The organism is Paraburkholderia podalyriae (assembly GCF_014397785.1).
GTDB classification, from domain to species: domain Bacteria; phylum Pseudomonadota; class Gammaproteobacteria; order Burkholderiales; family Burkholderiaceae; genus Paraburkholderia; species Paraburkholderia podalyriae.
The window spans coordinates 1-46,344 of the sequence record NZ_VZQQ01000049.1 but is presented as its reverse complement, the minus strand read 5'-3'; the positions used below and the strand labels follow the sequence as shown (position 1 = coordinate 46,344).

Annotated in this window: 41 protein-coding genes and 10 pseudogenes; 33 read left to right on the top strand and 18 right to left on the bottom strand. The window is 61.3% G+C overall.

All coding sequences use genetic code 11. The features are described 5' to 3' along the window. Window positions 1–689: 689 nt before the first annotated feature. Window positions 690–1,470 (bottom strand): annotated as a pseudogene (locus tag F6X42_RS32950) (class I SAM-dependent methyltransferase); the annotation flags it as partial. A 275-nt stretch (window positions 1,471–1,745) separates the two neighbouring features. Between F6X42_RS32950 and F6X42_RS44480 the strand changes: the two are divergent. Further along, on the top strand, window positions 1,746–1,889 hold the full coding sequence (locus F6X42_RS44480; RefSeq protein WP_246530332.1) for a hypothetical protein: 144 nt from the start codon (window positions 1,746–1,748) through the stop codon (window positions 1,887–1,889). A gap of 149 nt (window positions 1,890–2,038) precedes the next feature. Here the strand turns inward: F6X42_RS44480 and F6X42_RS32940 are convergent. After that, window positions 2,039–3,214, bottom strand: a pseudogene (locus F6X42_RS32940) (tyrosine-type recombinase/integrase). 85 nt (window positions 3,215–3,299) lie between these two features. Between F6X42_RS32940 and F6X42_RS32935 the strand changes: the two are divergent. From F6X42_RS32935 to F6X42_RS32910, 6 genes are all read left to right on the top strand, one after another. Further along, a complete protein-coding gene (locus F6X42_RS32935) occupies window positions 3,300–3,746 on the top strand; it encodes a hypothetical protein (protein WP_376776483.1) in 447 nt (148 codons plus the stop codon). 5 nt (window positions 3,747–3,751) lie between these two features. After that, a complete protein-coding gene (locus F6X42_RS32930) occupies window positions 3,752–3,964 on the top strand; it encodes a hypothetical protein (protein ID WP_187638187.1) in 213 nt (70 codons plus the stop codon). Between the two features lie 17 nt (window positions 3,965–3,981). Then, window positions 3,982–4,884 carry a hypothetical protein gene (locus F6X42_RS32925; RefSeq protein WP_246530331.1) on the top strand — a complete coding sequence of 301 codons (903 nt, stop codon included), beginning with the start codon at window positions 3,982–3,984 and terminating at the stop codon, window positions 4,882–4,884. 76 nt (window positions 4,885–4,960) lie between these two features. Then, the gene (locus F6X42_RS32920) at window positions 4,961–5,350 is read left to right on the top strand and encodes a M14 family metallopeptidase (RefSeq protein WP_187638178.1); all 390 of its coding nucleotides are present in this window, start codon (window positions 4,961–4,963) and stop codon (window positions 5,348–5,350) included. Between the two features lie 150 nt (window positions 5,351–5,500). Further along, window positions 5,501–5,953 (top strand): type II toxin-antitoxin system ParD family antitoxin, encoded by a 453-nt coding sequence (locus F6X42_RS45670; protein ID WP_312892962.1) that lies wholly within the window; start codon window positions 5,501–5,503, stop codon window positions 5,951–5,953. Further along, window positions 5,950–6,252, top strand: coding sequence for a type II toxin-antitoxin system RelE/ParE family toxin (locus tag F6X42_RS32910; protein WP_187638177.1), 303 nt, complete (start codon window positions 5,950–5,952; stop codon window positions 6,250–6,252). The genes F6X42_RS45670 and F6X42_RS32910 overlap by 4 nt, the downstream gene beginning before the upstream one ends. A gap of 397 nt (window positions 6,253–6,649) precedes the next feature. Here the strand turns inward: F6X42_RS32910 and F6X42_RS32905 are convergent, their stop codons facing one another. Next, the gene (locus tag F6X42_RS32905; RefSeq protein ID WP_187638176.1) at window positions 6,650–7,033 is read right to left on the bottom strand and encodes a TraR/DksA family transcriptional regulator; all 384 of its coding nucleotides are present in this window, start codon (window positions 7,031–7,033) and stop codon (window positions 6,650–6,652) included. Window positions 7,034–7,225: 192 nt separating this feature from the next. Here F6X42_RS32905 and F6X42_RS46045 point away from each other — a divergent pair, with 192 nt between their 5' ends. From F6X42_RS46045 to F6X42_RS32880, 5 genes and pseudogenes are all read left to right on the top strand, one after another. Next, window positions 7,226–7,684 carry a PDDEXK nuclease domain-containing protein gene (locus F6X42_RS46045; protein WP_376776482.1) on the top strand — a complete coding sequence of 153 codons (459 nt, stop codon included), beginning with the start codon at window positions 7,226–7,228 and terminating at the stop codon, window positions 7,682–7,684. A gap of 670 nt (window positions 7,685–8,354) precedes the next feature. Continuing rightward, window positions 8,355–8,633, top strand: coding sequence for an HU family DNA-binding protein (locus F6X42_RS32895; protein WP_187638175.1), 279 nt, complete (start codon window positions 8,355–8,357; stop codon window positions 8,631–8,633). 11 nt (window positions 8,634–8,644) lie between these two features. Then, complete coding sequence (locus F6X42_RS32890; RefSeq protein WP_222945806.1) at window positions 8,645–8,896, top strand: DUF1016 N-terminal domain-containing protein; 252 nt, start codon at window positions 8,645–8,647, stop codon at window positions 8,894–8,896. A gap of 4 nt (window positions 8,897–8,900) precedes the next feature. Continuing rightward, on the top strand, window positions 8,901–10,052 hold the full coding sequence (locus F6X42_RS32885; protein ID WP_187638173.1) for a PDDEXK nuclease domain-containing protein: 1,152 nt from the start codon (window positions 8,901–8,903) through the stop codon (window positions 10,050–10,052). A gap of 281 nt (window positions 10,053–10,333) precedes the next feature. Further along, window positions 10,334–10,891: pseudogene (locus F6X42_RS32880) on the top strand (IS6 family transposase); the annotation flags it as partial. A gap of 60 nt (window positions 10,892–10,951) precedes the next feature. Here F6X42_RS32880 and F6X42_RS44475 read toward each other — a convergent pair. From F6X42_RS44475 to F6X42_RS32855, 6 genes and pseudogenes are all read right to left on the bottom strand, one after another. Next, window positions 10,952–11,074 (bottom strand): annotated as a pseudogene (locus F6X42_RS44475) (DUF1488 family protein); the annotation flags it as partial. A 152-nt stretch (window positions 11,075–11,226) separates the two neighbouring features. Beyond that, on the bottom strand, window positions 11,227–11,742 hold the full coding sequence (locus F6X42_RS32875; protein WP_312892960.1) for a site-specific integrase: 516 nt from the start codon (window positions 11,740–11,742) through the stop codon (window positions 11,227–11,229). Between the two features lie 512 nt (window positions 11,743–12,254). After that, on the bottom strand, window positions 12,255–13,499 hold the full coding sequence (locus F6X42_RS32870; protein ID WP_187638172.1) for a citrate synthase: 1,245 nt from the start codon (window positions 13,497–13,499) through the stop codon (window positions 12,255–12,257). Window positions 13,500–13,604: 105 nt separating this feature from the next. After that, window positions 13,605–13,997, bottom strand: a complete 393-nt coding sequence (locus F6X42_RS32865) for a VOC family protein (RefSeq protein ID WP_187638171.1) — start codon at window positions 13,995–13,997, stop codon at window positions 13,605–13,607. A 37-nt stretch (window positions 13,998–14,034) separates the two neighbouring features. Then, window positions 14,035–15,351 carry an MFS transporter gene (locus F6X42_RS32860; RefSeq protein WP_187638170.1) on the bottom strand — a complete coding sequence of 439 codons (1,317 nt, stop codon included), beginning with the start codon at window positions 15,349–15,351 and terminating at the stop codon, window positions 14,035–14,037. Window positions 15,352–15,401: 50 nt separating this feature from the next. Then, a pseudogene (locus F6X42_RS32855) lies at window positions 15,402–16,162 on the bottom strand (SDR family oxidoreductase). 313 nt (window positions 16,163–16,475) lie between these two features. Here F6X42_RS32855 and F6X42_RS32850 point away from each other — a divergent pair. Together F6X42_RS32850 and F6X42_RS32845 are read left to right on the top strand one after the other, a co-directional pair. Then, window positions 16,476–17,438: a 2-hydroxyacid dehydrogenase gene (locus F6X42_RS32850; RefSeq protein WP_187638169.1), complete on the top strand. Its 963-nt coding sequence runs from the start codon at window positions 16,476–16,478 to the stop codon at window positions 17,436–17,438. A gap of 116 nt (window positions 17,439–17,554) precedes the next feature. Next, the gene (locus F6X42_RS32845) at window positions 17,555–18,253 is read left to right on the top strand and encodes an IS6 family transposase (RefSeq protein ID WP_187638168.1); all 699 of its coding nucleotides are present in this window, start codon (window positions 17,555–17,557) and stop codon (window positions 18,251–18,253) included. A 166-nt stretch (window positions 18,254–18,419) separates the two neighbouring features. On the opposite strand, the pseudogene F6X42_RS46450 reads toward F6X42_RS32845, so the two are convergent. From F6X42_RS46450 to F6X42_RS32825, 5 genes and pseudogenes are all read right to left on the bottom strand, one after another. Then, a pseudogene (locus tag F6X42_RS46450) lies at window positions 18,420–18,500 on the bottom strand (IS6 family transposase); the annotation flags it as partial. 128 nt (window positions 18,501–18,628) lie between these two features. After that, a complete protein-coding gene (locus F6X42_RS32840; RefSeq protein WP_187638167.1) occupies window positions 18,629–19,060 on the bottom strand; it encodes a PAS domain-containing protein in 432 nt (143 codons plus the stop codon). A gap of 102 nt (window positions 19,061–19,162) precedes the next feature. Next, window positions 19,163–19,318 (bottom strand): annotated as a pseudogene (locus F6X42_RS32835) (formyl-CoA transferase); the annotation flags it as partial. A 161-nt stretch (window positions 19,319–19,479) separates the two neighbouring features. After that, window positions 19,480–19,740, bottom strand: a complete 261-nt coding sequence (locus tag F6X42_RS32830) for a transposase (protein WP_187638166.1) — start codon at window positions 19,738–19,740, stop codon at window positions 19,480–19,482. Between the two features lie 158 nt (window positions 19,741–19,898). Further along, a complete protein-coding gene (locus F6X42_RS32825) occupies window positions 19,899–20,837 on the bottom strand; it encodes a LysR substrate-binding domain-containing protein (protein WP_187638184.1) in 939 nt (312 codons plus the stop codon). Window positions 20,838–20,932: 95 nt separating this feature from the next. On the opposite strand from F6X42_RS32825, the gene dsdA reads away from it, so the two are divergent. The 3 genes from dsdA (at window position 20,933) to F6X42_RS32810 (ending at window position 25,235) form a co-directional block, all read left to right on the top strand. Then, on the top strand, window positions 20,933–22,270 hold the full coding sequence (gene dsdA, locus F6X42_RS32820; protein WP_376776481.1) for a D-serine ammonia-lyase: 1,338 nt from the start codon (window positions 20,933–20,935) through the stop codon (window positions 22,268–22,270). A gap of 83 nt (window positions 22,271–22,353) precedes the next feature. Then, window positions 22,354–23,676: an MFS transporter gene (locus F6X42_RS32815; RefSeq protein ID WP_222945804.1), complete on the top strand. Its 1,323-nt coding sequence runs from the start codon at window positions 22,354–22,356 to the stop codon at window positions 23,674–23,676. Window positions 23,677–23,711: 35 nt separating this feature from the next. After that, window positions 23,712–25,235 (top strand): M81 family metallopeptidase, encoded by a 1,524-nt coding sequence (locus F6X42_RS32810; RefSeq protein ID WP_187638165.1) that lies wholly within the window; start codon window positions 23,712–23,714, stop codon window positions 25,233–25,235. 22 nt (window positions 25,236–25,257) lie between these two features. On the opposite strand, the pseudogene F6X42_RS45665 reads toward F6X42_RS32810, so the two are convergent. Next, window positions 25,258–25,526, bottom strand: a pseudogene (locus F6X42_RS45665) (hypothetical protein); the annotation flags it as partial. 146 nt (window positions 25,527–25,672) lie between these two features. On the opposite strand from F6X42_RS45665, the pseudogene F6X42_RS44470 reads away from it, so the two are divergent. Further along, window positions 25,673–25,804, top strand: a pseudogene (locus F6X42_RS44470) (IS6 family transposase); the annotation flags it as partial. A gap of 43 nt (window positions 25,805–25,847) precedes the next feature. Continuing rightward, window positions 25,848–26,033 carry a hypothetical protein gene (locus tag F6X42_RS32805; protein ID WP_187638164.1) on the top strand — a complete coding sequence of 62 codons (186 nt, stop codon included), beginning with the start codon at window positions 25,848–25,850 and terminating at the stop codon, window positions 26,031–26,033. Window positions 26,034–26,113: 80 nt separating this feature from the next. Here the strand turns inward: F6X42_RS32805 and F6X42_RS32800 are convergent, their stop codons facing one another. Further along, on the bottom strand, window positions 26,114–27,121 hold the full coding sequence (locus tag F6X42_RS32800) for an asparaginase (protein ID WP_187638163.1): 1,008 nt from the start codon (window positions 27,119–27,121) through the stop codon (window positions 26,114–26,116). Between the two features lie 546 nt (window positions 27,122–27,667). Between F6X42_RS32800 and F6X42_RS32795 the strand changes: the two genes are divergently transcribed. The 10 genes and pseudogenes from F6X42_RS32795 to F6X42_RS32750 form a co-directional block, all read left to right on the top strand. Then, window positions 27,668–29,248 carry an ABC transporter substrate-binding protein gene (locus F6X42_RS32795; protein WP_187638162.1) on the top strand — a complete coding sequence of 527 codons (1,581 nt, stop codon included), beginning with the start codon at window positions 27,668–27,670 and terminating at the stop codon, window positions 29,246–29,248. Between the two features lie 96 nt (window positions 29,249–29,344). Further along, on the top strand, window positions 29,345–30,286 hold the full coding sequence (locus tag F6X42_RS32790; protein ID WP_187638161.1) for an ABC transporter permease: 942 nt from the start codon (window positions 29,345–29,347) through the stop codon (window positions 30,284–30,286). An 18-nt stretch (window positions 30,287–30,304) separates the two neighbouring features. Beyond that, a complete protein-coding gene (locus tag F6X42_RS32785; RefSeq protein WP_246530330.1) occupies window positions 30,305–31,267 on the top strand; it encodes an ABC transporter permease in 963 nt (320 codons plus the stop codon). A 4-nt stretch (window positions 31,268–31,271) separates the two neighbouring features. Next, complete coding sequence (locus tag F6X42_RS32780; RefSeq protein WP_187638160.1) at window positions 31,272–32,930, top strand: dipeptide ABC transporter ATP-binding protein; 1,659 nt, start codon at window positions 31,272–31,274, stop codon at window positions 32,928–32,930. A gap of 241 nt (window positions 32,931–33,171) precedes the next feature. Beyond that, complete coding sequence (locus F6X42_RS32775) at window positions 33,172–34,185, top strand: alpha/beta fold hydrolase (RefSeq protein WP_187638159.1); 1,014 nt, start codon at window positions 33,172–33,174, stop codon at window positions 34,183–34,185. Window positions 34,186–35,034: 849 nt separating this feature from the next. Beyond that, window positions 35,035–36,321, top strand: a complete 1,287-nt coding sequence (gene oxlT / locus F6X42_RS32770; RefSeq protein ID WP_187638158.1) for an oxalate/formate MFS antiporter — start codon at window positions 35,035–35,037, stop codon at window positions 36,319–36,321. Between the two features lie 126 nt (window positions 36,322–36,447). After that, window positions 36,448–37,599, top strand: coding sequence for a M20 aminoacylase family protein (locus F6X42_RS32765; protein ID WP_187638157.1), 1,152 nt, complete (start codon window positions 36,448–36,450; stop codon window positions 37,597–37,599). 9 nt (window positions 37,600–37,608) lie between these two features. Then, on the top strand, window positions 37,609–38,670 hold the full coding sequence (locus F6X42_RS32760; protein ID WP_187638156.1) for a serine hydrolase domain-containing protein: 1,062 nt from the start codon (window positions 37,609–37,611) through the stop codon (window positions 38,668–38,670). A gap of 205 nt (window positions 38,671–38,875) precedes the next feature. Then, the gene (locus F6X42_RS32755; protein WP_187638155.1) at window positions 38,876–39,361 is read left to right on the top strand and encodes a MarR family winged helix-turn-helix transcriptional regulator; all 486 of its coding nucleotides are present in this window, start codon (window positions 38,876–38,878) and stop codon (window positions 39,359–39,361) included. 512 nt (window positions 39,362–39,873) lie between these two features. Continuing rightward, window positions 39,874–40,707: pseudogene (locus tag F6X42_RS32750) on the top strand (ISNCY family transposase); the annotation flags it as partial. A gap of 536 nt (window positions 40,708–41,243) precedes the next feature. On the opposite strand, the gene F6X42_RS32745 reads toward F6X42_RS32750, so the two are convergent. Further along, window positions 41,244–42,572 (bottom strand): competence protein CoiA family protein, encoded by a 1,329-nt coding sequence (locus F6X42_RS32745; protein WP_187638153.1) that lies wholly within the window; start codon window positions 42,570–42,572, stop codon window positions 41,244–41,246. A 114-nt stretch (window positions 42,573–42,686) separates the two neighbouring features. After that, the gene (locus F6X42_RS46445; RefSeq protein ID WP_246530329.1) at window positions 42,687–43,082 is read right to left on the bottom strand and encodes a hypothetical protein; all 396 of its coding nucleotides are present in this window, start codon (window positions 43,080–43,082) and stop codon (window positions 42,687–42,689) included. On the opposite strand from F6X42_RS46445, the gene F6X42_RS44460 reads away from it, so the two are divergent. From F6X42_RS44460 to F6X42_RS44445, 4 genes are all read left to right on the top strand, one after another. After that, window positions 43,057–43,812, top strand: a complete 756-nt coding sequence (locus F6X42_RS44460) for a hypothetical protein (RefSeq protein WP_246530328.1) — start codon at window positions 43,057–43,059, stop codon at window positions 43,810–43,812. The two genes, F6X42_RS46445 and F6X42_RS44460, sit on opposite strands and share 26 nt — an antisense overlap. Beyond that, window positions 43,812–44,156 (top strand): hypothetical protein, encoded by a 345-nt coding sequence (locus F6X42_RS32730; RefSeq protein WP_187638152.1) that lies wholly within the window; start codon window positions 43,812–43,814, stop codon window positions 44,154–44,156. Before F6X42_RS44460 ends, F6X42_RS32730 begins: the two co-directional genes overlap by 1 nt. A 350-nt stretch (window positions 44,157–44,506) precedes the next feature. Further along, complete coding sequence (locus tag F6X42_RS44455; protein WP_312892958.1) at window positions 44,507–44,929, top strand: Fic/DOC family N-terminal domain-containing protein; 423 nt, start codon at window positions 44,507–44,509, stop codon at window positions 44,927–44,929. Further along, window positions 44,881–45,588: a Fic family protein gene (locus F6X42_RS44445; protein WP_312892963.1), complete on the top strand. Its 708-nt coding sequence runs from the start codon at window positions 44,881–44,883 to the stop codon at window positions 45,586–45,588. The genes F6X42_RS44455 and F6X42_RS44445 overlap by 49 nt, the downstream gene beginning before the upstream one ends. Window positions 45,589–46,344: the final 756 nt, after the last annotated feature.

Genomic DNA, 46,344 nt, shown 5'->3' with positions numbered 1-46,344 from the left:
GTCGGCCAGCTTGACGAGCTCAGGATCGGGTTTCACTCGTTTGCTGCGTTTCGCTACGGTCATCGTCGCTCCTGTTACTGGCAGTCTCCTGCCAAATGACCGTTTACACAAAGCTATTTACACCCTCCAAGTTCATCTACAAAAACATCGACTACGCGCACGGGATTGGTGTCCGTGACGTAGTCGTCAAGTGCTTCGGGGAGGAGAAAGCTTTGTGTACGATTGTCGCCTTGAACGAACCGCTTCATCTCGCTCATCCTCCGCTATCGGATGAGCCATTTTAACGCGTCAAAATGGTGTTTTGACACAGTCTGGGCCACAAAGAGCCGTTCGAAGCTTGTAGGCAAAAGCCCGCTCACAATCGTTCAACGGACGTTCAATCACGGATGGCAAAAGTCCTCGCGGATCGAGCATCACCTATATGCCGACGGGCATTGCCTCAGGAGCACCGTAGCCGCACGCGCGAATCCGGCGCTCAATCCGAGAGACTGTTCATTGCGGGTCACACCTAATGCTGCACGCGTGGGGTCGCCGTGGCGTGCAATCTTGCCATCCAGCGCCGCTATCTCCGCCTGATGTTCGGCGCTCAGTCTGGCGCGCATCTCTTCGACACATTGACGATTGTCGCCTTCTGCGCTCCTGGCGACTTTTGTGCGTCGCTCGCGCAGTTTCCGGCAAGCGAGCCAGGTTCACGCCTGCGCCTGAAAAACCAGATTGAACGGCGTTTGCGTTGCGCGCCTGAAGCGCGTGAAGCCACCAGCAGTCACGACTTCTCTGAGCCGTGCTTCGCCCGCCTGCGCGCCGAGCGCTCTTCTGCCTTCCTGTGATAACGATGCACCTGTGCAGATCATCGTCGACGCAGAATAGGAACACCCGTCCGACAGGATTGATATTGTCTTCGAGGCGGTCATTCGCGAACGGTTCCACGATCATCCACGATCCATCGGGTCTCAGCGTTTGCAGGACGTGTGCTGCTGCGCCCGTCGGGTCGCCCATATCGTGCAGGCAATCGAAGAATGCGACGAGGTCGTAATCCTTTCAAGGATATTGCTGCGCGGTTGCGACTTCAAACGTGACGCGGTCGCCGAGGCCCGCTCCGTCGGCAAGTTCACGTGCTCTCTGCACGGACGGTTCGTGATAATCGAAGCCGAGGAAAGCCGCGTTGGGGTATGCCTGAGCCATCAGTATCGTGGATGCGCCGTGGCCACAGCCGACATCCGCGACTTTCGCGCCACGCCCCTTGAGAATCTCTTGTACTCCGTAGAGCGCGGGGATCCATTCATCCACCAGATGCGCCGCATAGCCCGGACGAAAGAATCGTTCCGTGCCCCGGAACAGCGATGGATGATGCTGATGCCAACCGACGCCCAAACCCGTGCGAAACGCGGCTTCGAGTTTCGGCAGGCTGGGGAACATCGCTTCAGCGCAGTCGCAGAAGCCGGGGATAAAAGTCGGGCTCGTTTCTTCAGCGGGTTTCGAATTACCGCGTGCAGCTCGCGTCCCGCAAAGGCTCACCTTGAGGACTTGAGTCAGCCATAGGGATGCAACTAACAGTCCGGCTTCATCGCATCCGTATCAAAATCCAGACCCAAACCCTGCCTGCAAAGACAGCGGGGCGGCGTTTACGCGACGGTTTATCTACGTGACGGAAATCAGCGGCGCATCCGTCTTCCGTCTGGTCTGTAAAATTGAAGACAGGCGACAGCAGCTTAAAGGCCCCTGGTTGAACTCACGAGGTGTAAAAAATGGACATGATTGACCTGATGCCCGATGTCGCGACGGACCGATATGAAATCTCGTTTCGCCTGGCCGGGCAATGCAGTGAGGTCGCCTGTGTGATCACGCGGGAAGCGCTTGAAGGCGCAATTCTGGTTGCCCGGAGACGCTGATCAGGTCCGTATGCTCAAGGCATTTGCTGACGGACGGCGTCGCATTATCGCGGTCGCCGAACGAAAAAATCCGCCTGCGTCCGGGCAGATCGGTCAGGCTCGCTACTCAGGATTTCGAGGCCGGAGGTTAGTCCTCCGGCTGCCGCCCGTCACCAGTCAATGCGGTGTTTCTCATCAGTCTCGCGGTGCCGGCGATCATTGCCCACGTGCAGATACTGACTGGTTGTCGTCAGTGACGCATGCCCGAGGTTGTCGCGCACGAGTCGCACATCCAGTTGCTGGTCTGCCATATGTGAGCCTGCGCTGTGACGTAGCCAGTGCGCGGACGCCTGCTCGAGGCGGTCTGCGCATTGCGCATGGTCGTCGCCACGCGCGCGCAACGATCCTGCGGCGCCGCTAAAGACGTCCTTCACGATCCGGTGCAACGCGGCGCGCGTGAGTGGCTTCGGTGACTGCCCGATCGGCAGCACCAGCGGCGTGTCCTCGCCGGGTGAGGGGAGCGCTGGCAGTCCGCGGGCTCGCCGGTATGTGCCGAGTTCCATCATCATTTTCCGCGGTGGCGGGCACCAGCCGCTCCTTGCCACCTTTGCCCATTACTTCGAGCCACCAGCGCTCCTTGCCGTTTTCGTCGCCCCGACGGAAAAACCGGCCCATCGTATTCGTGCTGATCTCCGTGATCCGCAAGCCACCCAGGTAGAGCAATGTGAAAAGCCAGCGCGCGCGCGTGATGTTCGCGCTCGCGACTGGTTTCCCTGGGCCTGCCCTGAATGTACGTTTTGACTTCGAGCCACAGTTCGGGCGACAGATACCGGACGATGCGCGGCCTAGCCCGGCGCGCGCGCTGGCGTGAGAGCGACAGGGGATTGCCGGCCAGATAGCCGGCCTGCACCAGCCACGCGAACATGACGTTGAGGAATCACCATCGCCTGCCGCTGGCTCGATGCCGACAGGGGGCCGTAGAACGGTCGCCAGCGCGGATCGTTGCGGGGATGCTTGCGTCCGCCATCAGCGGTCCAGCGCGCCGCGGGTTGCGGATCGGCGAGAAAGTGCTGATAGACCAGCAGGTCCTCGTGCGTGAGCGAGGAGAGCGGTTTGCCCATCTGCAGGACGGACCACAGCAGCAGCCGTTCGGCTTCCTTGCGGTAGTTGTCGAACGTCGTCCTTGTATCGACGAAGCGGGCGAGCCACGCGCGGATCGCCTCGGGATCGGTCGCCGCGGCGACCTGCATGTGGCCGGTTGCGCGGTTCGTGCCGTGGCGGCCATCGAGACCGGCGGGCAGTTCGGGCGCGTCGATCGGGCGCGGCGCGGGGACGGCGGTTTTCATGGTCGCAGACGCGGCGGGGGCGGAGGTCGGCGTGTGACGCAATTGTGTACTGATCGCCCCCCAAAATGTCAACATTATGGCCGTAATGTCAAAATATGGCCGTCGATGCGCCGAAGAGCGCCTGCGAGCGGCGGAAAAGCGCGCGCTGCTGGAGATCGACCGCGAGCGGGGTGCGGCCGCGAAGCTGCAGAAGGACCTCGATGCCGCGGTGAAGCGGGCCGACAGTCGCGGGGCGGACCATCACCGGGCGGTCGAGGCGCTGCAGGCGCAGCTCGGGGACGTGCGTCACCAGGCGGGCGTGCTGCAGGGACGGCTCGATGCCGTGCTGGCCACGAATGTCACGCTGCAGCAACAGCTGGCGGCATTGCGGCAGGCGGATACACGCGACGCCCGCCCGGCCCGCGCGAAGTCCGCGCCTGCTCGCCCGACTGCGGGCCGCGCGGCGGTGACACGCACGTCGCGTCAGGCAACGGCAGCACCGGCGGAACCGGCGACCACCAGCAAGACCACGGTGCGCCGCAGGCGGGGGTAGGCGAGGTGGAGAAAAACAGCCGCCAGGGAAAAAGGCGCAAGGCCCCGGCTTGCCCGCCGATCAGCGCACTGATGCGCTACGGCGGGCGGATCGTGCGGGTGGTCGCCGAAGCCAGCGGCCAGCGCGTGATCATCGAATCGGTGGACGAGGACGGCCGCACCTTCCGCAGCATGGTGAAATGGGCTAGTCTGACCGCTCTTCACGATCAGCTCTTCTGAACGGGATGACCCGGACCATGCAGCAGCTCGACATCTTCGCCGACAGCCGTGACGTGATGTTGCGCAACGACGTGCTGGCGCCGTTGCAGCGGCGCGATGTGGCGGCGGCGCGAACGGCACTGGCGCAGCTCGCCGGCGAATACCTGGACGACGGTGCGCTGCCCGCGATGACCGTGCTGGTCCGCGAACTCGGGAATGGATCGACCGCGCCCTTTGCTGACCATGCGGCGCTGGACATCGCCCACCGTCACCTGGAGGACAGGGTGGTGCCCGCCGCCCGGCGCGTGCTGCCCGCGCAGAGCGTCCAGCCGTGGCTCGCTCCATGCTGGCGAGCGCTCGCCCAGCGGGCCGCGTCCCTGGCCTTTCGCGGCGCCGGTGCCGGGAACCATGCCGACAGCCACGCCGCACCGCTCTGGCTGCTGGCCGGCGACTGGGCGGCTGCACGTGCAGCGGTCGAGGGCATTGAGTCCTGGTGGCGCATCCCGGCACCCTTCGCGTGGATGACGGAGGCGCGCTACCGGGCTGATGGTCTGGATGCCGCGTGGCCACTGCTCGCTGGACTGGCGTGGCTCGCGCCCGCACGGTTCGCGGCGTTGCTGCCCGGACTGGGCGACGCGTCGCTCGACGCGCTACGCCAGCGCTTCGATGCGGAGTTCCCAGGCACCGGCGAGATCGACGATTACGCGTGGTTGCCGGCCTGGCTGCTGGTGGTCAAGCCGGCGCTCGCAGGTCGGCTGGGTGACGCCCGGACACAACGTGAGGTTGCGGCATCGCGGGCCACGGTCCTGCTGGGCGAGATCCTGCGCCGGGAGCATGACGGCGACCAGCACGAACTCGTCAGTCTGCGTCAGGCGCTCAGTCGCCTGCATGCGGGCCTGTTCGACGTGTACATGGCCACACGGAAAGTGCAGCACCGGTGAGTATGACGATCGGCGGCCACGATTACTGCTGATGCCATAGTCGCATCGGCCAGTCGCGCGGAGGCACGGAGGCGACATGACATTGAAAGCGCAATGGTACCGGGACAGACTCGCGAAAAAAAGCCGCAAGGGTTTCTGCGGCTACCCGGTCGCAACGGTGGCCTGCTATGGGCCCGATGACAGGCGCGCGACAAAGGTTGCGGTCGGCGTCGTCGCGTACGAAGGCGCGGATTCTGATCCTGTTGAGCGGTGGTTCTGTGAAACGTCCGATGCGAGAACCGATCCGGAAATCACCGAAGCAGTCGTCCGGTTCATTGAACAGCATGGTGCGCGTTCGGTCGTCGCCGTCGACCGCATCATCGGGTGCCCGCATGAGGAAGGCATCGACTATCCGGAAGGCGAAATCTGTCCGCGATGTCCGTTCTGGAGCGGCCGTGACCGGTGGAGCGGCGAGTTCATCAGGTGAGTCCGATGGGGTGCTCTCACTGATGCGCGGGGCGGCGAGCGTCGAGGCTGGCGTGACCATGCTTCGAGTGCAGCGCTGCAGCACGTCGCGCACCGGCGTGCCGTTGGCCTTGCATGCCGACCTGCCTGCCCTGGACCTGTCGCGCGAACCTTGCTGCAGGCAGCGCAAGGTGCAGGATCACTACGCAAGTCCAATTCCGGCGGCACGTGGCCGGGCAGCGGCTGCCTTCGGCAACCCGGCTCGCCCCGGTCGCGTGCCCTGAAATCGATCCGTTCCGACTGCGCCGCGCCGCCTTATAATATTTTATGGTGTGGTCTGCGCGAATGGACGTTCCGGGATATGGCTATGATCAATGCAGAGCTTGGGCAACAGCTTGAAGGCTATGTCGCGAAGTTGGTCGAGTCGGGTCGCTACAGCTCGGAAAGCGAGGTGCTGCGCGAAGGCGTGAAGCTCGTTCAGGATCGCGAAATGCAACTCATCGCGCTGGATGCGGTCATCGATCGCGGCATTGGTGATTCGGAGACAGGACGGGGCAAGCCCGCTGAGGACGTGTTCGGCCGGCTTGAAGCAAAGTATCATGCGATGGCGAGCACCAGGCGATGATTGTCCAGATCCTTCCCGATGCTGAGGCCGACCTTGAGGCGATCGGCGATTACATGGCCCGCGACAATCCCCGTCGTGCCCTGGGTTTCGTGCGCGAGCTGCGCGAGAGGTGCACGCGCCTTGCCGACATGTACATGGCATTCCCGATTGTGCCGCGCTACGAAGACCGTGGCGTGCGTCACCGGGTTCACGGCGGTCACCAGATTTTCTATCGTGTCGTTGGCCAGCCTCCCGAGCGCATCGACGTTATTCACGTCCTGCACAGTGCGCGCAACTACGCGGCGATCCTTTTTCCCTGAGTTCGCGTGAGCCACCCGACGACGATCCGCCTGCTTCTGCAGATGTAATCTTGCGTTTGAGCGGGAGGGAGGCGATCTGGTTTGGTCGACGAGCCAGAATGCCGGCGGGCAGGGCGCTTCACATCCGGGGCGACGACGCCCTGCGCAAAGGTGTGACTTTGCCGATTGGCAATACGTCACGGTCCATCGAGTGTCCGGATGCCGATGTCCGTATGAGTGAAAACACGACTTACTTCGCCGTTTCCAGCTGTGCACGCAGGGGATGCCCGGGTGCAACGGGCCTGCCGGCGGGTGAAGGCCGATACAAAAGACCTGGACCGATTCAGGTGCACACATTGACGGGCCGGGGCTACTGCGTCTATCGCGACAGGAATGCGCTTTGTACCCGATGAATTTCCTATTGGCGGGTGACGCGGTGTTGTTCGTACGCTGTCTGGCATGAAACGCAGCGGGCCGTGTAGGGCGCGGCGACAAGCCGCTCATAACCGATCGGATCCCCGCACCCGACGCATGCGCCGTAGCGGCCGGCGTCGATGCGTGCCAGCGCCACGTCGATCTGCTGCAGTTCGTCGAAGTCGTGCCGCGCGAGCGCAGTGCGCAGCTCGTCGCGCGCCTTGCGCGATGCGGTCTCGTCGGGATGAGACTCGGGGCCCAGTACTTCGGGCGGCCGGGCTCCGGCGAGGTCACCGTATTCGCCGTGCAGCGCCGCCAGCAGCTCATGACGACGCTCGCAGAGCCTGTGCTGTAACAGCCCGAGTTCGGAGCAGCTAAGGGTGATCATGGACAGGTTCGATGTGTTCCGTAACGTCACGCACAACGGCGGCATCGCGAAGGCGTTCCGTCATGTGCGTACCTGCACACAGGCCCAACCAGGCATGCACCCGCTGGGCGGTTAGCACAATGCGACAGTCCGATCTTCAGTCACGCCGCGCAAGCCCCACCAATGAACCCGTGACGCTGAGTGGTGGGATGAATGCCACGCCCCACAATTATATGTTTAACCCACGCGCGATTCTGGTCAGTTCAAACCCGACGGGCATGTGTTAAGTATAGGTTGCAGGGCAGCCGTATCGACCCGGTCGTTAGTGAGGCCTTACGGGGCCGCTGGTCAGGGCAGTCGTCCGATGCTTCGCCGATCGGCGATCGCCGAAGCGGGCGGCCAGCGCGCGATCATCGGGTCGATGGACGAGGACGGCCGCACCTTCCGCAGCTGGCAGGAGAAAATCCACCGGTGGGCCTGATGCTGTGCGCAAGGACCAACGCCGCGATTGCCCGCTACGCACTCGACGGCCTCCCCAACAAGATACTTGCTGCCGAGTATCACACGGTACTTCCAGACGAACGACTGCTCGCTGAAGAGTTGGCAAAAACGCGACGCGAATGGGAAGCGCGGCATCCAGAGCTGCATGACAAAGAGGAAATCCGCGACTGATCCTGAAGTCGCTAGCCAGCCGGCTTCACGTCGGCCGATTCCAGTGTCCGGCTGCAGCAGGTTCAGATTTTCCATGAAACCGAGCTACCGCCGACGTGCGTCCAGATCGGGTTGTCTCCTCGGCCAATCCGGTCATTGGAATTTCCCACCATTCGACTGTTTCTGCGCGGCTGGTGCCGGAGCAATCGAACAGGTGCTATCGGCCTGAAGCCCCCGGCCGACGCAACGATCAGCCTACCCTGAATTGTGGCGATTAAATTCAATGGCGGTCAGTTATCAAAACTTGGAGGGCCACGCAAATCGCCCGGCGGTCTTCGCTTTTCGTCGCCGGGCGCCCTTGGGGACAGCCGCGGGAGTTCGCTTGGTAGGCGTCGCCGAGCCTCGGGGCGCAACGAGCGCGAATGGGGACGCACAAGCCGGCAAGGCTGGCGATTGTTGCTTCGCCTGATCAGCGGGAAAGCGGGCAGCGATCGAGGCGGACGGACGGCACGGCTGGCGCCGTCTGGAAAGCGGGCCGCCCCACAAAAGGTGACCTTTGACGGCGGTGCCACCGGTGGGCATCGATGGCTGCATCAAGGCCAGCTCGGTGGCGCCGCTCTGAAGCCGGTTGCGCACCGGTCAGGGGATCGGGTAGGGTGGCGGCATTCAACCCAACCTCAAGGACATCACCATGAACAAGCAGGACCTCGTCGACGCCGTCGCCGCCAAAACCGGCACCAGCAAGGCGCTGGCCGCTGAAACGCTCGACGCGCTGCTCGGCACCATCACAGCGACCGTCACGAAGGGGGACACCGTACAGCTGATCGGGTTCGGCGCATTTTCGACCGGGGCGCGGGCCGCGCGCGTCGGCCGCAATCCGTCGACTGGCGCGGAAATCCAGATCCCTGCGGCGAAGACGGCCAGGTTCACGGCGGGCAAGGCGTTCAAGGATGCCGTCAACGCGTCATGACGGAGGATGCGATGGTGCCCGACGATTACGCCGGGCTGCACGAGGAAGTGGTCAATGTCGTCGAGTCGGCGCGACGCACGGCGGCACGCAACGTTAATGCCGTGATGACCGCCGCCTACTGGGAGATCGGGCGGCGGATTGTCGCCACTGAGCAGGGCGGGCAAGCGCGCGCCGGCTACGGGCAGGCGCTGATCGGGCGACTCGCCGACGACCTGACACGCCGCTTCGGCCGCGGGTTCCCTCGATATCAATCTGGAAACTGAGAAGATGAGCGGCAGCAATTTGGCCGAGGACGACTACGGCACAACCCTGAGCGACGTGATCGCACTGCTTGAAGAGGCGCGGCGGGCCGCGGCGCGCAGCATCAATGCCCTGATGACGGCAACCTATTGGCTGGTGGGCCGGCGGATCGTGGAACTGGAGCAGGGTGGGCACGAGCGTGCAGCGTACGGCCAGGAGGTCCTGCAGCGCTTGTCGAGCGACCTTACCGAGCGGTTCGGGCGAGGCTTCGGAGCCGACAATCTTGAATTAATGCGCCTGTTCTACCTGAGTTATCAGCTTGGCGAAATTTCCGAATCGGTGATTCGGAAATCCGGCGCTCCCGCGGCCGAGCCAAAATCCGAATCACCGATTCGGGATTTCGGGCTCCAGCAGCTCGGCGAACGTTTCCCGCTTTCGTGGACGCACTACGTCAGGTTGATGCGACGGACGCGTTCTCCCGAAGAGCGGATGTTCTACGAGGCGGAAGCCCTGCGCGGAGGCTGGAGCGTCCGGCAACTCGAACGGCAGATTGGCAGTCAGTTTTATACGCGCACGCTGATGTCCCGAAACAAGCGCGCAATGCTTGAAAAGGGTGCGGTCGCGAGGCCGGGTGAGGCCGTGAGCCCAGACGAAGCGATCAAGGATCCTTACGTACTCGAGTTCCTCGACCTGAAAGACGAATACTCCGAGAGTGACCTTGAGGAAGCGTTGATCCACCGTCTCGAGGACTTTCTGCTTGAACTTGGTGGAGATTTCACGTTCGTCGGACGGCAACGCAGACTACGGATCGGTGACAGCTGGTTTCGCGTGGACCTGCTGTTCTTCCACAGGCGCCTGCGATGCCTTGTAATCATCGATCTAAAACTGACCGAGCTTAATCATGCCGATGTCGGGCAAATGCATATGTATTGCAATTATGCAAAAGAGCACTGGACGCTACCCGGCGAAAACCCGCCGGTCGGCCTGATCCTGTGTGCTAGAACCAACGCGGCAATTGCGCGTTATGCGCTTGACGGTCTGCCCAACAAGGTGCTTGCCGCTGAATACCACACCGTACTTCCCGACGAGCAGTTGCTTGCTGAAGAATTGGCGAAGACCCGCCGCGAGTGGGAGGCGCAGCATCCGGTCCTCCCTGAGAGCAAACATTCCGGTAGCTGACAGCCCTAATGGGCCCGGTCGCTAACGCCGGTTACCGCGCTGCAGATCCTTCAGTTCATCCTGCAATTGCCTAAGAACGCAGCGCAGCGTGTCTCCCAGATTCTCTGCGCACCCAACACCAAACGGTGTGACTCCCGTTCCAATTTGTTCCGAACTTGCCGAAACGCTGAGATCGACCGCAGCATCGGTGTCAAGAAAGTTAAATTTCCCGAACCTCTGCATTGCAGCCTAGGTGCTGGCGGCGTTGTCACGTTAGCGCGCTGGTCAGCTAAGATGACGTGATGAAGAAGACGAAATCGCTCTACCATGGCCATCGATTCTCGGCGTCAGTCATCAGCCACGCGGTTCGGAGGTATTTCCGCTTTCAACTCAGCCTTCGCGACATCGAGGAGCTACTGTTCGAGCGCTGCGTGGTTGTCAGCCATGAATCGATCCGGCGGTGGACGGACAAGTTCGGCGCCAGTTTTGCGCATCAGGTCAGGACTGCCCGTCGCAAGCCGGGCAGCACATGGCATCTCGACGAAATGTTCGTGACGCTGCGCGGCGAGCCCTGGCTGCTGTGGCGTGCAGTCGATGAGCACGGCATTGAACTCGACATCCTGCTTCAGAAGCGCCGCGACAAGGCCGCTGCCAAACGCTTCTTCAAACGGGTGTTGGCGGCCTGTCCTGCGGCGCCGAAGAAAATCGTCACCGACCAGTTGCGCAGCTACCCGGCCGCGAAAACAGAGATCCCTGAGCTGGCGAATGTGAAGCACGTGTTCGTCAAGGCCTGCGCGCGCGTGAACAACCGCGCTGAAAACAGCCATCAACCCACGCGTGAACGCGAGCGCCGGATGCGAGTCGCGAAAAGTTTTGAGAATGTGGGCGTCGGTCGCCTGCGGCTCGAGCCAGAAATACGCTTCGAGCGCGGCGATCGTGATCACGCATTCGATCGTGCTGTTCTGGCGTATCAAGCGAAACGCTACGCCGAGGCGGCTGGCCAGCACGTGCGGTTCAAGTTCAACGGTTTCAGCGGTTTCCATAGGCGGCAAGGACGGCGCTTTGCATCAGGTCACGATGATTTTTGCAAATGTGATGCATTTCAGGTATTGCGAAGTCGGTGTCTTGCAGATCACCGCGCTTGCCGCTTCGAACGCGAGGGGAACCAGCTGTTTCCCACACTGACTGCCCCTGCCTAGCTTCGTTTTCCAGTAGCAAAAGCCTCCCCGATCTGCCGCGCCCGCTTCACTTCGTCACTGTGCAGACGTCGTCGAGACGGACGCGTGCCGCAGGTTGTCCCGCACTGTCGTCGGTTCGGCGTCGCGGCTGAGCGCATGAGTGGCGTGGGTGTGGCGCGTCCAGTGGGTGCTGGCATCGCGCAGCTTCGCCGCGAGAGGCGGATGATCTGACGCGATGTCCTCTGCCGCCAGCAAAAAAAAAAGCGCTTGAGCTCACTCCACAGCCGCACGCCGCTGATCGTTGCGGCGCTGTCGGGTTCGAGGCTGCCGATGACCGGTGTCTGCGGATGCCCTTGCGCCGGCAGAATCGGCAGTCCCTGTTCGGCCAGATAACGCGACAGCGCCTCCCACGAGAGCGGCGGCAGCGCGACCATCGTAACCCTCTTGCCCTTGCCGGTCACCTGCTGTGCGATGCCAGAGTTAGTGAAAGCCGGCCGTCTGATTCTATTCGCCTTTTTCAAAAGTGCCGTCACGGCGAACGCGGCGGTGTGACATAGAAAGTGAAAATGCCCGCGCCTGTGCCAACGAAAGTGCAAAATTCCGAACGGTCGCGCACCGGCCGGTGGCACATAGAGACCGCATGGGCCGGGTCAGGCTGCCAAGATAAGTTGAGCTCGGCGGTCAGCGGCAGGCTGTCAGGATACTGCCTATATCGCTCAAGCGTCGGTACCTGGCGTCCCGCCTCGTGTGAAGTGGTCGTCTTCAAACGTGCGAGCGTCTCCCGTATTGGCTCACCGATCCGAGTTCTGTGTGAACTCCTGCACGCGATCCTGTACGCAGAAGCGCCTTCTTGTTGCGAAGAGCGGGGTGGCACATGTCCTTCGGTGGTAAGTGACCGATAACCGGCATATTCACCCGGCGATGTACTGGACACTTGAAGTTGACAGCTTTCGTGGCGCGAGCGGGACAGAATTCCTTCGTTCTACGGTACGGGAACGCAGGATTTGCCTATCGCAGACCAGGCGGTCATTTCAGAAACAGCGCTTCACGAATCCACCGCCTTGAACAGCCGATTCTTGTCGAGCGTGGCTGGATCGAGCGTCTTCTCGACGCTTTCCGACGACAGCGGCGGTATGGCGTCTTCCAGCGCGCGTCCGGTATAGCGGCTGCGCGGCCGGATCACCTTGCCCACCCGGAGCTGCTCGATGCAATGCGCGAGCAGGCCCACGCTTCGAGCCGTGGCGAACAGTCCGAACGACGCTTCGCGGGGCAGAGCCAACTGCGCCGACAACGCCGCAAGCGCAACGTCGATATTCGGCTGCAGCCCGGTCAGCTCCACAACCTTGTGAATGAACGAGACGAGTTCCTCGGGCGGATTCAACACTTCGATCAACGCGGCCGCGCGCGGATCGCCGTCCGGATACAGATGATGTCCGAACCCCGGGATCGGAATGGCCGACTGTAAGTGATGGGCAACGACGTGTTCCACACCGAGTCTTCCCACGTCGTCGAACACGGCTCGCACGCGGCCCGATGCATCGCCGTGCAGCGGCCCGGATAAGGTTGCGAGCCCGGTGAGCAGGCAGCCCGGCAGCGATGCGCCGGTGGACGCGGTAATCCGGGCGGCGAATGCCGAACTGGTTATCTCGTGGTCGGCCACCAGAACCATCGCCCGGCGGATCAGTTCGGCGCCGGCGCGGTCCTGGCCCCAACCGAGCGCGATACGTTCATGGGTGGTCGGGGCATTCGCGTCGCAACGCGCGCCGAACGCCTGTGCGATCAGCGCCACGAGCCGGCCGGCTTCGACATGCAGTGCGCCGTCCGTGCGTCCGAGGGTCGAGTGCCCGCTGGCCGCGAGCGCGGCCAGCGACGTGAACGCGCATTGCCTGCCGCGCTCATCGCCTTGCAACGGCAGATCGCCGGCTTCGAACGAAATCGGCGCGCGCGCATTCCACAGCAGGGTCGCCACTTCCTCGAGCGTCGCCGTGTCGGATAGCCGGATGCAATCCCGTCCGCGGTAATACGGCCGGCCTTTCGAGAACGTGGTGATGCCGCTGTAAATGCAGGGCTCCGTGCCGAATATCATGCCGGCGGCGAGCGCTTCGCGCTTGCGTCCAACCTGTTTTTTGCGGTAGAGACCGGCAACGTCTTCCGCACGATAGAGGCTCTTGCGCGGGTCCTGCGGGTCCGGCATCACCGCGATGGCCCCTCGACTGACGTATGCATACACAGTCTGCGCTTGTACGCCAAGTTGTCGAGCCGCTTCAGTCAGGGTGATCCAGTTTCGCATGGGATGGCAGACGGGTAGGCTGTGTGACGGGGCAGCAGAGAGGTAACGGTGCGGGCCGCGCGCGCATGCGCGCGCGACCGGTTCAGCGTCAATAGTGGCGTTTTTTCAGGTAAAAGTCATCTCGGCCGCCCGCCGTTCCAGAATCTCGACGAGGATGTCGCCCGGCGATCGCACGGAGCAGGCTCTGACTCCCGCGCGAACCTGTTTGATCGGCTCCACGATTTCCGCGTCACAGCGCAGCAGATGTTCGAACGCGGCGTCGAGATCGTCGACGGTCACGCCGAAGTGGTCGATGCCCTGTCGTTGCTCGCTAACGGGAAGCCGGCCGGGTCGGGCGTTCGCCCGCGGCGTGATGAAAAGATTGATGTCGCCGATGCGCAGATCCACTCGCCCCGGACGCCTGACGATCTCGGCGTTCAGGCAGCGCGCAAACCATGCGGCGGTTGCTTCGGCATCCGCCGAGCACAGTTGCAGATGATCCCACTTGAATTCAATCATTCGATCTCTCTGGATAGTTGGTCGTCAGTCTAAAGCGTCACAGTTCGATGCGGGAAAGTCTTCCCAGCAGCACGGAGTAAGAGAGCGCGCCGAGCAGGCAGATCGCGCCCATCAGGTTCAGCGCCCAGTAGAAGTGGCCGGTTTGGTGGGTGATATAGCCGATCATCAGCGGCGTGGTGATGCCCGCGAGATTGGCCGCGAGACTGGTGACGCTGCTCGTCAATCCAACGTATTGCCGCGGTGCGATTTCGGAGACGGCGGCCCACGACATCGAGCCGACGCCCTGCGCGAAGAAGGCAATGGTCAGGATCGCGATCACCGCTTCGTTCGATTCGACGAAATTGACGAGCACGATCGATGCGCCGAGCAGGGTACCGATGATCAGCGGTGCCTTGCGCGCGGTGGAAATCGACACGCCGCGCCGGATGAAAAAGTCCGACAGGGAGCCCGCGAGCAAAATGCCGAGTGTGGCGCCGATGAAGGGCAGCGCCTGGAAGATCCCGACCTTGATCATCGACATGTGGCGCGCTTCGATCAGGTAAGTCATGAACCACGTCGTGAAGAACACCAGCAAGGTGTTGTTGCAGAACTTGCCGAGACAGATCGCGAGAATCTGCCGGTAGCTGAGCAGCTTGAGAGCCATGCGCCAGTCGAATTTCTCGCGCGGCTTGTGCGCGCTCGTCGAACCGTCGTTGATGTACTGCAGCTCGGCGGCGTTAACGCCCGCGTGCCGATGCGGATCGCGATACACGCGGTACCAGATCAGGCTGAACAGGATGCCGAAACCGCCGGTCACGAAAAACACCGCGCGCCAGCCGTACGCGGCGGAAATCCACAGCAACAGGCCGGTAAACAACGGCGTGCCGATGTACTGCCCCATCACGTAGACGCTGGTCGCGAAACCGCGCTCGCGGGCCGGGAACCACAACGTCACGGCACGCGCATTCGAAGGGAAGGCGGGCGCCTCCAGCGCACCGATCGCGAGCCGCGAGCCGAGCAGCATGTGATAGCCGGTCGCGAGACCCTGGGTGAACGTCGCGAACGACCAGCCGACCAGCGACAGCGCATAGGCAACACGCGAGCCGAGCACGTCGGTCAACACGCCGCCGGGCACCAGCGCGATCGAGTAGGCAAGGCCGAAGGCGGCGAACAGTTCGCCCATCTGCATCCGGTCGAGCGCCAGTCCTTTCGAGAGGCCCGGCGCGACGATGCCCAGCGCCGAGCGGTCCACATAGTTGAGAATGGTGGCGACGAGCAACATCGACAGCACGACATACCGGATCCGTGTGCGTTTCGCGGTGTCCGCGTAAGCCGGGCTGCGCGGCGGCAACGCTTGTTCCTCTACGACTTTCATCGGTGTCTCCATAAATTAGCCTGTTGTTTTTTTATTGGCGAAAAGGCGATTTATCCGCGGCCGACGAACGGCATCGCGCTCGCCATGATGGTCATATTCAGCACGTTCGCTTCGAGCGGAAGACTGGCCATATGCACGACCGCATTGGCCACATGCGCAACGTCCATTCTTGCTTCCGGAGCGAGGCGGCCATCCGCTTGCAGCACGCCGCGGTTCATCCGTTCCGTCAGCGAGGTCGCGGCGTTGCCGATATCGATCTGGCCGCAAGCGATGTTGAACGCGCGGCCATCGAGCGCGATCGATCTGGTGATGCCGGTGACAGCGTGCTTGGTCGCCGAATAGGCGATGGTGTGCGGGCGCGGCGAGTGAGCCGAGATCGAGCCGTTGTTGATGATGCGTCCGCCTTGCGGAGATTGCGCCTTCATCAACCGATAAGCGGCGCGCGCGCGCACAGGAACACGCCGGTCAGATTGGTCGCCACCACGTCGTTCCAGAAATCGACCTCGTAGTCTTCGAGCGGGACCGCGCCTGCGTTGCGGCCCGCGTTGTTGAACAGCACGTCGAGCCGGCCGAAGGTTTCGGCGATCCGCGCGAATGCCTGCTCGACCGACGCGGCGTCGGCGACATCGGCCGGGAACACCTCGGCTTGCCCGCCGGCGACACCGATTGCTTCCTTCGTTTCCAGCAGCGGTTCGACTCGGCGGCCGATGAGCGCGACCGCGAATCCGGCGTTGGCGAGCGCGACGGCGGCGGCGCGGCCGATGCCGGAGCCGGCGCCGGTCACAGTGGCAAATTTTTTCGATGCAGGCATTTGACGTCCTCACGACAGGTCAGTTGAACATGGCAAACAGAGTTGCATTCGTGCCGTGTACCGGGCAATCTTGATTCATTGAATCAACATCTGGTCGCCTTGCCGATGGGGTCCGCACCAGGGTTTTCCTGAGGCGCGCCCGGCCGCCTGCGGGACGAATCGAGGGCGTTGAATACAAGGATCGCGGCGGCCAGCTTGCGCCGGGACGAATAGGGGGCCCATCGTCTAGCGGGTGTTGATTGATCCAATCAACATTGACTGCCCTCTGTGCCGTTTCGTAGTCTCTCGACGTCTGTTCATCCAGGAAAAAACCATGTCGAGAGAGAACCGTACCAGGCTGTTGATTGCGCGAAAAGTCCCCGCCGCGGTGGCGCGGCGCGCGGAGGCCCAATTCCATGCATTCGTGACCGAGTCCGATATGGACGCGGGCTCGGTCGTCGACTTCTGCGAGAAGCACGACGTGCCCGCCATACTGATCGGCAAGAAATCCGGGTTGCAAGTGGAGCACATTACCGCGCTCCCGTCGACAGTGAAGATCATCGCGAACGCGAGCGCAGGCTTCGATCACATGGACGTTGCCGCCGCCCGCAATCGGGGCATCGTCGTCACGAACGCGCCGGACGCGTTGACCGAATGCACGGCCGACTTCTCGATGCTGCTGGTGCTGGCGGCGTGCCGGCGCGCATCGGAGTATGAACGAATCATGCGCAGTGGTTGGGGCAAGTCATTCGGCATGACCGAGATGCTGGGGACGCGGGTCAACGGCAAGACACTCGGTATCGTCGGATTCGGACGCATCGGACGAGCGGTCGCGAAGCGTGCGCAGGGTTTCGGCATGCGTGTGATCTACACTGACGTCACGCGTGCGGCTGAGTCGCTGGAAAACGGCGCGACGTACTATGCCAGTCTTGCCGACATGCTGCCCCACTGCCAGGTGCTTACGCTGCACGTGCCGGGCGGTGGCGTCCCGCTAATGGCGAAAAATGAGTTCGGACTGCTGCCGAAAGGCGCGGTTTTCGTCAACGCCGCGCGCGGCGGACTGGTGGATGAAGATGCGCTGTACGAGGCGCTGACTTCGGGACATCTGTTCAGCGCGGGTCTGGACGTGTATCGGAACGAGCGCAATACCGACAAGCGTTTTGCGGCAATCGACAATGTGTTTCTGACGCCTCACATGGCCAGCGCCACGGTCGAGACCCGCGACCAGATGGGTTTCACGGCGCTGGATAATGTCGCCGCCGTGCTTGATGGGCGGACCGCTTTGAATCCAGTCTAAGGCTGGATCTCCACGAATCACACCTTGCGAAGCGCGTGTGACCGGGCATGTTTCGGTTCCGTCGCAATAGCGGCGGCTGGTATGCTGGGGGACCTTACAGAATGATGTGAACGACAATGAAAGCGCTCAGTCCGACGGTAGCCAAGGTCCTGAAGCGGTTGCACTATCCGCTTGAGATCATGTTGGTGTGCGTGCGTTGGTACGTGGCCTACCCGCTGAGCTTGCGCAATCTCGAAGAGATGATGGCCGAACGCGGGATCGCGGTCGATCATTCGACCGTTCACCGGTGGGCCATCAAGCTTCTGCCGGTGCTTGAAAAGGCGTTCCGCCGCTGCAAGCGCCCGGTCGGCAAGAGCTGGCGTGTCGACGAGACCTACATCAAAGTCAAGGAGCAATGGACGTATCTGTACCGCGCCGTCGACAAGGCCGGCAACACGGTTGACTTCCTGCTGCGAGCCAGGCGGGACAAGGAAGCGGCCCGACGGTACTTCGAGAAGGCCATCGATCAGAATGGCGCGCCCGAAACCGTAACCATCGACAAGAGTGGTGCCAATCTGGCCGGGCTGCACGCCGTGAACGCCGAGCGCGAGACGCCCATCAAGATCCGCCAAGTCAAGTATCTCAACAACATCGTGGAACAAGACCATCGGGCGATCAAGCGCCGTACCCGACCCATCTTGGGATTCAAGATATTTCGTTGTGCGCGCATCTTGTTAAGCGGCATTGAACTTATGCATATGATCGCCAAGGGGCAGATGAAAGACTGCGGCATCGGACAGGCTCCCGCGGAGCAGTTCTACTCGCTAGCAGTATAAGTAGTCCTCAGCATGCCGGCCACTGTGCAACGCACCTTTCTTATTGCGACAGAACCCGGACAAGAGCTTCGGCAAAGCGCTCGCGGTTCACACGTTGTATTTTTGTGGGATCCGACGGTATGTCTGAGACTTGATGCGTCATTCAGTTATTATTATCAATAGGTTACCAGCGAACACACAGAATGATCACATAGCGGTCAAAGTGACGGCCTGCGAACAGTTCGTCAAGGCTCTTCAGCTTGCTCATCGTCGGTTCTCAATTCGTTCAGCCTGACACCTTAACCGATTCGCCCCCGCGCTATTTGCACCAGAGCCCGTCATCCCGGCTGCCATAGCGGTAGACGGGGAACGCGAATTGGTCGTTCAGACGGCGTCTCACGCGCCCTGGGATGCCTCCAGTTCCGCAAGACGTTTGCGTAGCACACGATCCTGCTGGAAGCGGGCGGTTTTGTCGCGGATCACTGCGACGATGCCGGTGAATTCGTTTTGCTGCGAACGCAGCAACGCGACTGTAAAGGCGATCGACATTGACCGACCGTCCTTGTGCACAGCGGGGACGCGCAGCACGTCATTGCCGTAACGGGTTTCGCCCGTTGCCATGGTCTTGTGATAGCCATCCCAATGGCGGCCGCGCAAGCGTTCCGGAATGATCAGGTCCAGCGACTTTCCGAGCGCCTCGCTCTGCGTAAATCCGAACATGCGTTCGGCCGCGGGGTTCCAGAAAGTGATGCTGCCGCCGGAATTGGAGATGATGATGGCGTCGCCGATTGCGTTGGCAAGTTGCTGGAAGTCGATGGCAGTTTGCACGGCGTTCCTCCAAAGTGAATGCGGAGACTTGAATCGGATGCGGCGCCGTCAGGGGTACCGCATTTGCACGTCAGCGCCTGAAACTGCGCCTGCGTGACACCGTTAAACTGCTTTGACTTCGCGTAGATTGAAGATTTCCTGCTGGCTGTAGCCAAGGCCCGCCAGCACTTCGTCCGTATGTTCTCCGAGCAGCGGCGACGCGGTGACTTGCGGCTTCATGTCCGAGAACTTGATCGGGCTGCCGACGGTCAGATACCCGACGGGCCGATTATGCAAATCACTTCTTTGGGATAGATCGTCAGGTCGATGCTATCTAATACGTGGTGCGAGCCATAGTATTTTTGCAGGTTGCAAATTTCGACCATTGCCGCTTGCATTGTGTTTGGAGGGTAAGTTGACGGTTCATTTGGGCCGGAGCATCAAATTTTCTGCAGACTCAAGACCTGCGCATGATAGTCGGGATGCCAGGCGGCGGCTTTATGCTTCATTGGCAGGCTGAGCGCGCGTGAGGAATCGGTGCGGATCAGATTGATGGCGAGCCGGCGCAGGAAGGAGAAATTCAGCGCGGCGTTGCGTTGCCGGAGCTGGCTGGCGTCCTCATTGAAAGTGGCATCCAGGTACCAGTGCCGGCCATTTTCAACCGCCCAGTGAATGCGACTGACGCACAGGATGTGCGGCATCGGCCGGCAGCGAACTCATCACGTAGCGCGTGTCGGTCTGCACCTTGCTCTGCATCTTGACGTCTAACCGTAGTTTCCGCGCATACGCGCATGCGCGGGCATCCAAATTTCCGGGGCCACCTCTTCGGCCGACGGCAGCACGCTTCGGATTATGTTAGTCACAGCAGCAGCTTGGCTCGTGCGTCGCTAAAGCGGTTGCATTCATACATCAGCCAGTTCGAAAATGCGGCCACCCGCGCATCGTCCTCCCGCTCGGTGAGCAGCATGTAGCGGGCCGGCGCAGGCACGAGGCGGCTAAAGATGTTGATGAGGCGGCCGTGCTCGAGCTCTTCGTAGACGAGCGCAGTGCGCGCCGCGGCGACGCCTTGATGACTCAAGGCCGCGCTAATCGCCAGGCTCGCCAGATTGAATTGCGGCCCCGCCACCGCTCCGAGCCATTCGGGCCGAGCGGTCTCCAGCCAGGTGCGCCATTCGATGAACTCAGGCGCTCCATCCCATGGCGAGAAGTCATGCAATAGTTCGATCCCCTTGAGCGATCGGCCCGCGGCAAACTCACGGTGCTCCGCCAAATATTGCGGTGTTGCCACCGGCAGCAGATATTCGTCGAGTATCGGTATAGCGCGGATCGTTTCGTATTGCCCGGGATCAAAGCGAATCGCTACGTCGATGTCATCGGCCAACATGGCCTGTCGATCCAGCGTTTGAAATTCAGCCTTCACGCGCACCGGTATGTCCGCGTGCAGGCGATGAAACTCGACCAGACGCGGCATCAACCACTGTAAGGCAAATGAGGGCGAGCAATTGATCTGTAAGGGCGCATTGGATCGCCCAAGATGATTGATCGTTGTCTCGATGCTGAGAAACGCGTTTCTCGTGCATTCGAACAACGTCGCACCTTTCTGCGTCAGGGCAAGCGAGCGGTGCTGGCGCGTGAACAGTGGGTAACCCAGCCGGTCTTCGAGATGTCGAATGTGCTGACTAACCGCCCCCTGCGTCAAGCTCAGGTCAGCCGCCGCCTTGGTAAAACTGAGCAGGCGAGCTGCCACTTCGAAGCAGCGCAAGCCGCCCAGCAGTGAGGAATCGAGGGGCATATGTATTAGCCAGACTAATGCATCGAATAGAAATTATAGCTTTTTTGGCCGGCGCCCATGCCCTATATTCGCCGCATCTAAAACAAGCATAGGTACCCGGCGTGATTCCCACCGTTCATGCAGTTGCCCCCGATCTATTAGCCAAACTACAGAACCGTTCTCCTTTACTGTGGCTCAATGCCGCATTAGGAAATGCGTTGCCTGAAGGTCCACCGGGTGCCGCCGATATCGACGAGGCAGATGCCCGCTTAGAACGTTGCGCGGGCCTGATGGCGCATCTCTTTCCCGAATTGCAAAGTAGCGCGGGCCTGATCGAATCGCCGCTGATGCGTGTCGAACGACTCCAGCAGGTGATGGGAAACGCTACTGAGCCTGACGCTGCATGGTTTATCAAAAGCGATCATGCCCTGCCCATCGCCGGGTCGGTCAAAGCGCGTGGAGGCTTTCACGAAATACTGGCGTTCGCGGAAAAGCTGGCGCTCGAATACAGCGTGCTCGCCCATGATGGCGACCGGCGAGCACTCGCGGGCGCCGCAGCCCGTGAGTTGTTTGCTCAATACACCGTGAGCGTCGGCAGCACCGGCAATCTGGGCATGAGCATCGGCGTCATGGCTGCCGCCTTGGGATTTCGATCGGTGGTGCATATGTCGACGGAGGCCAAGAGCTGGAAGAAGGATCGTTTGAGAAATTGTGGCGTTCAGGTCGTCGAGCACACGGGCGACTACGCGCAAGCGGTGGCGGCCGGGCGAGCGCAATCGCTCGCTGACCCCAAAGGCTATTTCGTCGACGACGAGAATTCCCTGATGCTGTTCCTGGGCTATGCAGTCGCCGCGAGGCGGCTGGCGAGCCAACTGGCGGCATTGAATCGTCCCGTAGATGCTACGCATCCTTTGTTTGTCTACATTCCGTGCGGTGTCGGTGGCGCGCCCGGCGGCATCACCTTCGGCCTCAAAGCACTTTTTTTTGAACACGTACACTGCTTTTTCGCCGAACCCGTGGCGTCGCCGTGCATGTTGGTGCAATTGGCGGCGGGCGAGTCCGGGCCCACGTCGGTCTATGACATTGGTCTGGACAATCGCACCGAAGCCGATGGCCTCGCCGTCGGCCAGGCGTCGCATCTGGTGAGTTCGCTGATGCGCTCTCAGCTCTCGGGCGTGTTTACCGTCACGGACGCGCAACTGTATGTCCATCTCCATCGCGTGGCGCAAACCGAAGGCGTGTTGCTCGAGCCATCGGCCGCCGCCGGATTCGACGGACCGGGATGGCTGACGCGCAGCGACCAAGGCCAAGCCTATCTTCGCCAGCACGGGCTGGAGCGTCACATGGCTAGTGCCACTCATATCGTCTGGACAACAGGCGGTTCGCTGGTGCCGCGCGAAGAGCACGAGCAATTTCAAGCGAGAGGCCAGGTGCTTGCGGCGCAGGATGAACTCGCCTGAGACCCCTGCAGGGCATCGCCGCCAACCGTCCATAACAGCATCCAGCGTTAGCCCGAGATGCACTGCCAAGGAAACTCAGTTCCATGATTGAAACCTCAATCGACAGGTCGACTATTGTCGACGAGCCCGTCCACACGAGCTCCTTTCAGGAGGCGACTTACCGCAAGGTCGCGCTCAGGTTCATTCCCTTCCTGATGTTGTGCTATGTGGTCGCCTTTCTGGATCGCATCAATATCGGCATTGCCAAGATGAATATGCTGACTGATCTACGGTTCAGCGAGACGGCCTACGGTCTTGGCGCAGGGCTCTTTTTCCTTGGGTATCTGATTTTCGAAGTGCCGAGCAATCTGCTCATGCATCGTATTGGCGCGAAACTCTGGATCGCGCGGATCATGATCACCTGGGGCCTGCTTTCGGGACTGATGGCTTTCGTGACCACCCAGTGGCAGTTCTATACCGTCCGTCTGCTGTTGGGCGTGGCCGAGGCCGGTTTTTACCCCAGCGTGATTCTGTACCTGACTTATTGGTTTCCCAACCATCGCCGCGCCAAGATGACGGCTTGCTTTCAGGCGGGCATTCCGATTGCCGGCTTGATTGGAAATCCGCTTTCCGGTTGGCTAATGGATACGTTTCATCATGTCGCTGGCCACTCGGGATGGCAATGGATGTTTGGTCTCGAGGCACTGCCGACGATTCCTTTGGCCATCGGCGCGCTGCTCATTCTCGACAATTCGGTCAGCTCAGCGCGTTGGCTCAGTCCGCAGGAAAAGCAGTTGATCGTCCATGAACTCGGGAAGGACGAGAAAACGCGCGAGCACATGCCGCTGCTCAAAGTTTTCACCGACGGACGCATCTGGAAAATTATCCTGACAGGTTTCCCGGCGATGATGGGCCTCTATGTCCTGGGCTTTTATCTCCCCACGCTCATCAAGGCATCGGGCGTGACCACGAGCACTACGGTCGGTTTTCTCAGCGCTATTCCCTACCTGGTAGCCGTGGTCGCTATGGTGACCTTCGGGCGCAGCTCCGATCGCATGCGCGAGCGCCGCTGGCATTTGGCCATCGTGTTGCTGCTGGGCGCCGCAGGCCTCACGGCCAGTGTCAGGACAAGCCACAGCGTGGTGCTTACGGTGATCACCATGTCAGTCGCCGCGGCCGGCATCATCAGCTATTCGCCGATCATGTGGTCGGTGCCGACGGCCTTTCTGGGCGGCGCCGCTGCGGCGGCCAGCATCGGCGTGATCAACTCCGCCATCAATATCGGCGGATTCGTGAGCCCCTACCTGATCGGCTGGGTCAAGGACGAATTCCACACGACCGACCCGGCCATCTATATCGTCGCCGGCTGCTTGACGTTCGGGGCATTGATGGCGCTGAGCTTCGATCGCAAGTTGGTCAGTCGCTGAGTGCGCGCTCCCCAAAACATATCCCGGAGAAGATTATGTCGACGACCGACAAACCGATGCGTTTCGCCATGGGTGGCATCATCCACGAAACCAATACCTACGCCGCAGAGGTCGCGGGCCAGACGCCCTTGACGTCGTTCGAGCAATACTATGGCGACGAAATCCCAGGCATTTTTGCCGGTTCCAATCATCAAGTCGGCGGCTATATCGAAGGCGCCCAAAAGCACGGCGCAGGCCTGATTCATACGTTCCTCGGGCAGGCCACGCCGTCGGGTACTATCGAAGCCAACGCTTACGCTCACATGAAGCAGGCGATTCTCGCAGGCATCGAGCAAGCGTTACCGGTTGATGGCGTGTTGCTTGCCTTGCATGGCGCGGGAGTCGCCGATGGCATCGAGGACATCGAGGGCGATTTGGCCGCTGCCGTGCGCGCCTTGGTCGGCCCGCATGTACCGATCGCGGTAGCCTACGACCTTCACGGCAACATGACCGAGCAAATGCAGCGTGCCGTCGATATTTCGCTGCCCTGCATTCTGTATCCGCACACCGATTTTTATGACCGTGGTGTCGAATGCGTCGACCTCATGGTCAAGATGATTAAGGGCGAAGTGAAGCCGGCCACGCATGTCTGTACGTTGCCGATGCTGCCTTATATCGTCGCCACTAACGAGGGCTTCGTGCCGGCCAGAGTCAACGCACTGTGTGCGCAGCTCGAAGCGCTGCCAGGCGTGATCGATTGCTCATGGTTTCATGGCTTTCCCTATGCGGATATCGCATCGCCGTGCCCGGCGGTGATTTGCACGACCAACGGGGACCCGGCGCTGGCGGTGCGCTGCGCAGAACAGGTCGCCCAATGGATCTGGGATCATCGCGAAGATTTTCGTCCGCAATTCCCGTCGCCGGAAGAGGGCGTAGCGCACGCCCTCGCGGCAAGCGCTGGTCCTGTCGTGATCAACGAGTATGCCGATAACCCCGGCGGAGGCACGCCAGGCGATGGCACCTATCTGTTGCGCGCCTTGCTCGATGCGGCGCCGGCACCCGACACGGTCTGTTTTGCTTCGATCAATGATGCAGAGGTCGTCCGGCAAGCGATCGCCGTTGGCGTTGGCGGGACACTGCGCGTTTCGCTGGGAGGAAAGCTAGGCAGATTCCAGGGAGCGCCGATCGAAGCGGAGGCTTATGTGAAGGCGATTACCGATGGCCGTTTCGTCAACCGCCCAGGCTCGATGTTCGAAGGCGTCCGCTTCGACCTGGGTGCCATGTGCCGCCTGGTCATCAATGGTGTGGACATCATTGTCACGTCGCGCGCTGAGCAGATATACGACATGGAGCCATTTGCGTTGCACGGCATTGATGCAGGTAGGAGAAAGATCATAGCCCTGAAAGGCGCAAATCACTTCCGGGCTGGATTTCAAGGGCTCGTGCAGCAAATCATCACGGTGGATAGCGTGGGGCTAAGTACCGCGAATATCGCCTCGTTCCCGCGCGACCATCTGAGGTCGACGCTGTGGCCGTTGCATGAGGGCGTTGTCGGGGCGCTTTACAAGGCTGCAAGTTGAAACCTCATCGGGTGGTCTGCCGCGTGGCGCCGGGCGTGCGGCGCGAAGCCTGGACGCGATGGGGAAAGGCCGCCCGAATTTGTCGCACCAGCGCCGAACCGTTTCATAGTTGACGATCACGCCGCGCTCAAACTACCAATCTTCAATGTCGCGCAGACTTCACTGAAACCGGAAATTCCAGCGTGCTGCGCAGCTGATGATGGAGGCCGGAAAACGGTTTGAGGGTGTCAATGATCGCCGTGATGGAGCCGAAGCGAGATCGGCGTATTGGCGCCATCCGATGATCGGCATTATGCCGCCGCCCACGCCGTAGCTCTGAGGCGATAAGTGCCGGGCGCCAGTTCCATGATCATAAGAGATGGTCGGCACTCTTGGTTGAAATGCCCTAATTTCGGTGTCCTCCTGTAGAGCCTTACATCCTGTCTCTAGAACACAATCCGATCCGCCAGCACTTCGCGCTCAAGCGTCATCTGCTGAGCGCCTCGCTCTATCGCAAACAGCTCGCCGCGCGATTTGAAGCTTGGCGTCTCTTCACTGGCATTGCCCAAGCTCCGTCCACCGTGTTCTGAGACACGACTGTCCGTGCCGATATCTCGTCACGGGGACAGTAACGTGACAACGCCGTCTGGCCGCCTCAAGCAGTTGTTGCCCGATTGGTCGTTGCCGCCGGCAGATATCTATGCCGTGTATCCCGAGCGGCTCAATCTGACGGCGAAGGTGACGGCGGTCATCGAGTTTCTCGAAGGCTTTCTCGGGAAGGGGGCCGGGAGCGGGCTGAAATCGCGAGAAAGCCGGTGATTTCTCGCTCGCCTGCGATTTGCACCGCAACCCGGAACGCGTTGCTCGAGCCGGCTGGCAATGAACATTGTGCCGGGCGTCTAGTCGGCATTGTCGACGCGCTTCCAGAATTCGAACGCAGTGGCGCATACGTTGCGCGGCGCGCCCGTGGCGAGCAGCAGCCAGAGAAGCAGGCGCGCCTTGCGTGGCCCGAGCCACCCTGAAAACAAAGCGCCACGGCGGGCCAGGTCGATTTCCGAGCCGGAAAATCCATAGGTGCGCACGGCCGTCGATCCCGATCCCGTGCGGCTGGAGATGACGATCGGCAGCTGCGGCGCCAGCGCCTCGATGCGCTGTGCTTCGTCATCCGAAACATGGCCTGCACCGTAGGCCGCGATGACGATCCCGTGATACCCCGCGTGGACGACCGCGTCGAGCATCTGACCCGTCTCGCCCAGACATGTCTCGACGAGTGCCACTCGAACCGACAGGTCGGGCTTTGCGAAGCGCGGGGAATAACGCGTTGACGGTGGACGGAAATACTGCGGCATATCTTCAAGCACCATGCCGGCTGGCCCCACGACCGGCGACTCGAAGGTTTCGACGGACATCGAGTTCGCTTTGCGCACCCAGCGCGCCTCATGGATCGTGTTGTTCATGACTACGGCTACACCGCGCCCGCGACTGGCGCCGTGCGCGGCGCAGGCCACCGCGGCAAGAAGATTGGCGGGCCCGTCCGCGCCTGCGGCCAGCGGCGTGCGCATCGCGCCTGTGACCACCAGCGGCTGAGGATGCGTCCACAGAAGATCGAGCAGGAAGGCAGTTTCCTCAAGCGTGTCGGTCCCTTGGGTCAGCACGATCCCGGCGGCGCCGGCAGCCACCGTGCGCTCTGCCCACGCCAGACTGTCCAGCACATGCGCAAGGGTCAGCGAAGGGCTGGGTAATTGCAAAAGCGTCTTGGCGTGAATCTGCGCGATATCAGCCAGACCGGGGACCGCAGTCACCAGTTGTTGCGCGGAAAGACGTGGCAACGCGCCAGCGTCGGCGTTGTCGGCGGTCATGCATATGGTGCCGCCTAATGCCCCGACTGCGATCCTCGGATAGTTCATCGAACCGTTCCTTTCGAGTGTGGAAAATATCTGCAAAAACCGTACTTTAAATGGCGTCCAAAAACCCGGTAACGATGAGTAATGCCGCTCTCGCGCCCGGAATCGGTGCGACGACGAGCTTGTTCTCCGTGATGCACCTTCCTCGCGCGCACTTGCACAACTCCCGCGCACTGCAGCGCGCTCTTGCCGGTGGGGCAATCGCCCGAGTTGCCCCCACGTACTGGATTTACCGAAGGATGGCACGCTTCGTGCCTGTTAGAGTGTGAATTTCAATTGTTGCAAGTTGCAATTAATGTAGCACGGTGGATCGGAGATCAGCCTGTTGCAGGCGCATATCCGAAATTGAAGCATCTGAAGTTCCGTCTGGATGCACTCGACGCGTGGGCGTGGAGTGCGGCGTCCGGACAGCGATGTGACGCGCCGTACCACCGTCTCAACACGCTTACTGAACACGTCGAAGGAGGGGGCGAGTGAACTCGGCCGCTAATAACGACGCAAGCACGGCCCGAATTCATTTTGTGTCATTTCTTCCTATTGGAGTGAAGCATGTTGAAGCGACTGTTTACGCAATGCGTGGCTGGGGCGCTGATTGCGAGCGCTGCGACGATGGTGTGTGCGCAGGATGAATCCAAGGTGTTACGGATCGTGCCGCAAGCCGATCTGAAGATCCTCGATCCGATCTGGACCACGGCATTCATCACGCGCGATCATGGCTACATGATCTACGACACACTGTTCGGCGTGGATGCCAAGGGCGTAGTACAACCGGAGATGGTGGACACGTATACGACCTCGCCGGACGGCAAGACCTGGACGTTCACGCTGCGCAAAGGGCTCGCGTTCAGCGACGGCAAGCCGGTCACCTCGGCTGACGTTATTGCGTCGATCACGCGCTGGGGCAAGCGCGACGTGTTCGGTCAGAGAATGTTCACGGCCTTGCAGTCGTTCGATGCGGTCGACGCCAAGACTTTCCGCATGACCTTCAAGCAACCCTTCCCGATGGTCCTGGAGGCGCTCGGCAAGCCGTCGGGCAGCGCCGCGTTCATCATGCCGAAGCGGGTCGCCGATACGCCCGCGGACCAGCAGATCTCTGACTACACTGGCTCGGGCCCCTACATCTTCAAACAGGACGAGTATCGCCCGGGCGCGAAGATCGTGTACATCAAGAACCCGAACTATGTGCCGCGACCGGAACCGGCTTCCGGTACCGCGGGCGGCAAGCATGTCTATGTCGACCGGGTCGAATGGATCGTGCTCAAGGACGCGCAGACGCAGGCCAATGCGATTGCAAACGGTGAAGTGGACATGATCGAATGGATGCCCGCCGAGCAGTACGCCGCGTTCAGGAGCAATCCCAAACTGGAGCTGGTGAAGCCGACGCCCGCCGGGCTCTTCGACTTGCACCTGAATCATCTCGTGGCGCCGTTCAACAACCCGAAGATTGCTCAGGCGGCAATCATGGCGATCAACCAGGAAGCGTTGATGCGCGCCCAACTGGTGAACAAGGATCTGTACCGGACGTGTTCGTCGATTTACCCATGCGATTCGCCGTTGGCCTCGACCGAGACCGCCTATTTCACTGGCAAGCCCCAGTTCGCGGCGGCCCGCAATCTGCTGAAGGAAGCAGGCTATGACGGCAAGCCGGTGGTGCTGATGTATCCGTCGGACTACGCAGTACTGAATAAGTTTCCGCCAGTCATGGCGCAACTGTTGAAGCAGGCCGGGTTCAGTGTCGACCTTCAGGCAATGGACTGGTCGACGCTTGTGACGCGCCGAACTAGCAAGGCGGCGGCCGACAAGGGTGGCTGGAACCTGTTCATTACCGGCTGGGCACCCGGCGACACGATGAATCCGTTGTTCTTCACGCCGCTGACGGGCAATGGCGAGAAGGGCTGGTTCGGCTGGGCGACTGACGACAAGATCGAGCAGCTCAAGAACGAATACCTTGCCAGCACCGATCCTGCGCAGCGAAAGAAGATCGCTACGGCGATCCAACTGGAAACGTATCAGAGCGGGATCCTGGCGCCGTTGGGCGACTTTGATTTCTATTCGGTGATCCGTAAGGGCGTGGTCAGCGGCGTGGTCCCGGCTCCGGTCAACGTGTTCTGGAACATTCGCAAGAGCTAACCGGTGTCGGCGGCTGGCTGTTAGGCGGCCCGCCGCCGTCTCGCAGAGCAAACGCGAGCCCGTTCATCTGTCAACCGGCTTTGGAGCGTAACCGACATGGCTTTCTTTCTTCTCCGGCGCATATTGTCGACGGCGCCAGTGCTGGTCGTTGTCGCCCTTATCGTATTCATGATTCTGCGACTGACGCCGGGCGATCCGGCTGCGGCGCTCGTCGGTGACAACGGCACTAGCGCCGACATCGCGCGGATCCACGCGAGCCTCGGGCTCGACCGGCCGCTGCCGGTGCAGTTCGTCAAATGGACCGGGCAGTTGCTGCAGGGCAACCTCGGCGACTCGTACTACATGAAACAGCCGGTAACCCGGTTGATTGCGCAACGCATCGCACCGACCGTCTCGCTGTCCGCCCTGACGCTGGTGATGACGCTCCTGCTCGCGGTGCCGCTCGGCGTAATCGCGGCCTCGCGGCACGGAGGCTGGCTGGACCGGATGCTGATGGGCGTGTCGGTGATGGGATTCTCGGTGCCGTCGTTCGTGGTCGGCTATATCCTCATATGGGCGGTCGCCTTGCATGCGAAGCTGCTGCCGGTGCAGGGATACGCGCCACTGAGCGCGGGCATTGGTCCGTGGCTCACGCACCTGATCCTGCCCGCCATTACGCTGTCCATCGTCTACCTTGCGCTGATTGCCCGCGTGACGCGCGCCGCGGTCGCCGAGGCGCTGACCGAAGACTACATCCGCACGGCCCGCGCCAAAGGTATCTCCGAAGCACGCGTGTTGATTCGCCATGCGCTGGCCAATGCCGCGGTACCGATCATCACGGTGATCGGCATCGGCGTTGGCTTGCTGATCGGCGGCGTGGTGGTCACTGAAACCGTCTACGCGATCCCCGGGCTCGGGCAATTGACGGTCGACGCGGTACTGGCGCGCGACTTCCCCCTGGTGCAAGGCATCACGTTGTTCTTTTCCTTTGTTTACGTGCTTATCAACCTGCTGGTCGACATGAGCTATCTGTTGCTCGACCCGCGTATCCGCTATTGAGCGAAAGGACGATTGGACATGAGCAACGATCACGATCCGATGACCCTTGCCGCGCCGGGCTCCATGCTTGCCAACCTGGAGGTGGCGCCGGCCGTACGCTCCCGCCCACCGTTGTGGCGCCGAGTGCTGCGGAACTGGTCGGTGCGGCTGGGATGCGGCGCACTGTTGCTTCTGCTCTTCGTAGCCGTCGCCGCACCGTGGCTTGGCACGATCGACCCGACCGCGATGGATCCCGCGAGCGCCAATCTCGCGCCGGGCGTGACGGCCGAATTCAGTGATCTGTCGGGTGCGACGTTCCAGCACTTCTTCCTGATGGGCACCGACAGTCTCGGCCGGGATACCTGGAGCCGGGTGCTATACGGTGCGCGCGTGTCCCTGTCGGTCGGTATCACGGTGGCGCTACTGGCGCTCACCTTCGGCGCGCTGGTCGGCGTGGCGGCGGGGTATTTTCGCCATCTCGACGACGTCATCATGCGCGCCATGGACAGCTTGATGGCGATTCCCAGCATCCTCTTCGCGATTACGCTGATGGCGCTCTGGCGACCGACGCTGGTCACCGTGATTGTCGCGATCACGATTCCCGAAATTCCGCGCGTCGCGCGGTTGGTACGCTCGATCGTGCTGACCATTCGCGAGGAACCCTACATCGAGGCGGCCATTTCGTTGGCCACGCCGACCGTCAAGATTCTGTGGCGTCATATTTTGCCGAATGCAATCGCACCGCTGATCGTGCAAGGAACCTACGTGTGCGCGTCGGCGATCCTGGTGGAAGCGATCCTGTCGTTTCTCGGCGTCGGCCTGCCGCCGGATATTCCGACGTGGGGCAACGTCATGGCCGACGGCCGCATGCAGTTCAACCAGTATCCTCAGACCGTGCTGTTCCCTGGTGTTTTTCTGGCACTGACGGTGCTGGCGGTCAATATCCTAGGCGACGGATTGCGTGACACGCTCGATCCAAAATTCAACCAACGGGGGAGCTGACGCGATGCGCGATTTCGACTTCAAAACGGCAGCACCCTCCACCGCCGGGCCGGCCACAACCGTCCTTGCCGTGAATGACCTCACCATTTCTCTGCCGGCCGGTGCCGACCGCCCCCATGCGATCCGCCACGTCTCGCTCGACGTGCGGCAGGGGGAGATTGTCTGCCTGCTGGGCGAGTCGGGCTCGGGCAAATCGGTGATCGCACAGGCAGTGATGGGCTTGCTGCCGGCGTCGCTCAAGGCGCTGGACGGCAGCATCGAACTGCTCGGCGAGGACGTGCTGACAGCAAGCCCGGATCGCATCCGCCAATTGCGCGGCGAGAAGATGGCGATGGTTTTCCAGGAGCCGATGACGGCCCTCAATCCGATCATGACGTGCGGCGCGCAGGTCGACGAGATGCTGGCACAGCATAGCCGCGCCAGCGTCGGCGAGAGGCGCCGGCGCATCCTCCAGATCTTCGCCCACGTCAGGCTGCCGGAACCGGAGCGTATCTACGCGTCTTATCCGCATCAGTTGTCGGGTGGACAGCGCCAGCGCATCGTGATCGCAATGGCGCTGATCCTGAAGCCGTCGCTGCTGATCTGCGACGAGCCCACCACGGCGCTCGACGTTACGACTCAGGCCGAGATCCTCAAGCTGATTCGTGAATTGCAGACGGAGAGCGGAACCGCCGTGCTGTTCATCACGCACGATTTCGGCGTTGTCGCCGAGATTGCTGATCGTGTCGTGGTGTTGCGGTTGGGCGACACGGTCGAGCAGGGCTCCAAGTTGCAGGTGTTGCAGCAGCCGTGCGAGCCCTATACCCGCATGTTGCTGGCAGCGGTCCCCGCGCTGGTGCCGCGCACGCGCCCCCCGGTGGAGAAAGCCTATCCGCTGCTCGACGCGCGCGGGATCGGGAAGACGTATGTGACGGGCTCCTGGCCGGGCCGCAAGCGTAAAGTGCAAGCGGCCAGTGATGTCTCGCTGATGGTACATGCGGGCGAAACGGTCGGAATCGTGGGCGAGTCCGGTTCGGGAAAGTCGACGGTCGCGCGCTGCATTGCGCGACTGATCGAGCCGACTGCCGGCGATATCTTCGCCGACGGCCGATCGGTGGCCAAAGCGCGCGGCCGCGCGCTCTATCCGTTCCGACGCGGTGTACAGGTCGTGTTCCAGGATCCATACCGATCGCTGGATCCACGCCAGACAGTGGGTGCCTCGATCGTCGAAGGGCCGTTGAATTTCGGCGTGCCATACGCTCAGGCGTGGCAACGTGCTGAAGAATTGATGACGCTGGTACGGCTCAGACCCGATGCGCTGAACCGGTACCCTAGTGAATTCTCCGGCGGCCAGCGGCAACGCATTTCGATCGCGCGGGCGCTGGCATGCGAGCCACAAGTGTTGATTGCCGACGAGGCGGTGTCCGCACTCGACGTCTCGGTCCAGGCGCAGATTCTCGACCTGCTGGATGACATTCAGCAGCGGCTGCGGATCGGCATTCTGTTCATTACGCACGATCTGCGGGTGGCCAGCCAGATCTGCGATCGGGTCATCGTGATGCGGCGCGGCGAGATTGTCGAGGAAGGAGCGATCCAGGACGTGTTCCTCGCGCCGCGCCACGAATATACGCAGGCCTTGCTGGCGGCGGCGCCAGGGCGCGGCTTTGAGTTCGGCGCCGCTTGACGCGGGCCTTTTGATCACAGTGATTTCCTGAGTTTCCGGTCAGCGGCGCCGCTGGCACTCATGCTATCCACTACCTGCTGTGGGACGCGTTCGCTGCTGAGCTGCTGAACTGCCGGCGAAGATCGCTCCCGCGTGCGTGACGCGTGTGTGGCCGAGCTTCATGCCGCCGCGGCGCATCGAGACGTCTATCTGATTTTTCTATTACCATTCGCCACATTTCACCAAGAGGGACCCCCTACCAATGGAAGACTATTTTGTATTCAATGCCGGAAACGTGTTGTTGCAATCCGGTATCACCTTCAGAGACGCCAAGCTCGCCTATCAAACCTACGGAAAGCTGAACGCAGAAAAATCGAATGTTATTCTGTATATGACATCGTTTTCCGCGCATCACTATGACATCGAGTGGATGGTCGGTCCGGGCAAGGCGCTAGACACTAACAAGTACTTCGTCGTTATTCCGAATCTGTTCGGCAATGGACTGTCGTCCTCGCCCAGCAACGCAACCGAGCCATTCAACGGAAGCCGTTGGCCGAATTTTACGATTGCCGATAACGTCGCGATTCAACACCAACTCCTGACGCAAGAACTCGGCATCGAAGTTTTACAAATGGCATGCGGGTGGTCGATGGGTGGGTTGCAGGCGTATCAATGGGCATCAATGTATCCGGAGATGGTCAGGCGACTGGTCGTGCTGTGCGGCGCGGCAAAGGCCTCGCCGCACAATCAGGTTTTCATCGAGGGCGTGCGCGCGACCCTGACGACGGATCCGGCCTTTCAGAACGGAACCTTCGCTGAGCGGCCCGAACGCGGTCTGCGGGCCATGGGTCGCAACTACGCCGCCATGGCGATGTCGCAGACGTTTTATCGTAACGAGGTGTGGCGGCAGGCCGGCTTCTCCTCGCTCGAAGACTATCTCGTGATGTCGTGGGAAGCGAATTTCCTGAAGCGCGACGGCAACAACCTGCTGGCTCATCTATGGACTTGGCAGCATGCGAACATCGCCGCAAATTCCACATACAACGGCGATTTTCACGCGGCGCTGAAAGCAATTACGGCAAACGCGTTGATCATGCCGAGCACGACCGATCTGTATTTTCAGGTTGAAGACAACCGTCTCGAGGTCGAGCAAATGCGAAACGCCACGCTCCTTCCCATTTCCTCGATATGGGGCCATCGTGCCGGGCTGCCGACAGCCAATGTAGACGATGCCGCGTTTATTTCTGCTGCGATCACCGGGCTTCTTGAGGACTGACGCGCTGGACGTGAGGTGGCTGCGTCTCGTGCTTCTCTCGCGGTCCTTCATCGGCACTGCAAGCCATCACGCCGATGCGGTCGAGCAACATTGAGGAAGTCGCTGATGCGGATGGGCGTGCGACTGCAACGTACCGGTCGGGACGTCACAGGCGTCCCCGGCATGACTATCATCCGGGCCACCGAGCCCTGGTCCGAGGGCGCACGTCTCTCTCCCGATGTATTCAAAGCGGGCCTTTGCACGGGCATGGTCTGCTGCCTGACGCAGCAACCTACGCGGCCATCGGACGGGTGACGTAACAAAGACAACTCACGCGAACCGGCGACGTTTACTGTCGTCGGCGAGCGTCGAGAACGACGTCATGCGCATCGCGCTCACCTCAGTCGGTATTTCAGCAGACCTCCTCATCACATTCAAATCGCTCGCTGGGATCGTCCCAGCCGTACCGGCTCGACGAATGCCAATGTTGCGCCCGGAATCGGTGCAGGGGTGATCGTGCGTCGCGTAGTGCACCTTTCTCGCGCGCACCGCGCACGGTTTTGCGCATAGCCGTGTGTGCATCGCGATATGAAAAACACCTTACTTGTCCATGAACAGGGGTTTCCCGCATCGTGGCACACTTCGTGCAAATCGAAATCACATGTGAATGGCAATTATTGGAAAGTGCAACTATATCGGCGTGATGCATACATCAGTAGCAGATCGTCAAAGGTGCCATTTTCAAGGCTGGGTCATCCGAACTTACGCTCCGATGCACTGAGCGCGTTGTCCAGGAGCGTCGTTTTCAGGCCTCCAGGCAAGCGCACTGCCTGAGTCATTTCGTGTCACTTATTCGTACGGAGTTGAAGCATGAGCACCCAGGATTTTGGCGCCCGCAGCCGCGCGCCACTTGCACTCTCACTACAGAGCCGCTGGTGGCAATTACTGTGCGGCCTCGTATGTGCGATGGTCGCGTCCAATCCCCAATACATCTGGACTTTGCTGACGCGCCCGCTGACAGCGCAACTCGGCGTGTCACTGCCGGGTCTGCAGGTCACCTTCTCCATTCTCATTGTCTGCCAGACTTTTCTGTCGCCGCTCGAAGGCTATTTAATCGAGCGCTTTGGGCCGCGCTGGCTGCTGGCCGCCGGCGGCGCGATCACGGGGCTTAGCTGGGTACTGACGAGCCGCGCCGAGTCTTTGCTGTCCGTCTATCTCTGCTATGGCGTTCTCGGGGGGATTGGCGTCGGTATTGTCGTGGTCGGCACGATCGGGCTGATGGCGCGCTGGTTCCCCGACCGTCGCGGTTTTGCGATTGGCGTAGTGATGGCGGGCTTCGGCATGGGCGCAATGCTCACGACATTTCCGATCACCAATAGCATCGCCAAATACGGCTATCAGCATACGCTGGTCGTCTTTGGCGTGATTCTCGGCGTGGTCGGCATACTTGCCGCGCTCGGCATGCGGCTGCCGCCGCCCGGCTATATGGCGGACTGGCGGCCGCAGAAAGCCGCCGCCGCCGCACCCGACACGCGGCCCGGCAGCATGCTGCGCACGCCGTTGTTCTGGCTGATGTTCGTGATGATGTCGATGATGGCAACCTCCGGCCTGATGGTGACCTCACAAATGGCAGTCTTCACGCGAGACTTCGGCATGTCGGGAGTCACCGTGTTTGGCCTCGCGGCGTTGCCGCTTGCGTTGACCATTGATCGCGTGGCGAACGGTGTGACGCGGCCTATGTTCGGATGGATCTCCGACCTGATCGGGCGCGAGCATACGATGCTGATCGCCTTCGGGATGGAAGCGATAGCGATGACCTTGTGGCTCACGTCACGGCACGACCCGTTGTTGTTCGTGCTGCTGTCAGGCGTCGTCTTTCTCGGCTGGGGCGAGATCTTTTCGCTTTTCCCTTCGACGCTCACGGACACCTTTGGCGGCAAGCATGCAATCGTCAACTACGCGTGCCTGTCTTATGCGCAAGGCGTCGGCTCGATTCTGGGCGGGCCGGTGGCCGCGTTACTCCACGAGCATACGGGCGGTTGGGACGCGGTGTTCGGCACGGCTATCGCGTTGGATAGTTGTACCGCTGTGCTTGCGATCGCCGCACTCAGGCCGATGCGCCGCGCGTGGTTTGCCCGCGCCTCCAGTCGCTCGTAATGCAGCCGGCCACGGCCGGCTTGCCAGCAATCTCGCCCATTCGAATCTGCGCGGATGCTGTACCGCTTCGTCGATTCTCTGCTTTTTTTGTCTCCTCAATTTTCCACTGAAAGGGATTGAATTCCAATGGATAGCGACCTGATCGACATGATGATGAAGTGGCGGCACGCACTGCACTCATGTCCGGAAACTGCGTTCGAGGAGGTCGCAACCGCCGATCTCGTCGCTGGCGTATTGCGACAGTATGGCTTCGAGGTACATGGCGGCATTGGACGAACCGGTGTGGTGGGCAGCATGACCCGCAGCGCGGGACCGGCCATCGGCTTGCGCGCCGACATGGACGCGCTGCCGATCGTTGAAGCCAATAGCTTCGCGCATCGGTCGCAACATGAAGGCAAGATGCATGCGTGTGGCCATGACGGCCACACAGCAATGCTGCTCGGCGCCGCTGTCGCGCTGAGCCGCGACCCCAGTTGGCGCGGCACGGTACATGTGATTTTTCAGCCAGCAGAAGAAGGGCCGGCGGGCGGCGGCAGGATGATGGTCGAAGACGGACTCTTCGAGCGCTTTGCGTGCGACGCCGTGTTTGGTTTGCACAACTGGCCCGGCATCCCGCGCGGACATTTTGCGATCAACGACGGTCCGATGATGGCATCGTTCGACACGTTCGAGATTGTTGTCGACGGCAAGGGTTCGCATGCCGCGATGCCGGAGGAGGGGAGCGACGTGCTGGTGTGTGCCAGCCAGATCGTCACCGCATTGCAGACAATCATAAGCCGGCGGATTTCGCCGAAAGAATCAGGCGTCGTGAGCGTCACGCAAATTCATGGCGGAGAAGCGTGGAACGTGCTGCCTGACCGTGCAGTCATTCGCGGCACCGTGCGCTGTTTCTCGAGCGACGTGCAGGAACGAATCCACGCGTCGATCGATGAAATCTCCACGGGTATTGCGCGCGCACTGGGTACAAACGCGACGCTCGACTATCGCTACGCGTATCCGGCCACCATCAACACTGCCGCTCAAGCCGATCTTGCAGCTGCGGCCGCCGGCGCGACAGTCGGCGTTGCCAGCGTGCAGCGAGGTTGTGTGCCCTCGATGGCCTCGGAAGATTTTGCGTTCATGCTGCATGCAAAACCCGGCGCGTACATCTGGATGGGCGTTGACGAGGCGACTCCGGCAGCACCGCTCCATAATCCGCACTACGATTTCAACGATGCCGCGCTTGCGATTGGCGCGACTTATTGGGTGAACCTCGTCAAGCTGTTTTGTGCCCGGTAAAGGACCCTCATGCAACCTGCCAATCTCCAGCATGCTGTGCAAGTCGCGATCGATCATGAAACGCCGTGGGACCGCGAGGTCGATGGCGTATGGGGCGTACATCCGGACGACCCGCCACCTTGGAACCGGCTGCTCGGACCGGTGCATGGGCGTGGCCCGGTGTCTGGCGTCATCGCTCGCGCCGGCCGCCCGCTCACTGCGTGGGGCGAACCGGATCGTGCCGACCTGACCTTTAGCATCGCCAAGACATATCTCGCGCTGCTGGCCGGCGTTGCGCACGATCGCGGCCTGATGCCCGATGTCGACGAGCCGGTGCACGTGCGCGTGCCGGAGATCGGCTTTGATGACGAACACAACGCAAGCGTGACCTGGGCGCATCTGCTGCAGCAGACGGGCGAATGGCAAGGCGTGTGTTTCGGCTTGCCCGACGAGGCCGACCACTACCGGTACGTCAGATTCGGCAAGGAGCCCGATGGCAAGAAAGGGCAGCGGCGGCCGTTACGGGCTCCCGGCACCTACTGGGAATACAACGACGTACGCATCAACCAGTTTTCGCTGGCGCTGCTGCATCTGTTTCGCCGCCCGTTGCCGGAAGTGTTTCGCGAAGCGATCATGCGGCCACTCGACGCGAGCGAGAACTGGCAATGGGTCGGATACGACAATGCCTGGGTGGAGGTGGGCGGGCAGCGCGTGCAGTCGGTTCCGGGCGGCACGCATTGGGGTGGCGGCCTGTCGATCAGCGCCCAGGACCAGATCAAGGTGGCTCAGCTGTTGCTGGGTCAGGGCAGCGTCAATGGGCAGCGGATCCTTTCCAGCGAGTGGCTGCAGCGCATGCGCACACCGTGTGCGATCGCGCCGTTCTATGGCTACCTTGTCTGGCTCAACCACGAGCGTAGCGTCTTTCCGAGCGTGCCGGAGTCCAGCTACTTTGCAATCGGCGCGGGCGGTTCGTTCACCTGGATCGAACCTGAACGCGAGCTTGCGGTGGTGGTGCGCTGGATCGACCCGGCGCATGCGGACGAATTTTTCGGTTTGGTGCTCAAGGCCGTTGACGAGGGGGCGACGGGTTAATCAGCGTCCATTCACTTGCCGCACCGGGATCGTGCGCGCTTGCCCCATTCGTGCGCATTGCGGTACTCTCGTGCCGTTTGGCAAGCCTCCGGCTTGTCTGCACGCATGGGGGGTTTCCGCACGATGGTATGTTTCGTGCGCAACACACGTAAATTTAAAAGTTGCGGTGTGCAACTGAATCAAAGTAGCTGAATGGGAGAACAGCATGTCGAAGGCGCCGTATCCAAGACTGGAACATTTGAACTTCCGCCTCGATGTACTGAGCAAGTTGGCCAAGGACGTGGCGTCTGGCCTTTACGAAGCCGAATGTGACGTAACCCTTCGCGACCTGCGCGTGCTGCGTTTCGTCGATATGCAGCCGGGCATCTCCCTCGGCCCGCTGATCGAGCTGACATACCTTGAAAAGACGCTGGTTTCGAAGCTGGTCACCACGCTGGCTAATCGTGGCTTGTTGACGCGCTCTACCGGCACGACGGATGCACGTATCATCAACCTGAACCTGACCAGGAAAGGCAAGGCAATTGTCCGCAAGTGCGATCGGATCGGCCAGGTCTTCGACGAGCAGCTCATGTCCGTTCTGTCAGCGGGGGAAAAGCGAGTGCTTTTTGACTGCATCAACAAGCTGACGGAACACGTTGAGGAGGGCGGGGAATGGACGCTCCCGCCGGCACGACGCAAACGCACAGCCTGAACGCGGCGACGATGGCCGGGATTTTGCAATTTGTACGGCAGATCAGCGAGATCAATACCCGCTTTGTTCTACGTCGGGAAAAGCGTCCATCGGAGTAAGTCCGAATGAAATGTGTCAATCGGTCTACCAGACTTCCAAGCCCGTCCGTAAGGCGTTGAACTTATGGAAGAGGCCGGTACCAGAGTTCCCGCAGTCTCGTCGTGGCATTGGCCTCGATGCCTGATTTTGTCAATCTCGAAATCGGAGCCCGTGAGGAGTGGCTGACTGATCAGCGATTACTGCGGCGTGCCGCGGCGCCGCAGCAGCAGCGAGCGGCGCGCCAATGTTAACGGACGGTCCCGGAGCTACGGCGTAGTCCACTTGACATAAAAGCAATGATCGCACTTAATTTTGTTAGTCCAAAGTTCAGATGTCGCGTTTCCGCTAAATTGAAATGTCGTGTTTGCGGGTTCAGGCTGGCGGCCAGTATCTCTTCAGGAGCGCTGGCCATGAACGCATCCGGGACGATCACCATGTCGATGACCGAGCTGGACCGGTTGAAAGTGGTACAGGCTGTTTGCGAGCGGCGTCTGAAGCCGGGCCAGGCAGCGGACCGCCTTGCGTTGAGCGTCCGTCAGGTTGAACGTCTGGTGCTGCGCTACGAGGCTGCCGGTGTGGCCGGTCTGGTATCAGGCAGGCGCGGCCGACCGGGCAATCATCGGTTGCCCGAGGGCATGGCGCCACGCGCGCTGGCTGTCATTCGCGAGCGCTATGCCGATTTCGGGCCGACGCTCGCGTGCGAGAAACTGTGCGAATGTCACGGTATCGGTCTGTCGGTCGAGACGGTACGCGCGCTGATGATTGCCGCTGGTCTGTGGATTCCCCGCAAGGATCGGCCGCCCAGGGTGTACCAGCCGCGCAACCGCCGCGCGTGCCTCGGTGAACTGATCCAGATTGACGGCAGCGATCACCGCTGGTTCGAGGAGCGTGCGCCGGCCTGCACGCTGCTGGTGTTCATCGACGATGCGACTGGCCGGCTGATGGCGTTGCATTTCACGGCGACCGAATCGACCTTCGGCTATTTTGAGGCCCTTTCGAAGTATCTGGCGGCACACGGCAAGCCCGTCGCATTCTATAGCGACAAGTTCAGCGTCTTCTACGTCAAGGATCGGGCGAGCACGGCTGGCAAGGGGGTCACACAGTTCGGCCGCGCCCTGTACCAGCTCAATATCGAGGCGTTCTGTGCGAACTCGAGCCAGGCCAAGGGTCGTGTCGAGCGCGCCAACCTGACGTTGCAGGACCGGCTCGTCAAGGAACTGAGGTTGCGTAACATCAGTACGCGGGAAGCGGCCAATGCGTATGCGCCCTCCGTCCGGGCGAAAAAAGCGCTGGTGGGCCTGAAGAAACAGCGGGCAATCACGCTAGCGGATGTCACTCAGGCCGTTCATGAGGTGAGCATCAAAAAACATGAAGAACGGGGGCTGGGCGGCTGCGCCGCCCAGCCCAAAAACATAAGAAAAAACACGATAAAACCCGACATTTCAATTTAGCGCAGACCCCGACATTTGAACTTGGCGGGGACAAATTTTTTTGTGGAATCCTAATTAGATAGCCGGAGGTTTGGCGTCGATGTGGGCTTCAAATCGGCCCGCAATTGACTTGATTGCCTGACTGCCAAACGGGTAGGAGAGGGTGCCCGTCAGCGAACCTCAGGCCAACCACCACGCCTTCCGCAGTCGCTCTTTTCCGGCCAACGCGCGTTCGATCATCTCCATCGTTTCCGCCGCCTGTCTCTTCCTGGCTGGTGACGCTATCCGTTTTACGGCGTCGTTTCTGTTTGCGACCGCACCCAACCGGCGCACACGCTCGCGCGCCGCTTCAAACTGTGTTGATCAGTATTCGGTTATCCGACGACCAGATCGGCCTCGCGCAGCAGCGCCACAACGGTGCGCTCGGGCGCATGAAGCCGGAGCATCAGGTCCTGCACGAAGGTCGCCACCGATACTGCAGGATGGCCATCCTCAAAATATTCCAGAAGCCGCTGGACCTGGTTGACCGGAATCTCCAGCCGCACACGCTTCGAGCAGACGCGCAGGCCGCTGACACCCAACCTCGCATCTGGGTTCCACCGCAACGTCGAGAGCCCGTTGGGACGCGGCTCCGGCACCACGCGGAATTGCTGGTCAGGCAGTTCCGCCAGATAGCCCTGCGCGGTGAGCGCCCGGAGATATTGATGGACCGCGACCTTTTCCGCATCTTCGAATGCCGGAACGATTCCGTAGCGCATGTCGAGCCAGCCAAGCACCGTCAGCATCGTGAAGTCCCTGGTACTCGCGCCTTCAGCGGCGGGACGCACGAACTTGCCAAAGATGTCCGCTTGCCAGACTCGCGGGTCGACACAAAACGAGCCTTTTCCGGTCACGTCAACATCGACGGCATCCGGCCAGCGCTCGCATGGCTCGCCAAGCTGTTGCTCAAGGGCGCGGATCTTCTCCGCGACAGGCAGTTGCCGATAGGCTGCATCGGCCGCCAGCCCGCCGGCTTGCACCCATGGCGTGACGGCTACAGGCACCGACAGCTTCGCGGCAGGCTTTTCGACCTCGCCAAAGAGCAGCGCCACTTCGGCCGGCCGCCGCTTGGGCTGCGCATGACGTTCGCGATTGCCGATCGCCGGGTGCCACAGCCAAACCTTGTTCGTTAGCCCATGCAGTACGACTTCCCGGAGATCGCCAATGCCCCGCACTTCGCCCGGTTTCGGGATCGAGATTTCAAGCGCAGCGTAGCCAAGAGCCCGGATGGTCGATCGCGTCGATGCGTTGTACAACGACTTGATGGCGATCTGGATGATCAGCGGTCCCGCCAGCGTCTCGGCAAAGAAGTCGACCGGGATTCCATCCACTGTGGTGCGGACTGACGCCAGACCCCATTCTTCAATCATGTGGCGCTTGCCATGTCCAGTACCTTTCTGTGTCAGCGCAGGAGCGACGACGAACCGGCTCTCGGCAAGCAGTTGCACCGCCGCGGCGTGCAGTGCGCGCTGCGCACCAAGCTCGCAGGCAGCAGGACGCACGTGCCGGAAGTCCGCTTGAGAAGCGTCTTGACGACACAGGGTGACCTCGCCACCGCAGCCGGCGCAATAGAAGATCGCCGGGCCAACGGACGGCAGGTCGTTCGCCGCGACCAACTGACCCGCCCTGTTCCTGGCGAAAGCCATGTGCGAACTGAAAGCCATTAGATGTCCTTTGCGAACCACAAGTGGTGGGAGACTCGCCGCGAGTGAGGTCGTGCCTGATTTCTACCACATTAGAGTAAATGGAATGAGATACGACAATACGGTCGCGAAAATTCACGGATGGCCGCCGTCGACATAATCGAGCACGCGCACACCGGTTTTGCCCGCGTGCTCGCAGTGCAGGCGGCCGGCATACTGCTGCAGCGTGCCCTTCCAGGCCACCGGCATGGCGAGTACCAGCGTCTCCAGTGCCGGGTGGTCGAAAACTTCGCCTACCAGCCTGCCGGTCGCCAGCACGACCCGGGGCGTGCCAGCGGCCAGCTCGTCAAGGGCCGCGAACTGTGCCGCACGCGGCTTTTTCGCGAGGCGCCTGTGCAGCACGAACTGCGGCTGTACCGGTCCGCCAGAGCCTGCTCCAAGCGTTCGAGATGGTCTGTGCGCTCGGTGAGCACCAGCACCCTTGCGCCCCTGCCCGTACTGCGCAATGATGGTTGCGGCGATCATCTGCATGCGTGCCGCGACCTGCGCGAGATGCGCGAACACTGTCTGGTTCAGCGCTTCAGCCGCGACGTACCGCTGCGGTGAGCCTTTGCGGGAGCGCTTCCAGCAGTTGGGGGGCGCCGGCTGGCAGGCGCGACGTGTGCCGCATCGGCCCGCACAGTATGAACATGACGGGCTGCTGGCTGTCGCGCCGCACCGGCGTCGCGGTCAGACCCAGCACATAGCGCGCATGAACGGTCTTGAGCACCGCCTCGAAGGAATCCGCCGGGACGTGGTGACATCAACTGAAGCGCAACTCAGCGACAGACGGGAGTTTTACGACAGGCAGAAGGAAAGTCAGGACAAAACCTGCATCATGGAAAAGTACACGCCCGGTTGCGCGCCCGCACCTGGATCATGGCTCGAACTCGATGAACAGGAGCGGATTTCTCTCGTCGAAACGTATCACCGCGTCGCCCGGATCAAACTTCCCAACGTCACGGCACACGCTGCGTTCCACGTGATCGTCGAAAACCAGATTGCCCTGAACCTTGAGCCCGTGGTCCGGGCGATGCATCGACTCAGGAACCAGGAACTGTCGCGACACGATGCTATCCACGCCATCAGCTCAGTCGTCGCAGAGCATCTGTTCGATATTTTGAAGACGGACCGGAACGAAAACCCTGAAGCTTCGCAGGCGTCTTACTACGCGGCAGTGGAGCGATTGACCGCAGCACATTGGCACAAAGGCGAACACTGATGCGGATACCATCGAAGCTTCAGCCGTGGTTTGAAGCGCGGCAGCGTTTCAGGTTGAGCCACGCTCATATCCAGATGGCCCGCGAACTGGGATTGAATCCCCGACGATTCGGGTCGCTGGCTAACAGGCAGCAGGAACCGTGGAAGCGTCCCCTCGCGGAATTTATTGCACATTGCTACCACAAGCGTTTTGGTCGCACTACGCCAGAACACGTGCAATCTCTGGAAGAGGCCGTGAAGCGTGCGGAAGGCGGCGCAGCGAGCGAAGGGAAAGAAAGGCGAACCGGGCGGTTCCACCGTGAACAACCCACCCGCTGTCCCGCAAAAGAGATCGGGCTTCACTGACCGGGCCGCAGCCCGGCCTCGACGTCGCCATGACAGACCGGCGAAAAATTGCCGGACCACAGGTGGCGGTAACCAGGGTACGACGGGAATGGGCACGGCAACGGACGACCGCCTGCGCGGGCGAGGGCGACGGGTTGGGGGAAGAGCGTTGCTTAAGGCTGCTTAAATAAGCTTCAGCGCTAATTAAGTCAAAGGCGTATTGCTTAATTAATAACCCATTGCCATAATTCATCCATGGCTGACGAGAGTACAACAAATCCCCGGCTGGGCCGATTCGTCGAAACCGCCTCAGGCGGTGAGATTGCGAGCGCATTCGTGCCGCCGTGCCGCGCGAACCCCCTATTGACGTCTTGAGTCTGCTTGACCGGCTCAGCCTTGCCGAGCGGGCGGTCGGGCGGCTGGACGGCATCACGATGCTTCTCCCCCGGCAGGAGCTTTTCCTCTACATGTATGTGCGCAAGGAGGCCGTGCTTTCGTCCCAGATTGAGGGCACCCAGTCCACCTTGACCGATTTGCTTCGTTTCGAAACCGAGGCACAGGCCGGCCAACCCATCGACGACGTCCGGGAGGTGTCGAACTACGTTGACGCGATGATGTATGGGCTGCACCGGCTCCAGGAGTTGCCGCTCTCCCTGCGGTTAATCCGCGAGATGCATGCGCGCCTGCTTCAAAGTGGGCGGGGGGGACTAAAAGCCCTGGCGAGTTCCGCAGGTCCCAGAACTGGATCGGCGGGACCCGACCCGGCAACGCCCAGTATGTGCCGCCGCCCGTGAACGAGCTCGACCCCTGTCTTGATGCACTTGAAAAGTTCATGCATGAGGACCGCTCGCGCTTGCCGGCGCTGATCAAGGCCGGACTTCTTCATGTCCAGTTCGAGACGATCCACCCGTTTCTTGACGGCAACGGCCGCATTGGCCGGCTGCTCGTCACCCTGTTCCTCAAGGTGCATGGGGTTTTGCACTCGCCGCTCCTCTACCTGAGTCTCTACCTCAAGACGCACCGGGGGGACTACTACCGGCTCCTGCAGGAGGTGCGTGAACGCGGTGCCTGGGAACCCTGGCTCGAGTTCTTCCTCGATGGCGTGGCGGAGACAGCAAACCAGGCGTTTGATGCTGCAACACGGATCGTCGGCCTGTTCAAGGAAGACCGGGAGCGGATCACTGCGGAGAGCGAGCGAGCCGGATCGGCCGTGCGCGTCCATGACCTGCTTCAACAGAATCCATTCCTTACTGCCAACCTGCTGGTTGAACGTACCGGCCTCAGTGCGCCGACGGTCAATGCTGCGCTTGCCGACCTGGAACGGCTCGGTGTGGTGGAGGAAGTAACGGGGCGCCGGCGCGGACGCGTGTTCGGCTATCGGCGTTATCTCGCCATCCTTGGCGAAGGCACGGACCCGCTTCCCGCTCAACAGGACCAGACTCCCGGCGGGTAGCGCCCCGGCCATCCCAAAGCGTCATCCTGTCCGGCTCCGGAACCACCGGCCCGGCTTTTCGTGAGCTTTTCCCGTGCAAGCGCTCGTCGTTGTCGACGCGGGCGCCCGGGACGGGCGGGTGGTAGCGCCGGAAAAATTGAACGATTAGCTATGTTTGAGGGCGGCAAGGTTGCTCCGTCGACCACTAAAGAGGATGTAATGGCTATGTAACGCTGGCAAGCTCGGCGTGAAGGCTTGCGCGATGAAGAGAGTGCTTCATGAACGTCATCGTTTTCCTGCCACAGCCATCCGCTGCGCCCGGCGAATGCTGATGAGCATGGAAGGACGGCCGTTCCGGTGTGATATCGCTGACCCGAGCGACGAGCTTTGAGTCGCGGTGCCGCGGCTGCCAAACCGCTGCTGGGCGATTTGCCTACAGGCGTGCGTACTGTCGTTGCCCTAATGCGGCCTCATTGATCACGCCCGCCAGGCCGGGCGCCGGAATCCATCGCCCCCCTTGCGCGATGAATCGGGCCGTGGCGTCGACGACACGCTGGTTGCCCTCATCGGCCGAAGCAATGCCCGGGGCGATGACCGACTCCACGAGGGCAAATTGCTGTGTTCGAAGCGGCCCGGGTCGAGCCGTCCTTCGTAAGCGCTAAAACGAGCACACCTATCTTTGTCGGCTTCTAAGAGCGACGATTGCGTCCGCAACCCACATTGCGGACGCAAACCATGAGCGACGATGAGTTTGACTTTCTGCCACTCCGAGTCATT

Bases quoted from the DNA above. Each gene is read 5' to 3' on its own strand.
- F6X42_RS44480 (WP_246530332.1), top strand. From the start codon at position 1,746: ATGGACATGATTGACCTGATGCCCGATGTCGCGACGGACCGATATGAA.
- F6X42_RS32935 (WP_376776483.1), top strand. From the start codon at position 3,300: ATGTCAAAATATGGCCGTCGATGCGCCGAAGAGCGCCTGCGAGCGGCG.
- F6X42_RS32925 (WP_246530331.1), top strand. From the start codon at position 3,982: ATGCAGCAGCTCGACATCTTCGCCGACAGCCGTGACGTGATGTTGCGC.
- F6X42_RS32920 (WP_187638178.1), top strand. From the start codon at position 4,961: ATGACATTGAAAGCGCAATGGTACCGGGACAGACTCGCGAAAAAAAGC.
- F6X42_RS32910 (WP_187638177.1), top strand. From the start codon at position 5,950: ATGATTGTCCAGATCCTTCCCGATGCTGAGGCCGACCTTGAGGCGATC.
- F6X42_RS32905 (WP_187638176.1), bottom strand. From the start codon at position 7,033: ATGATCACCCTTAGCTGCTCCGAACTCGGGCTGTTACAGCACAGGCTC.
- F6X42_RS46045 (WP_376776482.1), top strand. From the start codon at position 7,226: ATGCCACGCCCCACAATTATATGTTTAACCCACGCGCGATTCTGGTCA.
- F6X42_RS32895 (WP_187638175.1), top strand. From the start codon at position 8,355: ATGAACAAGCAGGACCTCGTCGACGCCGTCGCCGCCAAAACCGGCACC.
- F6X42_RS32890 (WP_222945806.1), top strand. From the start codon at position 8,645: ATGGTGCCCGACGATTACGCCGGGCTGCACGAGGAAGTGGTCAATGTC.
- F6X42_RS32885 (WP_187638173.1), top strand. From the start codon at position 8,901: ATGAGCGGCAGCAATTTGGCCGAGGACGACTACGGCACAACCCTGAGC.
- F6X42_RS32870 (WP_187638172.1), bottom strand. From the start codon at position 13,499: ATGCGAAACTGGATCACCCTGACTGAAGCGGCTCGACAACTTGGCGTA.
- F6X42_RS32865 (WP_187638171.1), bottom strand. From the start codon at position 13,997: ATGATTGAATTCAAGTGGGATCATCTGCAACTGTGCTCGGCGGATGCC.
- F6X42_RS32860 (WP_187638170.1), bottom strand. From the start codon at position 15,351: ATGAAAGTCGTAGAGGAACAAGCGTTGCCGCCGCGCAGCCCGGCTTAC.
- F6X42_RS32850 (WP_187638169.1), top strand. From the start codon at position 16,476: ATGTCGAGAGAGAACCGTACCAGGCTGTTGATTGCGCGAAAAGTCCCC.
- F6X42_RS32845 (WP_187638168.1), top strand. From the start codon at position 17,555: ATGAAAGCGCTCAGTCCGACGGTAGCCAAGGTCCTGAAGCGGTTGCAC.
- F6X42_RS32830 (WP_187638166.1), bottom strand. From the start codon at position 19,740: ATGCCGCACATCCTGTGCGTCAGTCGCATTCACTGGGCGGTTGAAAAT.
- F6X42_RS32815 (WP_222945804.1), top strand. From the start codon at position 22,354: ATGATTGAAACCTCAATCGACAGGTCGACTATTGTCGACGAGCCCGTC.
- F6X42_RS32810 (WP_187638165.1), top strand. From the start codon at position 23,712: ATGTCGACGACCGACAAACCGATGCGTTTCGCCATGGGTGGCATCATC.
- F6X42_RS32800 (WP_187638163.1), bottom strand. From the start codon at position 27,121: ATGAACTATCCGAGGATCGCAGTCGGGGCATTAGGCGGCACCATATGC.
- F6X42_RS32795 (WP_187638162.1), top strand. From the start codon at position 27,668: ATGTTGAAGCGACTGTTTACGCAATGCGTGGCTGGGGCGCTGATTGCG.
- F6X42_RS32790 (WP_187638161.1), top strand. From the start codon at position 29,345: ATGGCTTTCTTTCTTCTCCGGCGCATATTGTCGACGGCGCCAGTGCTG.
- F6X42_RS32785 (WP_246530330.1), top strand. From the start codon at position 30,305: ATGAGCAACGATCACGATCCGATGACCCTTGCCGCGCCGGGCTCCATG.
- F6X42_RS32780 (WP_187638160.1), top strand. From the start codon at position 31,272: ATGCGCGATTTCGACTTCAAAACGGCAGCACCCTCCACCGCCGGGCCG.
- F6X42_RS32775 (WP_187638159.1), top strand. From the start codon at position 33,172: ATGGAAGACTATTTTGTATTCAATGCCGGAAACGTGTTGTTGCAATCC.
- oxlT (WP_187638158.1), top strand. From the start codon at position 35,035: ATGAGCACCCAGGATTTTGGCGCCCGCAGCCGCGCGCCACTTGCACTC.
- F6X42_RS32765 (WP_187638157.1), top strand. From the start codon at position 36,448: ATGGATAGCGACCTGATCGACATGATGATGAAGTGGCGGCACGCACTG.
- F6X42_RS32760 (WP_187638156.1), top strand. From the start codon at position 37,609: ATGCAACCTGCCAATCTCCAGCATGCTGTGCAAGTCGCGATCGATCAT.
- F6X42_RS32755 (WP_187638155.1), top strand. From the start codon at position 38,876: ATGTCGAAGGCGCCGTATCCAAGACTGGAACATTTGAACTTCCGCCTC.
- F6X42_RS32745 (WP_187638153.1), bottom strand. From the start codon at position 42,572: ATGGCTTTCAGTTCGCACATGGCTTTCGCCAGGAACAGGGCGGGTCAG.
- F6X42_RS44460 (WP_246530328.1), top strand. From the start codon at position 43,057: ATGATGGTTGCGGCGATCATCTGCATGCGTGCCGCGACCTGCGCGAGA.
- F6X42_RS46445 (WP_246530329.1), bottom strand. From the start codon at position 43,082: ATGCAGATGATCGCCGCAACCATCATTGCGCAGTACGGGCAGGGGCGC.
- F6X42_RS32730 (WP_187638152.1), top strand. From the start codon at position 43,812: ATGCGGATACCATCGAAGCTTCAGCCGTGGTTTGAAGCGCGGCAGCGT.